This is a genomic window from Halobacteriovoraceae bacterium (assembly GCA_020635115.1).
Classification (GTDB): Bacteria; Bdellovibrionota; Bacteriovoracia; order Bacteriovoracales; family Bacteriovoracaceae; genus JACKAK01.
Genome location: JACKAK010000001.1, coordinates 403,701 through 461,371 on the forward strand (window position 1 = coordinate 403,701; position 57,671 = coordinate 461,371).

Here is a 57,671-nt window from a genome sequence, read left to right on the forward strand (position 1 = left end):
ATTCCAATGCGTCCAAGCGGTTTTAGAAATTGGTGATAAATTATTAGTGAAGGTGCTACTCCAAATGAGATTACATCAGAGATTGAATCAAATTCTTCTCCAAAGTGGGATTGAGTACCGGTAAGTCTAGCGATACGGCCGTCAACACTATCAAAAATACTACCAAGGATAAGTATGATTGATGCATAATAATACGAACCTTTAAGTCCCAAAAGAATGGACATAAACCCACAGGCCATATTTAGTGCTGTAAAAATATTAGGTAGGAAAAATACAAGTTTTGATTTTTTGGTTCTAGAATCTTGATCGGCCAATTCTTCCGATGGACTATTCATAATTATTCCTTATTCTAATGATCCTTTCCTATTGGCCAAAATGGTTTCAGTAGATTTAACCCACTCACCCTGTTGCACAATTATCTCATAATTCACAGGAATGTATATTAGGACAGATCCGCCCAATGGAAAAAAGCCTAAGTTTGCTTGTCGGTTTCCCCTATCTCCAGGCAATGACCAAACTTGCGCAGCTCCACCAAAAGGGCATTGGACAAATTGTAATGCAAAATACTCAGAAAATTTGTTTAAAAAACGAACATATTGCCCATTGGTACGATTATCTCCTTCTAAAGTTATTTTGAAAAATCCAGACCTAAAGACTTTTGTAGGAAATGGGGTGTCCCGCCTATCGAAAACCTCTGCACTCATGGGTAGATAGATGCCACTATTTTGCCCCCAATAATTAGCGATTCGAATGACTTGGTAAGAAACTTTATCATCCTCAATCCTGACATTTTTAGAAATTGATATTATTCGGCCATCTATAGGTGAATAGAAAAAATCTCTTTTGGAAATTAGCGGATCTGTATTGAGTTTTGTATTTTTTTTTCGAAATAAAAAAAGAAAAAGACAATAAAGAGAGAAAACAAATAGAAAGTGAAAGATTGTTAAAAAAAGAAGGCACAGCAAAAAAAGGGCAATAAATTTATAGTGGGTGGTTTTTTTTAAGTAAAACTGAAACATAAAAAGAAGATACCACGTGTTGGCCCTCAGTGAAATTATTATTTAATAGAAGGTTTAAATTCTTCTTCGATATCACGAAAATAATATGGTGATCTACGTAATTTTTGTATGAGAAGCATTTTAAAGAAGTTTTGCGAATTATTTTTGACTAATTCAAAAATACTAGAAGTACTTAAATTATCAAGATTATTGCAAGTAAAAATTTCTAAGTTTGACTTTTGGTACTGGACATAAAATTCTTGTAGATCAGAATGTGCAAAGATCTCTTTATGTTCTTTTCCATCGTTCCAAATGTAGGAAAAGTATTCTTTTTTAAAAGCATTCTCGATCCAGACATAAGAATTTTTTCCGCACAATCTAGGAACTTCAAAATGGTAAAATGAAAATACGTCGATGGACTCATTTTCTAATGTTTTAGCCAGTCCTTCTGAAACTCTCATTCCTGTATATGAACCAGGGCCTGAACAAGTAAACAATGCCTTTATCTCACTCATTTTACAGTTGTGATTTTTAAGAAGTTCGTAAGTTCGTTCATGGAGAGAGTCAGATGTTTTGCGATTTTGGGTTTCTAAGAAATCAATCCACTGAAGGTTTTCGGAAAGAAGTCCAAGTTTAAGTTCATTTGTTGTATCAATGTAAAGATAAATACTCATATCGTTTAAAAAAAGTTGTTGAAATCATTAAATAGTGCCACAAAAGTCAGAACGAGCAGTAAGGACAAACCAAATTGCTGGGCCATCATCATTTTTTTTCTTGATAGAGGTCCTTTATTGATAATTTCACATACAATAAACATTATATGCCCTCCATCCAAGACAGGGATTGGCAATAGGTTAATCATCCCGAGATGAACTGAAATCAATGCCATGATTTGAAAAAAATACGTCAAGCTTATGTGGAAATAATCTGAGGCAACTTTTCCAATGGCCACTGGCCCACCAACTGATTTAATTGACACTTTGCCAGTTACTAAGTTTTTAATCCCTGTAAAAATTTTGGTTGATGATTTCGTTGTTTCTAAAAAAGCACCAGTCAAAGAACCAAAAAAGCCTTTAGGAGGTGTTTTTATTCGATTAGGTTCAACAATTATAGCAGCACTACTAATTCCAAAAACTTTTACGTCTTTGTCCCCTCTTTTTTCAATTATTGGAGTAAGTTTAAAATTAATCATTTTTCCATTACGAATTACTTTTAAATCAACTGGGGAAGAGTCTAATTTTTGAACTCTTTCACTGAAAGATTCGAATCCATAAATTCTTTTTTCGTTGAGAGAGTAGATCAGGTCTCCTCCCTCGATACCGGCAGAGTAAGCAGGATATCCTTTTACAGATCGTTTGATGACGAGATCATTTGTAAAATATTTTTTATCTATAAGCTGTTGTCTTAAGTTTGTTGATTCAAATTCATCAATTTTATTATTGTTTTTATCAAATAATTGAACTTTATTAACATTCTTGAGTTGGGCGTAAAAGGAAATTAATTCAAAAGGAATTTCGTTTCCATTTACTTTTAAAGAATAACTCTCACCTTTTTCATTAAAGATAATAGGAGATATAAAAAAAGCAGGATATTTGGCGAATTCAAATAGAAAATCTTTGCTGCTCATGTTTACTGGAATTTTGATTTCTTCACCAAATCTAATGATCGTCATTGTTTGTATTATTTCTGTACCATCAACTGCAATATCAGTAGGGTAAATTAGCCCATGGCCATTGACCTTATTGATAACATCTCCGGACATAAAACCTTTTTCATATAGTAAAGAATTTTGCTCAATCACACCCAATCGAATTTCTGGAACTTCTTCTCCATTAAAGAGAAGTCCAAAGAAGAGAATATAGGCCAGAATGAAATTTGCAAGAGGTCCACCAAAAACAACCCAAAATCTTTCCCTTTTTGTTTTGTAGGTATAAGCATACTTTCTTTGATCTAATGGAATATTTTCCATTGTAAATGGATCATCTCCATACATTTTAACATATCCACCAAGAGGAATGGCAGAAAACGCGTATTGAGTTTCTGAACGTTTCCACTTAAAAATCTTTGGCCCAAATCCAATTGAGAACACCTCAACTCTAACTCCGAAAAGCCTCGCAAATATAAAATGTCCTAATTCATGAAAGAAGACTAATGGACATAAAAACATAATAAATATTGCGATTCTCTCAACATATACAGGCATCATTTCAATAGTCATGAATTATATCCTTTTCAATTAAGGTTTTACGGATAGTATAAAACCATATGTAAAAAGCGCAAAAAAGGGCGCTACAAACAGTAAACTGTCTATCCTATCATACACCCCACCATGCCCAGGAATCAAAGAAGAACTGTCTTTAATCGAAAACTGACGTTTTATTTTTGATTGGATAAGATCTCCAATTTGAGATAACAGCCCGAAAATACAGTATGTCACAAATAATTGAATATTTGATCTATTAAATGTTAAGAATGTGACAATAAAAGCAGTTAATCCAGATGTAAGCATTCCTCCAATCAGGCCTTCAATTGTCTTATTAGGACTAACTTCTGGCCAAAGTTTTTTATTTCCAAAGTTCTTACCAAAAAACCATGCCCCTGTGTCCATTCCAAAATTAATCATAAAAAGAATTAAAGTTAATTTTCTCCAAACATCAAAATGAAAAATAGTACTCAAAGCTATAAATGAGCTGCTTACGTAAATGCTTGGCGCAATTGGAAACTTTCTAACTAGATCTTCAATAAATGTCTTTTCAATATCTGAAGCAAAAAGATAGATAATAAGTAATAGATTTAAGAAAATTGCAAAATTTATAATATATTGTTTATAAATGTCTTCTGCACCAAAAAAATTAACATAAATAAAACTAACGATTAAAATTAATTGCCCAAAAAAATAACTTTTTGAGAACCTTTGCTTCGCTAAAAAATTCGTATAAAATTCATCGAGTGTAATCATTCCAATAGTTAAAATTAGTCCTAATGTCGCTCCTGATCCCAAGTAGATACAGACTCCTAGTATAGAAACTAACACTAGTGCTGAAATAATTCTAAGCTGAGTATTACTTTTCATTCTAAACTTTTGTTAATTCACTGAGGTCTGTTTTAGTTTTTTTTGCTAATTCTCTTGAAGACAAAAGACCATCGCAAGGCCCAATTGTCCCAAATCTGCGTTCCCTTTGCGAAACATATTGGATAATCTTTCTGAACTCATTTGCTCCGAAATCAGGCCATTGTGTTTCAGTGAAATAAAGTTCACTATAAGCAATTTGCCAAATCAAAAAGTTTGATACTCTTTGATCCCCACCGGTTCGGATGAGTAGATCTATTTCTTTAAGCTCAGGTTGATAAAGATATTTCTGAAGTTGATCTTCTGTAATCAGTTTGTTTGGGTTTTTAACTATAAAACTATTTATAGCATCAATAATTTCTTTTCTTCCACCATAATTAAAAGCAAAAGTCAGCTTCAGTCCGTTAAAGTCTCTTGTGGAATCTTCAAGATCTTTAATTAGCTTTTGGGTTTCAGATGGTAATCTTGAAATATCCCCCATCACTCTAAAACGAATCTGATTTGATAAAATTTTATTGCGTTCTTTATTCAGAAATTTTTTTAATAATTTAAAAAGCGTCGTCACTTCAAGATAGGGCCTGGACCAATTTTCAGTAGAAAATGCATAAAGAGTAAGTGAGTCTAATTTTAGATTGGAGGCCTCTTCAACTATTTCTGTGACAATTGCAGAACCTCTAACATGTCCCCAAACTCTTTCATGAGCACGTGACTGCGCCCATCTACCATTTCCATCCATTATGATAGCTACATGTTTAGGGACTGCAAAATAATTATTCTTATTATCCATTAAACTGTTAAAATCTCTTTTTCTTTAGCGTTAATAATTTCATCGACTTTTTTTATAAAATCATCTGTAATTTTTTGGATTTCTGTCTGTAATTTTTTTGACTCATCCTCTGACACTTCCTTGGCCTTTTCAGCTTTCTTCACTCTTTCATTTTCATCACGTCTTGAGTTTCGAATGGCAACTCTTGCATCCTCTCCAATTTTTTTGACATCCCTAACTTGTTCCTTACGTCTTTCTTCAGTAAGAGCAGGAAAGGGAATTCTAATTAGATTCCCATCATTAGATGGAGTGAGCCCAAGGTTAGCATTTATTATTGATCTCTCAATTTCAGGAATCATCGTTTTGTCAAAGGGTTGAATTTGAAGCAATCTGGCCTCAGGACTACTTACTTGCCCAACTTGGACTATTGGTGTTGCTGAACCATAGTAATCAACTTTTACACCATCAAGAACCGCCGCCGATGCTCGTCCAGTTCTAACCTTAGTCAATTGAAACTTTAAAGAATCAATCGATTTTCCCATGCTTTCATTTAAATCACTTTTAATTTTATCAAGCATTTTCACTTCCCTCTGAAATTAGTTTATTTGTAACTATTGTTCCGATTTTATCTCCAATGACTACTTTCTGCATATTCCCTTGTGCAAACATGTCAAAAACAATGATATCAATACCATTGTCCATACAAAGAGTTATGGCCGTAGAATCCATAACCTTTATCTCTTTGTTTAATACCTCAATGAACTTGAGTTGATCAAACTTTTTAGCATTTTGGTGAATCATTGGATCTCTATCATAAATTCCGTCAACTTTTGTTGCCTTCATTATTACATCTGCGTCAATTTCATTTGCTCTTAGTGCTGCAGCTGTGTCTGTTGTAAAATAAGGATTTCCAGTTCCTGCAGCAAATATAACAACCCTGCGTTTTTCCAAATGCCTTACTGCACGTCTTCTTATATAAGGCTCTGCAATTTCTTTCATTTCAATGGCCGTAAGGACTCTAGTATGTACATCGTACCTTTCCAACCCATCTTGCAAAGCAAGTGCATTAATTACAGTTGCCAGCATCCCCATATGATCAGAGGTTGTTCTATCCATGCCTTTTGTGGCCCCTGCAACCCCCCTATGGATATTTCCACCTCCAATAACAATAGCGATTTCAACGCCCATGTCATAAAGGGCCTTAATTTCTTTACATAGTTTTTCTAGAATTTCTTGTGAAATTCCAGATTTATCTGTTCCCGCCAAGGCCTCCCCTGACAATTTCAGTAAAACTCTCTTATATTTCATGACATCACCCTATTTTGAGGGTCGAAGATAAATCGCAAAATCGAGTATCCGCGACCATTTTTACTGCACAAAAAAAAGGGGCCGTACGGCCCCTTTAATTTAAGTTTTTCGATCTTATTGTTGAGCAGTCATTTTGGCAACTTCATCTGCCAAATTGTCCTCTTTCTTTTCAATTCCTTCACCAAGATTGTAGCGAACAAATCTTCTTACAGAAAGTTTCTCTCCAATTTTTAGAGTTGCTTCATTTATCAACTCTCCAACTGTCATTTCAGGATTTTTCACAAAATCTTGCTCCAGCAAGCAGACTTCTTTAGCAAGTTTAGAAAGTTTTCCCTCAACAATTTTCGGAATCATATTCTCAGGTTTTCCTTGCTCTTTCAATTGACCAGCATAGATCTCTGCTTCTTTCTTTTTAAAATTCTCGTCAATATCATCTGCATTGATAAACTTAGGATCTGATGCCGCGATATGCATTGCAATGTCTTTTGCTAAATTCTGGAATTCTTCATTCTTTCCAACAAAATCCGTTTCACAGTTTACTTCTACCATAACTCCGATTTTTCCACCGTGTATATATGAAGCAATTGTTCCTTCGGCCGCAATACGACTCTGTTTTTTTGCAACTGCCGCTAGACCTTTCTTTCTTAAATAGTCTATGGCCTTATCCATATCTCCACCATTTTCAGAGAGGGCCTTCTTGCAGTCCATCATCCCTGCACCAGTTTTTTCTCTTAATTCTTTTACAGCTCCAGCAGTAATTGTCATGATTTTGTCCTTAATTTGATGATTATTTAATATCCTAAAAATTACTCTTCAGTTGATTCTTCTTGTAAGTCGATATCATTTTCATATTTATTAATGATTTCACTTTCCAAAGCAGCATCTCTTTCAGCAAATTCTGCATTTGCATTTCCTCTTGAACCAGCTCCTTCATTCACAGAACTTGCAAAATATTCAGCAAAAAGAGTCACTGATTTAATTGCATCATCATTTCCTGGAACGACATAATCAATTCCTGTCGGATCACAGTTTGTATCTGTAACTGCAATAACCGGAATACCAAGAGTATTAGCTTCTTTAATAGCGATTCTTTCATTACTTGGATCTACAATAAAGATAGCTCCTGGAACTTTTCTCATATCCTTAATCCCACCAATGTTTCTCTCTAACTTTATAACTTCTTTATCTATTTTTGATCTTTCTTTCTTAGTGAGTAAACCAAAGTCTCCAGTTTCTTTCATTTTTTCAACTTTTCTAAGTTTATCAATCGAAAGTGCAATCGTTTTATAGTTTGTAAGCATACCACCAAGCCATCTGTGAGTTACATGAAATGCACCACATTTTTCAGCTGCTTCCCTAACAACACCTGACGCTTGTCTTTTTGTTCCTACGAAAAGAATTGGCTTTCCTTCAGAAGCTGTTTTTTTCATAAAGTTGAATGCTTTTTCAGCAAGTGGAATTGTTTTACCAAGATCAATGATATATATACCATTCCTCTCTCCATAGACATATTTCTTCATCTTAGGATTCCATTTTTGTGTTTGGTGACCAAAATGTGCACCGGCCTTTAGCAATTCTTTCAACTCTAACTTTGCCATCTTTTCTCCTATGGTTGGTTAATCTGATCACACTTGCGAGGCAGTCCTCGACCATCCAAAATAGTGTGATTGTTGGTTAATGTAGCCGTTTTAATAACACAGTGAAACACCTTCGACAAGTCTCATCACCTTTATATTGAGATGAAATATTAAAAATGCGCCCGGTGTTAGCACGTAAAAAGAATTTTATTTAAACAAGGGGTGGTCATTATAACTTGTATTATGCGTATATAAAATAGGATCACAGCCTCGTACCATCACAAAGGCCTCTCCAGTTCTAAAAGTTTGACCAATTCCACGGGAATCTGAATTGCTATTAAATTTTACGTCTTGATTTCCCTTAGTGACCTTGCAAGCTATATATTTGTAACCACAAGCAAGATATCCTTTCATTCCATCTACTCCATTTAGACCTTCACCTTGCTGTTGATAAATCATTTTAGGAATAAAACTTGAAAAAGAAGTACATCCTTCTTCTAAATCCGTTGGCCCATAGGCGCATGAAAGTTCTTGAGAAAAGTCTCCACGACTATTTTTGTTAATGTAAATAGTCATTTCTGTAGTTCCTTGTGATGTATTTACTCTCCAGCCCGCGCCATCAAAACCACCATTTGAACCTACACGAATAGTACCAAGTCTTCTTGACTTATTTATAGTTGGTGCATTCATCGGATGAGAAAAAGTCGTCGAAGGTGAATTTGTCCAAGGGTAGACCATCACATAGTCTTTAAAGCAAGACATAGGATCAGTTTTTAACAAACTTATCATTTGGTTTGTCGTTCCACCAGTTCCAGTTGCAATAGTAGAACCACCTTGGTTTTGTTGATTGTCAGGAATTTCAACATTAGCATCGAAACTTTGAAGAACTCCAGGATTGGAACTATTGCATCGATTATAGGCAAAAGTCCCACTCCATCTCGAAGCCATGACACTATTTTCACACTTAAGCAGTTGCATTTCAGCGACACAATTTGGACCTGTTGGAGTAGACCAACCTAATCTCATTTTATCATCAGCAGAGGTACAGGAACCTATCCCACCTGTTACAGAAGCTCCAAAAGCAGAAGATTTTATTTGAGACAATCCATCGACATCATCATTCAAACCTATATCATCAGCAGTCACAGTTCCTGTCTGTACTGCCAGTCCGCCTGAAGTATTAATATAGTTTGGATTCATAGTCACTTGAGTTTTCAATTCACATGTATTAGAGTTTGCATTGTATTCATATTCATCAACGCATTTAAATTCACATGATCGATTTGAGTTATATTCCTTATATTGCCAAGACATATTAGGAGAACTAACATTTAAATTATCAGCAGCATATACAATATAATTTGCAGGAGGAAGACCTGAACCTGAACAATAACCTGATACAACAATTTGATTGTCTTTTGTTTGAGAAGATGTAAGCCCTAATTGATCACTATTAAATTGATTAGATTTTCCTAAAGTTGTTAAACCTGCATAAGCTACAGTATTCTCAGAAAATCTTAAGTTCATCTCCGCTCTAAATTGTTCCTCTAAATATGTTTTTTGAGTGTATCCTTGTGCTAGAAGTTCAATATAAGTTTCTTTTTCACTCTGTACAAGGGGATATTCATCTACAACTCCCCTGAAATAATTTCTTAAATAAGAAGGTACTGATTGAGAGTCGTTTTTTCCATTTTGAGTAGGATCTGTTGCAAGTTGGTCTTCATTATTAAGATTTAAATCAAAATTTTGATTATCATCTTGATAACTATTTTCATTAAAATCGAGGGCCCCAAAATCATCGGAAACACCATCATTTCGATTTGAATTACTATCAGCTACAGTTAAATTTGATTTTCGAACACTTTTACTACCTTTCCCAGATGAGGGTATGCAAGAAGTTAAAGAAATAGACAAAACAAATGCAAAAATCTTTGCGTTTAGTTGCATATTCATAATCCCACCAATTTTAAGAGATAGAGGTTTTTGGTGAGTAAACGTGAAGACTGAGCAGACGTGTAAAAAAACCTTATACTAATCTTTCTTTATTGATGTTAGTCTAAGACAAAAAAAAATAAAAAAAAGCTAAAAAAAATGTGCTCCAATAAATCTAAAGGTCTACAAAACTCGAACATCTTTTCAAATAGTTAGAATCGCCAATAATCCTTGCTATTCAATTTGAGCAGGAAAAAAATGCTAAGCTATGAGAGTGATATTTTCTGTAGACTTATAAATATCTCGAATAATTTTATTGGCCTTAAGTTCTATATCGATCAAAAGGGATTCAATTGTTACTAATAAATCAAAACTTCTCATGTCAGTATTGATATTATAGATTCCTCCAATATTTGCCCATGCATGAAATCTTTCATCTTCCTTTTTAATTCTAATTTCAATTTTTTCATCCATAAATTGTGAGCGAAGAGAATGAAAAATCGAATCGACCAAATCTCTATACTCTGATTTTAATTGAAAATTTTCATATATTATTTTCATAAAGACCTCTATTTAGAATTTGGGATTTGAAAAATAAATGTCAATACCTATTAAAAATTAATCCTATCGTTGTAATGAATTTTCTGACATAATCCATTTATATAAATGCATATAAACTTAAATTTTTGATTCTATTGTCACAGAAATTATAGATACAAGTTTACTTCCACTCACTTATTGAAAAAATTGCATCTCTCTATCTAAATATTTAAAAATTTATTCCATAGGAGAGTGTAGAACATCTCTTGGTTTAGAGCCTTGGGCCGGTCCGACAACCCCTCTTTCCTCCATCAGTTCAATCAGATTTGCTGCCCTATTATAACCAACTTTTAATCTACGTTGTAGCATCGAAGCACTTGCTGAACGATGCTCGGTCACAATTTTCACAGCTTCAAAATATTTGTCATCATCCTCATTTTCATCATTTGTTGGTGTAATATGTGAACCGAAAGCATATGGGTCATTTTGTGTCTGCTCACCTTCATTTTCTAAAAAATCTAGAGCATTCTGGTTAAAAGTTGCAGTATTAACACAAATTTTATCCATAAGGGCCTCAATTTCATTTTCATCAACATAGCCAGAATGGACTCTTAAGTTTTCAACCCCATGTTTGTAAATCATATCCCCTTTTCCAAGTAGTCTTTCAGCACCCATTGCATTAAGTATTGTTCTTGAATCTACAGAAGTTGTTACCCTAAAGGATACTCTCGTTGGAAAATTTGATTTTATTAGACCAGTGATTACATCTACTGATGGCCTTTGAGTTGCTAGAACAAGATGAATTCCTGCTGCTCTGGCCTTAGCAGCTAATCGGCATATATTATTTTCAATTTCTTTTCCTGCCTTAGTTAAAATGAGATCAGCAAATTCATCAACGATTATTACGATGTAGGGAAGTTCATAACTTTCATCACTTTTTTCATCGTATAGGTGGTGAATACTTGATAATAATTCAGGTCCGGCCTGTTTTAATTTAGCATTAAAACCCTCAATATTTCTGACTCCAAATTCTTTGAGAATGCTATATCTTCTTTCCATCTCTTGAACTGCCCACATTAGAGAAAGAGAAGCATTCTTTGCATCTGTAATGACTGGCATACATAGATGAGGAAGTTTTGAATACAAGGCGAGTTCTAGTTGTTTTGGATCGATTAATATTAACTTCATTTTTTCTGGTGATTTCTTTACAAGTAAAGACACAAGCAGAGTGTTTACAAAAACTGACTTCCCTGCACCTGTCGCCCCCGCGACTAACATATGAGGCATACCTGCAAGATCAACTACAAATGGGCTTCCAAATGCGTCCTTCCCCATGGCCACAGGTAATCTATAATTACTGTTAATAAATTCATTCGCTCTAAGGATCTCATCTAAATAGATAATTTCTCTTGGGTTTCTTGGTACTTCTATTCCTACAGTTTGCTTTCCTTTTAAGGGGTAGATCATTCGAATAGGAGCACCAAATAATGCAAGTGAAAGATCCTCTTGTAATGAAGTCACTTTAGTTATTTTAACACCTACTCCAAGATCTAATTCAAATGTATCAACAACTGGCCCTTTAAGTATGTTGATAATTCTTCCGTCTATTTTAAACTCTTCAAGTTTATTTTCAATTCTTTCAATTATCTCTCCGAAATATTCATTCGAAGGTCGAGAACGTTTTTTCTGACTATGATCACTCGAGATACATTCTACAAGTTCATTAAAATTTAAATGCATTTGTTCTGGCGCTATATCTGTTTTTAAAAAATTTCGATCCATTCTGGTTGGTGAAATAATTTTTTCTTCCAAAATATCTTCTTTGACATTAATATCGTCTACTTCAGAAATATTTTCTTCATTCTGATCTCTTTCTTCGAGTGTATCTTCAAAGTTATCTTCATCAAAATTTTGAATTTGTTCCTTTGTATTCCTTTTTTTAAATAACCATTTCTCCTTGAATATTGCAAAAGCGTTTTGTGTTTTTTCTTTTGTCTTAAAAAAACTTGATTGAAATCTGTTGCTACTTAGAACAACTTTTGAAGTAGAATTAGTAATCTCTCTTTTTTTTCCTAAGGCAAGCAACTTATTATAAATGTATGTTATGTTATTAAAAAACTTTTGTCTAAAAGTTAAGACTATATATCCTATAGTTGATATTCCAAAAATTAACCACATTAATGGATTTGAAAAATAAATTGATATGAGCTGAAGAATTCCGGGCCCTAAAAATTCAGGTGCCATCAAATAGAAACTTGATAGAAATGAACACAACAAAATTATAATTCCAAAAACATCTAAGAATATATCTCTACGTGAAAAAATAAATGTATAGCTTAGTGAAAAAATAATAAAAGGAAAAAATATCCAAGGACCAGTATAATAACCTAGGATTGAAATAAGAGAAGACCCATAATAGCTAAGATAACTCAATGAATGACTTCGATAAGATATCGTTAAAAGATGATCTGGTAAAATCTCTCTATAGTAATACGCAAAAAAGCTAATTATGGTAACTACAAATAAGGCAAAAAGTTCTGTTTTTAGTATTTTATTCATCATACCACTATCTTAAATGCTTATCTTTATTGACACCAGACACCATTTTAAAAAGATATTCTTTGGAACCTTATGGCTCAAGTATTATTTACTAAAATTAAGATTTTTGTGAACCGATGCGTGTTAAAAGGCGATATTAAGGAGGAATTGTGCAATCAGAAATTTTAAAAGCTCAAAAACGCGATCATAAAAGTAAAGCTCCATTGAGTGAGATGAGAAAAAGTGGTTGGATACCAGGAACTGTTTATGGAAAAGATTTTAGTCCGGTTAATTTTAAAGTAAATTCGCAGAAACTTAGTAAATTTCTTGCTCATTCAGGTAAAGTATTTGAAATTGAGATTGAAGGGATTGGAAAGCATCTAGTTTCTTTGGAAGAAGTTCAAAAAAATCATTTACGTGATAAAATTATGCATATTTCTTTTCATAAAATTGAGGCCAAGCAAAAACTGGTGATTAAATTACCTGTCCAGCTTTCAGGCATCGCAAAGGGTACAAAAGAAGGTGGAATTGTTCATCAGGTTCTAAAAGAAGTCGAAGTAAAAGGGTTTCCAAAAGATTTTCCTGAATTTATTGATGTTGATGTAACAGAGCTTAGCTTGGATAATCATTTTAATTTAGCAGATATAAAACTTCCAAATAATCTTGAATGGGCACAAGATGAAAATGTAAACTTAGTATCGTGTCATAGACCTAAAGTCAAAGAAGAAGCTACAACTGAATCAGTAGCTGTTACTGCTCCAGTTGAAGAAATTGCAGCTTCTGAGTCATCTTCAGATGATAATCAGGCCGCATAGGTTTTACTATAGTTAGAGGGACTTCAGCGTCCTTCTAACTATTCAATATTATATCATCGATTTTTTTTGATTCTTCTATCTATTTTCAATATCTTACTTTTCTTGCCAATAAAGTAAGACACAAACACTCCTCTATCATCTGTTTAGCAAAATTCTAAGTCTATGAAATAAGGCCAAAAATAAAAAAGGGAAAAAAAAGCTAAATGCATTTTAGGAAGTGGATTAAAATCAGTTTATCAGATCAGGTTGCACTCCTAGTCTGGTTATGACCCATGTAAAAGCGAGAGCTTTTATCCACCCCTCAAAATCGCCGACCAGTTAGAGAAATCTACTGGTCGGCCTTTTTTATTTTAGAATATCTTTATGGGATTTTCGACAAATTGGTCTCATCGGTTTTGATTTTGGATAACCGATACGAAAAGACCATTGCAGTACTTGATTTTTTGGAATATCAGCATATTTGATAAATGAATTGATAACCTCTTTACTTTTTTTTATATTTTCTGCAGTCATTTCTTTTGGTGGAAAACGCTCAAGAGCAGATTTGGCGATGAGAGAAGCTGATGAAAGTGGCTGTGCGACCATCCCAATTTTTGTAAGTTCTAACCACATTCTATAACATTCTTTACCTGTTTGAATTTTTCCATAAATAGTTGGATCTTCATTTGTATAGAGCAGTATTGCTCCAGAATTCTTAATTATGTTTATCGTTCTTAGTTTAAACATAATATTCATACCTAATTTGTAAAAAAAAGAAAATATAATAGGATATTTCTTAAAAAATCTAAAACTAACTTTTTCTATAGGACTCATTCCCATAGAAACTGCGTCCATTCCATCATAATAACTTTCTGATTTAGATAAGCGCATCCATTTGAAAAGATCCATATAAACTTCAGGTGTCTGCCAAATATATTCTTCTGACTTTGCGATTAATTTGGAAAATTTAAAATCTGCTGGTATTATATGAAATCTTTCAAATTTCAAATTACCTCTATTAAAAATCTGTAAAAAATCTTTTTGATCAAGTTTTTTTTTGTAAACCCTTCGATCAGTTGTTCTAGATTGAATTTCTTGTAACAGTTCGATCGGAGTACGATCAGCTTTATAGAAAAAAAACTCTGCCCATAATTTATCAATATTGGGATTATTTAAACAATATTTCAGTTCAAAAGATATATTGAAATGAGAAGTGACAATATTTACAGTTTCTATAATACACCCTAATGAAATGAGTGAACCAGCTTGATCTTTGTTCAGTGTATGTTTAGATATTTTTGGATTATGATACACAAGCAAAGATTCACCTCTCCATTTATAGCTAAAAGGTTGACAATTATCACCAGTAGGTACACGGCATAAAGCTTTAATAATTTCATTTTTTACAGTTTGAGAAACAATTTTGTTTCTAACTAATTGAATATTGCCATCAATTTTTTCTTTTTCAAGCATAGTCGCTCCTTTTCTCTCTTGTCTGTATGTAGAGTAAATTTTGAAGCCTATATGACAAAAGTTTCTATTTTTTATAAAATAGATTCAAAACTAGAAACAAAAGGAATTTTTAGAAATGGAATTTAATAAGGACACTTATTTGGAAACTTTTGACTACCACATTTTAACTAGAAAAGTAATAAAAGCTCTTAGGAGTAAAATGTCACAAAAAGAAATTAACTTGTTAATGGGGCATAGTTTTAATCAAGTTGCAAAATGGGAGACTGGTGTAACTCATATAAAATGGGAAAATTTCACAGATATGTGTGTAGTTTTAGACATACCTATTATTGAGATATTTAAAAAATTTTTCAATTCATATAATAATTCCTTAGATTTAAAAAACTTCTATCATTCATTGAACATACAAAATAATTTACAAGGTTCAAGTGATAGCAGAACTAGAAAAATAATACATAAAATATTAAAAACACAAACTTCAGTTGATCTGGCCGATATTTTCTATCTTATCGACACACGGCCTTCAATGCTCATTGGATTTTTATCAAATTTTGTAGATTGTTCTCAAATAGATATCCTACAAGAAAAATACTTAACTTTTGTTCAAAGTTTGGATTTGATTGATACAAATCCATTAGTGATTTATATAAATGCAGCACTACAACTTGATCCATATCAAAGTCTGAAAGAACACGACGATGACTTACTTGCTCATTATGCATCATGTAGTATAAAAGAGGTGAAAAAGACATTAAATCAAATGTATAAATTAGATCTCATTTATTATAAGAATAAAAAATTTTATCCATGTTTATTTGATTTTAGTTTTCCTTTTCTTAGAGACCAGAGGCTTAGAAACTTTGCTAAATATACAATGCAACTTACAGCTGACAAATTTCCAACAGAGCATGAAAGCGTAGATTGGTCTAGTGCTGTAAATTATACTTTATCTTCAACTAGAGTATGCGCTATGTCCGTTGGGGCCTCTGAGGAAATTGGTAGACTAATTTCACAATTACATGATCAAATTAGAAAAGTAATTGAGAATGATAAAGGTAAAAAAGAAAATGTTCAAGTAGTGTTAACTCAACTTTATCCAGTAAACATTTACAAAAAATGAGAATTATTATCGCATGAATACACATATGTTATTTTGCATTTAAGAAGAAAATAACGTTGCGATTTATTTTCATTTGAGGATTTGATTTTACATATTGAGAAATTAGGAAAAATGCAAATACGAGAGCACTTAGAGAGGTAATGACATTTTTCAAGATTTTAGATTTTTCTAAGACACTTACTTTCAGTCGAAATATTGAAATAAGCTCAGAAAAGTAGACAAGCACGTAAATGGTGTATAAACAGGTTAAGACAATAGATAAATAAAAATAGCTTGTGTTCATTTCTATTTTATACAAAAAAAAGATGACTCCTATTAAAATTGAGTAAATCAAAGAAATTGCAATAGAAAAATCTAATATTCTATTTACTCTTACTTTTAATAATTTTAAGAGCTCTTCTATATTGCTCATAGTTTGAAATACTTAGATAGTTATTGTGTTTATAGATTTCAATTTAAACAATACTGTGGAAATAACATATATGGAAGAAATGAACAAAAAAAAAGACCACCCTAGAGGTGGTCTTTAATATAAAAAAAAGGTGCCTCTTGCTATTCTCACACCAAGTCTCCCTGGCACTACCTTCGCCGCTACAGTGCTTAACTTCCGAGTTCGGGATGAGATCGGGTGTTTCCACTGCGCTATCGAGACACCAAACTGAATTTCAATTTAGTGGAGAGGTCTTCTTTTTAACAAACGTTCTACTCAACCTCTGCTTACGTTCAAACAATCACAAAACAGAACCAGAAAATAAAACAAGAACCCGAATAAGTTTATATATCCATGCAAGATGTAAAAAAAGCAAAACGACAAATTAGTATCACTCAGCTCAATGCATTACTGCACTTACACATGTGACCTATCAAACTCGTAGTCTACAAGTTGTCTTAATAGAAGTCTTATCTTGGTATGGGCTTCCCACTTAGATGCTTTCAGCGGTTATCCCTTCCGAACTTAGCTACTCGGCAATGCAACTGGCGTCACAACCGATTCACCATAGGTTCGTCCATCCCGGTCCTCTCGTACTAAGGACAGATTACCTCAAACTTCTTACGCCCACGGAGGATAGAGACCGAACTGTCTCACGACGTTCTGAACCCAGCTCGCGTACCGCTTTAATTGACGAACAGTCAAACCCTTGGGACCTGCTCCAGCCCCAGGATGCGATGAGCCGACATCGAGGTGCCAAACCGCATCGTCGATGTGAACTCTTGGATGCGATCAGCCTGTTATCCCCGGAGTACCTTTTATCCGTTGAGCGATGGCCCTTCCACTCGGAACCACCGGATCACTAACGCCTGCTTTCGCACCTGCTCGGCTTGCTTGCCTTGCAGTCAAGCTCCCTTATGCGCTTACACTCTACGGCCGGTTTCAATTCGGCCTGAGGGAACCTTTGCGCGCCTCCGTTACTCTTTAGGAGGCGACCGCCCCAGTCAAACTGCCCACCAGACATTGTCCCCCGACCCGCTTAGGATCGTAGGTTAGGACTCCAAATAACGAAGGGTGGTATTTCAAGGATGCCTACCTGTACGCCAGAACGCACAGATCAACAGCTCCCACCTATCCTACGCATCGTTATTCGAAGGCCAATGCCAAGCTACAGTAAAGGTTCACGGGGTCTTTTCGTCCTTCCGCGGGTAGCGCGTATCTTCACGCGCACTCCAATTTCGCTGGGTCTCGAGTTGAGACAGTGGGGAAGTCGTTACGCCATTCGTGCAGGTCGGAACTTACCCGACTAGGAATTTCGCTACCTTAGGACCGTTATAGTTACGGCCGCCGTTTACTCGGGCTTCAATTCAGAGCTTCGGTTACCCTAACCCCTCCTTTTAACCTTCGAGCACCGGGCAGGCGTCAGTCCATATACTTCCACTTACGTGTTTGCATAGACCTATGTTTTTGATAAACAGTCGCTACCCCCTTTTCACTGCGGCCCCCGTTAGCTCCATCAGCAAGTGATGTCACCAGCAAGGGCGTGCCTTATTCCAAAGTTACGGCACAATTTTGCAGAGTTCCTTAACAAGAGTTTTCCCAAGCGCCTTAGAATTCTCATCTTATCTACCTGTGTCGGTTTACGGTACGGATTAATTATTATCTCCATGCGAAGCTTTTCTAGGAAGCAGAGGATCACAAAGTCCAGCTTACGCCTTCCCACTGGAGCCTCAGGGTTAACAAGGAAACGGATTTTCCTATCTCCTCCCCCTACACTCTTGGACAACCACGACCAAACGGGTTGATTTGCTACCTTTCTCCGTCACTCCATCATGTCAAGCGACAATAAATAAGTACAGGAATATTAACCTGTTATCCATCGATTACGCCTTTCGGCCTCACCTTAGGATCCGACTAACCCTGGGCGGAGTCACCTGGCCCAGGAACCCTTAGATTTTCGGCGAGGGTGATTCTCACACCCTTTATCGCTACTTATCTCAGCATCAGCTCTTGTGGTATCTCCAACACTCCTCACGGTATGCCTTCGTCGATAAACACAATGCTCTCCTACCACGTATTAATACGTCCAAAGTTTCGGTACGTCGCTTTAGCCCCGTTACATTTTCGGCGCAGAACCACTAGTCCAGTGAGCTATTACGCTTTCTTTAAAGGATGGCTGCTTCTAAGCCAACCTCCTGGATGTCAAAGTAGTTCCACAACCTTTCCCACTTAGCGACAATTTAGGGACCTTAACTGTTGGTCTGGGCTCTTTCCCTTTCCACTACGGACCTTAGCATCCGCAGTGTCACTGCCTGACTGTACTTAACGGTATTCTGAGTTTGATATGGTTTGGTAAGCTGGTGAGCCCCCTAGCCAATTCAGTGCTATACCCCCGTTAGTAATATCAGACGCTGCACCTAAATGCATTTCGGAGAGAACCAGCTATCACGGAATTTGATTGGCCTTTCACCCCTAACCACAAGTCATCCCAAGTATTTTCAACTACAACGAGTTCGGTCCTCCACGAGGTTTTACCCCCGCTTCAACCTGCTCATGGTTAGCTCATCCCGTTTCGGGTCTACAACATGCAACTAAACGCCCTATTCAGACTCGGTTTCCCTACGGCTACACCTGCAACGGCTTAACCTAGCTACACATCGTAACTCACTGAGTCATAATGCAAAAGGTACGTGGTCAAGCTTTACAATAGCTCTTCCACTGTTTGTAAGTATACGGTTTCAAGTTCTATTTCACTCCCCTTATCGGGGTTCTTTTCATCTTTCCCTCACGGTACTAGTTCACTATCGGTCAGTAAGTAGTATTTTGCCTTGGAAGGTGGTCCTCCCGGATTCAGACAGGGTTTCTCGTGTCCCGTCCTACTCAGGATACTCGCCAGTTCATATGAATTTCAGTTACGAGACTTTCACTCTCTTTGGTGTGACTTCCCAGACACTTCTCCTATTCACAATCCCATTATGCAAGTCCTACAACCCCGGTCAGCAAGCTGACTGGTTTGGGCACTTCCGCTTTCGCTCGCCGCTACTAGCGGAATCTCAATTGATTACTTTTCCTGTAGGTACTTAGATGTTTCAGTTCCCTACGTTCACTCTACATAGCTACTTGACTCACTATGCAGTACTTACTGTTTCCAGTAAACGGGTTACCCCATTCGGAAACCTCCGACTTAATGTGTGTTTGACCACTTGCCGAAGATATCGTCGTCATACAAACGTCCTTCATCGCCTCTTACTGCCAAGATATCCACCGTATACCCTTAGTAGCTTTAATTACTACACAGATATATAGATTTAAATCTAAAGAATTTAATTTACTTATTCGGGTTCTCGTCTACTTTCTGATCCTGTTATGTGATTGTTTAAGATCTTGTTCTAGGATTTCTCCTAAAAACAATATTAAAGATAAAGAAAGAAACCGACGTTATTGACCAGAATTGAGCTCAACTTCAACATTTAAATTCAACTTCAACTGATTTTGCTCTAACTCCATTAAAAGGAGGTGATCCAGCCGCAGGTTCCCCTACGGCTACCTTGTTACGACTTCACCCCAGTCATCGCTCCGACCGTAGGCGCTCCCCTCCAAAAGGTTAGGGCCACGACTTCAGGTAAGAACAACTCCCATGGTGTGACGGGCGGTGTGTACAAGGCCCGGGAACGTATTCACCGCGGCGTGCTGATCCGCGATTACTAGCGATTCCAACTTCATGGAGTCGAGTTGCAGACTCCAATCCGGACTGAGATTAACTTTTTGAGATTGGCTCCACCTCGCGGTTTGGCATCCCTTTGTATTAACCATTGTATTACGTGTGTAGCCCTAGGCATAAGGGCCATGAGGACTTGACGTCATCCCCACCTTCCTCCAGTTTGCACTGGCAGTCTCTTTAGAGTGCCCAACTAAATGCTGGCAACTAAAAATAGGGGTTGCGCTCGTTGCGAGACTTAACCCAACATCTCACGACACGAGCTGACGACAGCCATGCAGCGCCTGTCACTGAATTCCCCGAAGGGCACTCCCTCGTTTAAAAGGGATTCTCAGGATTTCAAGCCTAGGTAAGGTTCTGCGCGTTGCTTCGAATTAAACCACATAATCCACCGCTTGTGCGGGCCCCCGTCAATTCCTTTGAGTTTTAGTCTTGCGACCGTACTCCCCAGGCGGAGCACTTAATGCGTTAGCTTTGACACGGAGATGGTCAACATCCCCATATCTAGTGCTCATCGTTTACAGCGTGGACTACCAGGGTATCTAATCCTGTTTGCTCCCCACGCTTTCGCGCCTCAGCGTCAATACTCGTCCAGGAAGGCGCCTTCGCCTCTGGTGTTCCTTCGCATCTCTACGGATTTTACCCCTACATGCGAAATTCCCCTTCCCCCTCCGAGATTCTAGATTTACAGTTCCAGACGCAGTTTCGGGGTTGAGCCCCGAGATTTCACATCTGGCTTATAAATCCGCCTGCGCGCGCTTTACGCCCAATAAATCCGAACAACGCTTGCACCCTTCGTATTACCGCGGCTGCTGGCACGAAGTTAGCCGGTGCTTCCTTTACGTGTACCATCAAACAGAAGGCCTATTAGACCAACTGCCATTTTTCCACGTTGACAGAGCTTTACAATCCGAAAACCTTCCTCACTCACGCGGCGTTGCTGCGTCAGAGTTTCCTCCATTGCGCAATATTCCCCACTGCTGCCTCCCGTAGGAGTCTGGACCGTGTCTCAGTTCCAGTGTGACGGATCATTCTCTCAAATCCGCTAGACATCGTTGCCATGGTAGGCCATTACCCCACCATCAAGCTAATGTCCCGCAGGCCCATCATACAGTGAATGCCGAAGCATCCTATCATCAACTACTCTCAGATTTGTTGATCGTACGCGGTATTAGCCCAAATTTCTCTGGGTTATCCCCCTCTATATGGTAGGTCACCTACGTGTTACTCACCCGTGCGCCACTCTACTCACTCCGAAGAGCTTTCTCGTTCGACTTGCATGTGTTAGGCACGCCGCCAGCGTTCGTTCTGAGCCAGGATCAAACTCTCCAAGCTAAAAACATATTCTAAAATTTAATTAGGTAAATTTTTGACGGTCTAGATGTGTCCTGGTGGTTTCCAGGCGTCGGCATACTACTGTATCGCATTCACTTTAACATAAACAACTTTCACTCTAACAAGTAGTCATCTAGTTACGCCGATCTTTATTTAACGTCGGTTTCTTCTCATCTTTTTTGCCACAAGGGCAAATTTATTTATCATATTCGAATGTAAAAGAACTGCTCAAACGAATCCATAAGGATGAACTCATTTTGGTGGAGATGACAGGAGTCGAACCTGCGACCCCTTGCGTGCAAAGCAAGTGCTCTCCCAACTGAGCTACACCCCCAAGCAAGTTAAGTGCGTATCGTTTGAACGTGAGGTGAAATTTAATAGAACTGATTTTAACTGTCAACACTATTTTTTAAAAATATCATTTTTTTTTAAAAAAATTTTTTTGTAGTAATATATGTTTTGTTTAAAGTAGAATTTTGACGGAGTGCAAATGAAATATTTAATCCTTTTTTCAATCTTATTTTTCTATTCATGTTCTCGTGAAGAAAAGAGATCAGATCTCATAGATAAAGTTCAATTTGATGCCAAAGCATTAGAAATTGACAGTAATAATTTAAGTAAAGCAAAAGCTATTTTAAAAACAGTTCATGGTAATATTATTATCCAATTTTATCCTCGTTCGGCCCCAATAACTGTAACGAGAATTATCACTTTAATCAGAGATGGTTATTATAACGGTCTTACTTTTCATAGAGTTTTTAAAAACTTCATCGTTCAAACTGGCGATCCTACCGCTACAGGAAAAGGAGGAAGTGGACTCAAGCTAAAGGCCGAATTCAATAATATTCCACATATAGAAGGAACTGTTGCCATGGCCAGATTGCCTAGTGACGAAAATTCTGCAGATTCACAGTTTTATATCTCTTTAGCTACTTCTGAACACCTAGATCATAAATACACTGTTTTCGGACAAGTAACGAGTGGCATTGAGATTGTTAAAAAAATTCAGCAAGGAGATAAAATCATTTCTCTCACTCTTATTGAATAATTATCTGTTTTCACACGTGATATTTTCAGAAATTACATCTATTGCTCCAAATTGTTTTCGATATGCTCTGACTAATAGTTTTCCGTTGAAAGTTTTTGCATTTTTTTGAAAATTTTCTATCCGAAAATTTATATGTTCTAAATCTTTTCTTACTGAATATTGTGTAATATCTCCCAATAGATATAAACTACTTGCGCTTCCTGGCCGTAATTTTTTCAATTTTGTTATGAATTTAGAACCAGGACTTAGAACAAAAAAAGAGTTTTCTATATTACGTAAATTTTGAATTTCAAATACCCTATTAGAAATCGGTTTAAGTTCTATTTCCACGCTGTTATCAATATTATTGCAAAAATAAGTTTGAGAATTGGCCAATAAAGAATTTATGATCGAATAAAAGATAAATATGCCTTTCATAGCTTTCTCCAAAATAATTCAGAAATAAATTATCTCAAATTTTTTTGGCTTTTAGAAGTAATGTCAGAATTTGAAAGCAACAAATTCTAAGAGTGAGTTTTTTCGAAGATGTTTCTCTCTTTCTCAAAGAAAGAAACCTAGGTTAAGTTTTTATACAATTACAAATATTATATTTTCTATAGTGATGAGTTTAATTTAATTAGTTAAGGAGATTTTCTGTAAAGTCCCCATGAATGCTGATTAAATCATACTTTTTTTATAATTTGAGTTCACTAAAAGTGCTCCTAATCAAGAGAATTTTTCGCTCAGTAATTTTCGGTGTTACATTATTTGTCATAAGTGCTTCCGTAAAAAAACAGCTTTAGAAACCCATAAGCTCTTGTCTCTTACACCACAACACAGACAAATTATACTCGGTTCCTCCCAGATAAACCTCTAAAACCCGTATTCATTCTTCCATGCCTGACCAGTCTTCCCTCATTCCTAAAACTATTTAAATCTAATCACATAGTTTTCTTCGTACTTGAGCCGTTCATTACAACTTGAACGATTTCATTTCTTGTAAGTTTAAGACTGATACATCCTATGCTACTTCCCATTGGAATAATTTTTCAACTCTTTGGCAGTAAACTTCTAAACACATCTATCTTCACTCTTCAATTACGACAAATTGCCTAAGCAAGGAAGCTTTCTTTTTTCATATGCACTCCGTCTCTCCCTACTTTCTCATTTCTTAGATGAGTTTTTGACATACTCCCCATTGTGAAATCACGGGAATTCTTGGGATTCAAGTTACACGAACCTGATTGAACTCAAGAGATACCACGTCTAAACCCAAGGAAGATGCCCCCGTCTTTTAAACAGAGTTCATCTCTTGTTTTGGTATTTCCAAATTTTGAACAAAGCTTCGAACAAGGAAAAAATCAAACAATTTTATGAAAAGTTTATCTGTGTTCTGTCGATTAAAATTTCAAAATCTGAAAAAATATAGCAAAAGAATAGTCTGAAATTTTTCTTCCCCAAAGGTGTAACATGCCTTCGAGGCTTAGGTTTTGAAAAAAGATATGGGCGAAATTTTTTTACACAAGCTTTAGGGTCATTTGAAAATGAGCATCTCGTATTTTTGTTTGTTATTTTCAGGTATAAAATCTTCTTCAATCGCACAACTAATTGAATTGTACCAATCTCCAACTGAGTCTCTCAAAATTGTTATTGTTTTCCGTGTTCCAATAATTTTTCTAGAATTATTGTACCGATACCATGTATTTCCTATTTTAACTCGACAATTTCCTTCGTCTAGCTTCAATCCTGCCTGGTTTAAAGTAAATGACTTTTCTTTTCGAAAGGAGAATTTTTTTAAAGGCCAGACCTGGTATACTCATGTTTAAGGTCAGCGGATTTATGGCCAGTCATGGTAAATTTACAGTTACTTGCTTTATCTAAAGACTTACAAAAAGTTTCAGATTTTTTGAAGATAAAAAAATACGGTTTATCTTGAAATCGTTTCAAGCATTAATGCGATAGCATAAATGGCCGCAACACATGGAACGGCCGCTAAAAATGCCATATATTTTGTTTCTTCTTTAAGGTGCATATAAAAAAAAGCAACAAGAAAGGCCTTACTTATGGCCAGTAAAGTTAAAGATGATGCTCTGAAAATATAGGCAATAGGGAAATCAGGAATGAGAACTTCTATGACCGTCAGAACGGCCAGGGCCACAAAAATGATCATATATTCTTTTGTATGTTTTTTGTGTACGACCTCACCAGACATATCTCTCTCCCTTATATTTGTCTGTTAAAACTATTGTTTACCAATAATCCTACATCAAGCATGAGCTGATTTATACTATTTTTATCTAAAGAGTAAAGACCTCTTACTCTTCCTTTTTGATCTACCAAAACGAGCTTTTCACTATGAGCGATATCATACAATTGAAAATCATTTTTGCCCTTTGATTCTCCCAATACAACTTTAAACCCACCCTCAATTGTTTTTCGTAAAGTTTCTTCATTTCCCGTAAGAAATTTCCATACCCATGGGTTACTATTTAGTTTTCTAGAATGTTTAAAAAGCTTTTCAGGTGTATCCGTAAGGGGGTCTACTGTGAAAGATACAATTGCAGTGGATTGCCCTACACCTTTCAATCGTTTTTGAATTTTTTGCAATTCTTTCATGAGATGAGGACAAGTCGATGTGCAAGAAGTAAAAAAGAAATTTGCGATATAAACTTTGCCTAAAAGGTCTTTGCTTCCAAAAGGTTTGCCAAATTCATCACTTAGATTAAAATCCGTAACCCCGTAGTATACAGGCAATGGATCAGGAAGTTTTCTATTGATCGATTTGATTAAAGGGTAACCAAAAAAGAAAGTACAAATTAAAACCCAAAATGTTTTAGATACAACAACTTTTTCAAGTAAAGAATCATCTCTTAAATGTCCTTGTGTAATCTCTATGCTCATAAATTATTTTAAACTATCAATTAGTTTTTTTCTTTGTGGAGTATTTTTTATATCAATTAGAGATTTTACGTAATGTGCAACGGCCCATATGTCATCTGTAGAAAGAGTATCTATCCAAGCAGGCATAGATGTTCCACCAACACCAGAAGCAATTCTTACATATAGGTCTTCTACTGTTTTTGCTGACCTTACAAAATGCCAAGTAAAATCTACCGGAATGGCCTGGTAACCATGCTCAGAGTCTTGAAGTTTAATTTTGTAAAATTCTTTATCCATCTCAAAATTTGAACCATCGGTCTTCATGCTCCAAGTATCCATTTCTTGTTTTGTAGCATAGCCTCTATGACATGCCTGACATTGGGCCTGCATATGGTAGACAAATTTACCTCTTTCGATAGCACTTTTCTTATGGGCCATACCATATGGATCTTTGGTAACCTCTATTTCTTTGCCTAATTTTTTATCTTTTCCTTCCCAAGCTTTAGGAGCGAAAGTCTTAATATATTGAACAACTTGAAACAGTTGTTTTTCCTTAAGATCCCATGGCAACATTCCAGTTCCATTCAATCCATTTAATATAATATTTTTTAAATGCGAATCATGAGGAAGTTCACCTGAAGGGACTTTCCCAAATTTGAATAATCCGAGTGTAAAATTTCGAGGAGGAGGTACTAGTCCTTTAGAAGCAACACCTTGACCGTCACCTTTCACTCCATGACAGGCCATACAATATTCTTGATAAATTCTTCTCCCCTTATTTAAATCATCTGCAGAAGCGACAACTCCCCCTGCAAATATTTTGCTTTCATAAAACTGCGCTCTTTCATCTTGGCAAGAGACAAGAGAAAGCAATGTAGATAATAAAAGTAAAGTAGAGACAATTCCTTTCATAAAAATCCTTAAACTATATAACAAATATCAACGCATAAATTATTAACCAAACGACAGCGAGAAAATGCCAAAATTTTCCAATATTGATAACCAGCCCTTCTTGCTGTAAGAAGTTCACTTTGTTAACTCTAAAAACAAGACTGAGAAGTCCAATTAGACCTAGAAGTATGTGGGCCGCATGTGTCCAAGTATATCCATAAATAATGGATGCAAAGATTCCTGATCCGGCATATATACCATTGACTTTCAAAGTACTCCATAGTTGAAATTGTGAAAATACAAATAATAGACCCATCAGGAGAGCTGTATACAAGTAGGGTAATATCTTCTTTTCTTGAAATAAATAAAAGGAGATAGAGCTTATTAAAATTATTGATGTACTAATGTGTGCCTGAAAACTTGGAAGTTGATCCATTCCAAGTGGAGGCCATACGTTGGCCGTGAGACGGTAGACAGCATAACCCATAAATAGAGTTAAAAAGAGCATTGAAAATGAAATTAATAATACTGCCATTCCGATTGAAGAGGCCACTCTTTCAGAAGTTTGTACCTTTGTGATTAAAGTGTTTTGTGCAGTATTCATTCGTTACTCATTTTTACGCTTGAACAAGTTCTTCTGTTTGATATTGGAAATCCTTGTCTTTTACATTTGGATTTGAAAACTCATGAGGCCCGCATTTCACAACTGGAATTTTATCAAAATTGTAGTGAGGAGCAGGAGAAGGAATTGTCCATTCTAGCGTTCCTACATTCCAGGGATTCTGTTGAGCTTTTTCACCTTTTAAGAGAGTATGAATAAAATTCCAAACGAAAAATAATTGCGCAAGCCCCATTAAGATCGCACTTACAGAAATAAAAGTGTTAATAGGAATAAGCTTGTGTAAAAACTCATAAACAAATGGATTATAAATTCTTCTGTGCATTCCGGCGTATCCGACAATCATCATACCCATGAATACTCCATTTAAGCCAAGCATTGTTAACCAAAAATGTATTTTAGCAAGGGTTTCATTCAACATCTTTCCAAACATTTTTGGAAACCAGAAATAGACAGCAGCGAATCCACCCAAGAGAACAGATGCCGCCATTGTGTAGTGAAAGTGTCCAACAACGAAATAGGTGTCATGTAAATAAAGATCAGTTGTAACAGTGGCCAGATAAAGACCAGTTAATCCTCCTAGACCAAAAACAAAAACTACTCCAAGAGCAAAGAGCATTGGTGAATCAAAACGTATGGATCCCTTCCATAGAGTTCCAAGCCAGTTTGCAAAGAAAACTGCTGAAGGTATTGAAATTGTCATTGTTAGCATCATAAAAGTTTGAGTAAGGAGGGGACTCATCTGTGTTGTGTACATATGATGTCCATATACGATTGTTGATAAAATCGTAATAGTTGTCATCGATAATGCTGTTGCTTTCATCCCAAAAGCTGGTTTACGAGAGAAAAAAGAGAGTAAGTCTGAAACTATACCCCAGGCCGGTAAAATAAGAATATATACTTCTGGATGGCCAAAGATCCAAAAAACGTGTTGAAACAAAATTGGATCCCCCGTTCCTGATGTAGCTGCTGCACCGGCCAGGAAGAAGGTTGTGCCAAAAACTCTATCAAAGATGAGAAGTAATAATCCTGCTCCTAGGACTGGTAAAAATATTGCATTCAATACAGCTGTAAGCCCTAGGCCCCAAACTGTTAGAGGCATATCAAAATATCCCATACCTGGAGCTCTTAAGACAATTATAGTTGTTATGTAGTTAATCGCACCCATTGTAGAGCTAATTCCTAGCATAAAAAGTGATAAGCACCATAAGGTTTGACCTAGACCGGGCTGACCGATCATTGTTGAAAGAGTGGGGTAAGAAGTCCATCCCCCAGAAGCAGCTCCTAAGGGTAAACAAAGAGAAATAAGTAATACAATACCTGAGGCAAATGCAAGCCAAAAAGAAAGCATATTTAGAACGGGAAACGCCATATCTCTTGCACCTATTTGCAAAGGAATACAAAAATTTCCAAATGCTCCAATGAGAATTGGTGTAATGGCAAAGAAAATCATGATTGTACCATGTAAAGTGAAAAGCATAGCATAAGTATCAGGAGGAACAATTCCGTTTGAATCAGGAAACAAAAATGGCCCTAAGAGGGGAAAAGCTTGTCCGGGGAAGGCCAGAGTCCAACGTATAAGAAGGGCCATCATTCCACCGATCCCTAAAAAGAAAATTCCGTACCATAAAAATTGCTTACCAATTACTTTATGATCAAAGGAAAATATATATTTAGAAAGAAAAGTTGTTGGTTTTGCATGAATATGCTGTTCGTAAAATGCCATTTTTTCTTACTCCGAATATTTAAAAAAATCTTTAATTACTTAACCCACTTCCATCCCCAAAAAAATGCGAGATTTTTTGGATCATTCTCCATTGCAGCGACTTCTTGAGCTTGTTGATACCATTTTTCATAATCATCTTGTGAATAGACGGTCATTTTCGCCTGCATCTTATAATGGTTTGTTCCGCACATTTCGGCGCAAACAACTGGATATTCGCCTTCTAAAACTTCATCTTTTTTCAATTCAAACCACATTCTGGTAACTCTACCAGGAATAGCATCAACTTTTCTTCTTGTATTTGGTAGAGAGAAAGAATGAATGACATCTTTTGAAATAACCTGAACAACAACTTTCTTGCCTTGTGGAACTCTAAAATCATTTGTAAGAACGACGTCATCAGCGGTATTAAACACTTGATCTTTTCCAGGATATCTTACATTCCACATCCATTGTTGTCCCATTATCTGAATTCTTACAGCGTCATCTTCCTTGGGCCATTTTGTATAAATTCCTGTATAATCCTGATTAGATTCTTTAGTTATTCTCATATCAATAAACAAGAAAACTGAAAGTGCAATGGCCGCAACAAGAGCAATTTGTTTTTTACTATCTCCCTTGTTATAAGAAGCACTTTTGTTTCTCTTCTTAGCATAAAAAAAAGAAAAACCAAAAAGACCTAAACAAACGAGGGTGAAAAAAAAGAGATTTGCATAAGTTGTATATGCAAATAGTTCATCTATACGATGCCCATTGATAGATAAATCAATTGGAGGTTTCATTCTCTCCCAAAGCCCCATATCCAATGTACGTCCATCATTCGATCCAACAAACAAATTTAAAAGATCACTCGTAAATTCCATAAAATTCCTTCAAGTTAATGAAGCTGTTAATAACCAACGAACACAAAAACTGGATTTTGTTCAATGTTCGAACTCAACATTTTAAAAACAGATAGTAGGGCTTATACTATAAAAATGTTAATGCTTCTACTAGTCTTTTTAAATTGGGCAGAATTCACAGTAGAGTTTCAGAGTTCAATGAATTTTGCAACAAAGATATGAATTTTTTAAAATTATTTATTTTAGAAAAAGTAGCGCACCAAGTAACAGAGGGAGATAGAAAATTGATGCCCAAAAATATTTTTTCCCCCATTCTTTCAACTCTTCTTGTCCATTTCTATACTTGTAAAAACCTTGCAACGAGATGGCGAGCATGACGAGTCCAATTATTATTGCAAAAATCTCATAAGGCCTTCCGGCCCCTGCATACTTAGCAGGTAGTAAGCTAGCACCTATGAGTAAAATGGTATAGGTGAACACATTTTGAATTGTCTGGCGAATTCCTTTTACATTTGGATAGACTCGTATCCCAGCATTTGCATAGTCCTTTGAATAAATTACTGAGATGGCCATGAAATGTGGTATTTGCCATGCAAATAGAATGGCAAATAACGACCAGGCCATTGGGGCAAAGGTGCCCGTAACCGTCGTCCAGCCCATGAGAGGAGGAATGGCACCGGGGAGAGCTCCTGCGAATACAGCAAGATGAGATTTTCTTTTAAGAGGGGTGTAAACGAATAGGTAACTCAATGCGGCGATTAAACCCAAAATTGAAGTCAGGGGATTAACTACCGGCCATAGTAAGGGAATAGAAATTCCCAATAAGCTAGTTCCTAAGATCATCACAAACTTAGAAGAAACTCTGCCGGCCGGAAGAGGTCTATCGAGAGTTCTTTCCATTGTCTTATCAATATCTTTTTCGATGAGGCAGTTTAGAGAAGTTGCACCTGAGACTACCATTGCGATCAAAACTAATGAGGCCAATGCTCTAAAAAAATTAATGTGTTCAGGAACTAAAATCAAACCAACAAGGGCAGTAAGCATGACGAGTGAAGAGAGTTTTGGTTTGGTGAGATCTATTACATCTTCAAAAAAAGTATGAAGACCACGCGGATGGAGTTCTTCTTGTGCACTTCTATAAGTTAGAAAAATTTTCCATGCTACACCTAGAGAAAGGGCGGCTCCGGCAAGATGAGCAGTTGTAGGAAAAGGTAACATATTAAAGGCTATTGTTAGAATTCCTAATTTAATCTGAAGGAGAATAATGAGAATCAAACCAACAAGATATATTTTCTGTTTTTTCACAAAAGATTTAAATTCATTAGATAGAATATTCATGAGTTTAATATTTTTTATCACGAAATAAACAATTAGAAGAAAGACCAAAATAGCATAAACTCTGTGGAGCATGTGCAATTGTGCTTGAGCAGTGCTGGGCCATAAAGTTGTTTCCCACTTTAAAGTGTCAAGACACAATATTGAATTCTTGCTTCCAAGTCCACACGAAGCACCTGCGGCAGAGTGACGCATAAATGCCCCAAGTATCATTTGAGAATAAATGAGCATGCAAATAATGAATGCACTGTTTTTCAATTCTCCAGGCCATTGTGATGATATTTTTTCACTTTCACTATGAATGCTGTTTTCAAAAATTAATGAATCACCCAATTCATAAGTTTCTTTAACAATGCACTGATGGTTTATAAAAATTAAAGTGCAGAAAAAAATCATCGATAGCCCAAGATGACTCGTTGAAACGATGGTTGGTAGCTGATAGATAACAGTTATCCCTCCTAAAAGACCTTGGATTATTACGAAGAAAAGGGCCAAACAAGAATACTGAAAAATAATTCTATTATACTTATTCAATTTGTTTTTCTTATAATCTTTATTAGCAAAAAAAAGAAGAAGTAGGGTTAAAAAACCAACGAGTGAGGCCAGAAGTCTGTGACCGTGTTCTATGAAAATACCGCCTTCCATTTTCGGAAATAATTGTCCATAGCAAAGAGGCCAATCGGGACAGGCCAAAGAAGATTGAGTATTATGAACAAATCCTCCCCACAGAAGTAAAGAGAAAGTCACAAATATAGCAATGAGAGATAGTCTTTTAGTCATTATTTATTTAGTGCTTTTATAAAATAAAAGTCCTTATAAAATCTTGTGTTAATTTCGTAAAGCTTATTTAAGAAAAGATTTGTTTGATTTCATCCTCTAATAAAATTTCTTGTTCCATAAGTTTGCCTGACATCGCGAGTAATTTCAATTTATTGTCGTTAATTATTTTTGATACTTGCTCTTCTTTGGATTTCATCATGTTTTGAATTTCTTCATCTATTTTTGCAGCTGTAGATTCACTAAAATCTTTTGGTCTAGACATTTCACGTCCCAAAAAACTATGTTCTTCGCCTTGAGAGAAGGCTACATAACCCAATTTTTTACTCATTCCCCAATTTACTATCATTTTACGAATTAATTTTGTTGCTCTTTTGAGATCATCTTCCGCCCCTGTAGTGATTTCATTGAAAATGACTTCTTCAGCAATTCTACCTCCTAACAAAATTGCGATTTGATTTTCTAAATGAGTTTTTGAAAGATTTACTCTCTCTTCAATTTGAAATTGTTCAGTGAAGCCAAGTGCTCTTCCTCTTGGAATGATGGTAATTTTTCTTACAGGGTCTGCGCCTTTAAGACACATTGCAACTAAAGCATGCCCGGCCTCGTGAACAGCAATAATTTCTTTATCTTTTTCTGTTAGAAAATTTTCTCTTGGATTTCCCATTACGACCTTATCTCTGGCCTCGTCAAAAATATTCATTGTGGTTTGGGGGGCATTTTTTCTAGCAGTTAACAATGCTGCTTCGTTAACTAGGTTTTTAAGATCAGCACCTGAAAAACCTGGAGTAGCTTGTGCCAGTTTTTCTGAATCAATTCCTTTACCCAATTTTAATTTTTTAAGATGAACATTTAGAATTTCAATTCTCGCATTTTTGTGGGGGAGATCAAGCGTTACTTGTCTGTCAAATCTACCAGGTCTAACAAGAGCTGAGTCTAGAACATCAGGTCTATTTGTAGCTGCCATTACAACTACTTTTTCTCTTGACGAGAACCCATCCATTTCAGAAAGTATTTGATTAAGAGTCTGTTCTCTTTCATCATGTCCTCCACCTAGGCCTGTGCCTCTTGCTCTACCAACTGAGTCTATTTCATCTATAAAAATGATGGATGGGGCCTGTTTCTTGGCCTCAGAAAATAATTCTCTTACTCTTGATGCTCCCATACCTACATAGAGTTCAATAAATTCGGAACCACTTATGCTAAAAAAAGGAACATTCGCCTCTCCTGCAGATGCTCTGGCCAATAAAGTTTTTCCTGTACCAGGAGGGCCTTGTAGTAATACTCCTTTTGGTAACTCTGCTCCAACTTTCTCAAATTTTGAAGGATCTTTTAAGTAATCTATTATTTCTTGAAGGTCTTTTTTTGCATTTTCTACGCCGGCGACATCTGAAAAGTTCGTATCAGGTTTAGTTACCTGAAACTTCTTACCACTTTCTCCAAATGGATTTTTCGGGTTAAATTTCCCCATCATTCCATTCATTTTCCGGCCACTCCAAACTAGAAATCCTATAATGATAATGACTGGCAATAAATTTGATAAAATGAGAAGAATGCTTCCTGGTTCATCCTTTAAAGCATTGATTTCAACTTCATGTTTTTCCAGAAGTGGAATTAACTGTTGGTCTTCAATTGAAGGCATTATAGTAGAAAAAGATTTATATGACTTGTTGGCATTTTGAATTTCTTGCTTGAAAGAACCTTCTATTATTAGGCCTTTAAAAGTAAGAGAATTAATATTTCCGTTATTCGCCTCATGTTTAAATTGGCTATAAGGTATAGATTGTGACTGTGAATTTTTAATAAATTCAGACATATATATAAAAAAGATCATTAATAGGAAAAAAAAGAACATACCATTAGGTCTAGACTTATTTGGCAAATATTTTTTCATAATAAAATTCCTAAGATGCTTTATTTTTTTTAAAAAGTTGATTTACATCATGCTCTGTCACGCAATATATTGCTATTTGATGTTTATAGACTTTATTGGATGAATTAGTCAAAGGTAGGTAAGATATGAAATTTGTGATTAGTTTTAGACATATGGAGCATACTCCGGCACTTGATGAACTTATAAAATCAAAATCCCAAAAACTTGAAAAATTCATAAAAGATGAGAATGCTGAACTTCACTGGACATGTTGGGTGGAAAATAAAACTCAGATTGCAGAATTGACTTTAAGAAACCATAAGCAAGATTTTGCGGCCAAGGCCCAAACAGAAGATCTTTACAAATCTGTGGATGAAGTCATTAAGAAGATGGATAAACAATTATCGGGGCAACACGATAAATTTCAGCACTAGAATCATAGAGAGGTTAATGACCTCTCTATCTTCTTTATACAGAACAGTGTCAATGCTTTGAGTAAGCTTTTATTATGTAAGCTTTAAAAATTTTGGTAATTGATAAAGCATCAAGTATATTAAGATCCCTGTAAATGACACATAAATCCAAACAGGTAAAGTCAACCTGGCGATTTTCTTGTGTTTATCCCACTGACCTTTAAACGCGTGATAAAAAGTTTTTACTATCATTGGTACCATTGCTGTAGCTAGTATAGTATGTGTAAAGAGAATTACGAGATAGATCGTTTTTATTAGGCCTAGCTCTGGAAATCTCTTTGATCCGAAATTGTAATGATAAAAGAGATAAAAAACCAAAAAGCAGGCCGAAGTAATTAATGCCAAGACCATGCAATTTCTATGAAATATTTTTTTATCATTTTTTATCGAGATGTACCCGGCCATGAGTAATATAAATGAACATGTATTTAGCAACGCATTTATAAATGGAAAATTATTTAGTGCCATTAATCTTACGATTTTTAATTATTAATCTATATAATAAATAGAATGGAATATAGATTATTGCAATGAAGGCCATGAGAATATAGACGACATATTGGTCTTTTTCATTAGTCAAAGAGCCCGCGCAGTAAGGACATGAAAGCGCGAGCTCAGACAAAAACAAAAAAACAAAAGTAATGAGGGTTTTCATAGTCTACAGTAAATAAACAAAGGTGAATACAAGAATCCACACTAAGTCGACAAAGTGCCAAAAAAGTCCAGCGATTTCAAGTTGGTTATGATTTCCATGATCAAAGTCACCAGCAAGTGCTTTTTTCAGCATAAAACACAAGTACATAACACCTGTAAAAACATGTAGTCCATGAAATCCGGTAATTGAGTAAAAAGTTGCTCCAAATAGATGCTGTCCTCCAACAAAGTGATTAAAAGTTACACCACTGTGATGGAGGTGAATATATTCATAGGCCTGAATGGCCAGAAAAGAAGCTCCACCAGCGATAGTAGCAATAAGCCAAGTAATCATTCCCTTTTTATCTCGATGTTTGCATGCATCAATTGAAAGTACCATCGATACAGAAGAGCATATAAGCAAGAATGTCATAAAACCTGAAAGCCCAACTCCTCCTAGTGCTTCAATAGGATTGGGCCACGGTTTTGATATTCTTAGAACGGCGTAAGCGATTAACAATCCAGAGAACGACAGTCCATCTGTGCCAAGAAAAATCCACATCCCAATTTTTCCTGGGGACGCTTTTCCAAAAGTTTTATCTTCTGGATACTCTATTAATCCTCTATTTACTGCTCCGCCCATTTGTGCTCCTCGATTCTAAGTCGTCCAACAATTATTTAGTTGGATCATAAACTTTAAATGGTTCGTGATATTTATCGTACCCGAACTCTAAAATTAATTTCGTTAAGGCCTGAATCTGTTTTTTCATATCTCCACCAAGAATTTGTGGATCCATGGCCTCTCCTTCTTCCCAAAAGTTTGGCATCGTGGTCCCGGGCAAGATCGCTTGAGGATTTGATAACCATTTTGAAATCCAAGAAGGTCTTAGACGTTTTTTAGCATAATGTAAATCAGGTGCCAATTCTTCACCTCCGGCAACGAATCCACCTGCGTGACAGGAAGTACAATCATAAGATTTAAATAAGGCCTTCGCTGCTTCTTTTTCGCCTGGCTCCCAGATTACTTTTTCAGGAATCTCAATAAAAGTAGGACGTTTAGATTTATGTTGGAACATGGCCACAATTGCATTTCGTTCATCATCGGTCATATTGAAAGAAGGCATTCTAATATTTAGCCATGGTCTAATTACGTGAACATTATTCAAGAATTTAAAAAACCAGTCGGACTGAACCCTATGGCCTTCACCAACCAAGCGTGGTGGCCCGGCGTTAATATCTTCTTGTTCAAAAACAGGGAGTATGTCACCGAATCTTCCATCGACTTGGTGACAACCTACACAGTTGAATTTATGAAGAACTTTCATACCTTCAACAACTTTCTGTTCATCTGCATTATATAGTCTCATACCACTCAGTGGTATAGGATCACTTACTTGACCTAGCAGTGCGACTGTAATTGTTTTCGCCTCATTCTCGGTCATGTTGAAATTAGGCATTCTGAGAAGATCTTTAAATGGTTTATCAGTTCCACCATCCCATTGTCTTGGATTCAAGAGATGGTTATATATCCACGCATCTCTTTTATGATCGATTTTGACATGTCCAAAAGCAAATTGTTCAACTGGTTTTGAACCAACATTTGTTAATTCTGGCCCAATGGGTGCCCTATCATCAAAGCCTTTTAATGAGTGGCAAGAGTAGCAACCGTACTTGCCTACAGTTCTTTTCCCTAACTCAATTGTTTTGTCATAATCTGACATATTTGAAAGTTTTCCTTTGGCAACATCAATTGTGTCAAAGGCGGTAAGATATGTTGTTAGCATTTCATCTCTAAGGGATGGATCCAGTCCTTCAAATTTTAATCGTTCAAATTTCTCATTTTTTAGAGTCATCAAAAAGGCAGTAATATGATTGGCCTCTTCTTTAGAAAGTCTAAATGAAGGCATTATGGTGTCTTTTTGGTAGTGCGAGGGCTTTATGAGCCAAGAAATTAACCAATCTGCTGAAACTTTTGATCCAGTCCCAGTCAAGAAAGGACCTTTATATGCATTTACCTTGTTGTTGATATCGTCTAGGCCTTCAACTCCATGACAGGCTACACATCCGACTTTAGAAACAAGCTCTTTTCCTTTTTCAGCATTTCCACCTGTATATTTTTCAAATGGTTCATATTTTTCAGAGATAGAATATACAAATTCAGCAGCAGCATTGATTTCAGTAATATTTTTATTTCTAAATTCTGCCTGAGTATTATTTGATTGATTGAAAAACGAAGGCATTTTTGCATGTTTATTGAATGATTTAGGATCCCATACCCAGTTTTTGAAAAATTCTTTAGAAACTTTACCTGCAATTTTTTCTAAGCTAGGTCCTGGTTTTCTTTTATGTTCCCAGCCTTGAATTTTGTGGCATCCGTAGCATCCAAATTTATCAATATTTCTTCTTCCTTCGTTGAGGACTGTAGCTTCAGGAATATACTGAACATCTTTATGACATTTTATACAAGAGGCCTCAGATTGTGATTTTTTCAACATAGGTTTAGCTATTTTATGGGGAGCATGCCAATGATATTTCTGTTCCCATAATTTTTGCTGCTCAGGATTCTCTGGAGTATGTGCAACGGCCGAGAAATCTCTTAGTCTGTGCCCTTCTCCATCGTGACAACTTGTACAACCTGTTTTTTTCATTGGGTGCGGAGAATTAAGTCCAACCATAAGATCTAGTTTTGGGTGGGTTTTATGTGGGTTGTCTTCTTTTTCATACCCAGGTTTATCTATTTTAGTGTGGCATGTAGTGCAAAATTCCTTTTTGGGAACCTTTCTAAAATAAAGATCATCAACGTAATCATTTAAAACGAGATAGTTAACCTTAATGGTTGGATCCATATAATCTACAAAAGGAGAATTTCTAAGGACAAAAAGAGGATTGATTTCTGTCTTTTTCAAAGCAGAATTCAATAGATCTACTTTCATAGTCATTTTTTCGATTTCTTTTGAGATTGAAACTTGTGCAGTTCTAAGATCAGCTAGAACATTTTCAAGTCTTTTTCTTTCGAGATCGTATTCTTTAATTTTATTTTTAGATTCTGCAAAAAGTGTTTTGTATTTTCTAAGTTTTTCATAAAGCTTTGGAGCTTTATGGTCGTGGTGCGCGTGAGCCGTTTCATACTCAAATGTTAGAGCGGCAACTTCTGCGTTATATTCACCGTTTTGAATATTTTGTTTTTTGATATTTTTTATCAGAGTTTCATATTCTGATTCGTATTTTTCAATTTCTGCTTTTTTTGATGCGACAGTTTGCTTACCTTTTTCAAGATCCTTTTTTAGTTGATCAAGTTTAATTGGATCAATTTCTTTTTTTGCTAAATCAATATTTTCCTGAATTTTTTTACGCTCAATTTGCATTGCCTGTACTTGGACTGCTTTCCAAGGTCTGATAAAATCATCAAGGAAGACCCAAATGACAACCATAAAAAACGTGATAGATAAAACTGCAAAAAATTTATGCAGTTTTTTCATATCATAGGCCATACCTGGTTCATGTTTTTTATTCATTATATTACCCTTTCGTCGTATTTTTTTATAAGCTCAGCTCAAATTCTGGCATTGCAATGATATATTTTAATCCAATGATCCATCTTAAAAACATTTTTATAGGTAAACTCATCATAATCACTGCAAGATAAACAAAGATGTAGTATCTAATAATTCCTGTTTTATCGATCATAGAAAGACCCCATTTTGATTTTGATAGTAAGGCGGGGATACCAAAAAGATAGCCTAGAGTAAGAACGACTCCTAGAAATTCTCTCGCAAAAATATTTTTTGGCATAGAGGTATTTAAAATCTTTATCCATAGGATTTCTGAAAGATTGATATTATTACCGGCCACAACCTTATGGAAATCCCAAAATTCGAAAGGCCCATAAAATGTCCAATTAGGTCCTCTTAGGAATACACCAATTAAGATGAGATAAATCCAAAGGGCCAGCCAACCAAAAAGAAATGAAGTAATGGCCAATTTTCTATCTGCAAAACAAAAGTACCCATTCCCTTTTGGATTAGTATCAATATAAGGAATCGAGATAAGACCTACGATGATAATTCCAGGAAGAACAACCCCGGCCATCCAAGGATCAAAATAAACGAGCATTTCTTGAAGACCTAAAAAGTACCAAGGAGCTTTTGCTGGGTTAGGTGCCCAAGTTGGGTTTGCTGGTTCTTCAAGGGGGGCCTTAAAAACAATGGCCCACACAATAAGAAATATAGTTGTAGCAATGATGACAAAAAGTTCTGTGTAGACAAGGTTTGGCCATGCCCATACTTTTTCTCTATTTTCGGGAGTCCCTTCGATTGGTGGTAGTCCCTGTGCAATTCTCTTATCGTTTTCAGAGGCCTTATGAAGAGAAAGCCAAGTTGTGAAGAAAACAAAGAAAATTAAAATGATGATAGGAATATTATCAGGAGTAGTAATAATATTATAAAAGTTAGCATCAGATACAAACCAGTAAATGACTGGTAAAGATGCAATAGTTGTCCACATTGCAAATTTTTTAGATCCTACGACGTGGTAATATTTTATCATCATGAAAAATAGAACCATCACGGCCGGAAACGACCAGATCGGATCAGAAACAGTGTTTACAATTTCCTTAATAAGCATATAACTTCCTTCTAATTAAATAGAGCTCTTCATTACAATGGGGCAGAAATTCCGCCATCCTTTCTAACTCTCCAAAAATGTATTGCTATAAGTACACCTACAACCAGAGGTATAAAAATACAGTGAAGAATATAAAATCTTAGAAGTGCGGGTTCTCCAACAAATCTCCCGGCCAAAAGTTGGAAACGAACATCATTTTTATCAGAGACCATTACAAAATCTCCAATTTGAGCAAGACTGGCCCCTGGTCCACCATGTCCAAGAAATGGAGTAGCTTTGGCCATATTAGAACCAACAGTAATGGCCCAGATGGCAAGCTGGTCCCAGGGAAGAAGATATCCTGTAAAGGATAGTAACAGGGTTAGGACGAGTAGGATGACACCAATTCCCCAATTAAATTCTCTTGGTGGTTTATATGATCCTGTCATAAACACGCGAAACATGTGCAACCAAACAGTGATAACCATTGCGTGCGCACCCCATCTATGAATTTCTCTCATAATTCCTAAGGGCACATGTTCTTTTAGAGCGATAATATCGTGAAAAGCATATTCTGCAGTTGGTCTATAATAGAACATTAATAGAACACCAGTTACTGTTAGGGCCAAAAATATAAAGAAAGTTAACCCACCCATACACCAAGTGTAGCCAAGTTGAACTCCTGATTTTTTTAATTTTATAGGATGCAAATGAAGAAAGACATTGCCTGCAATTACAGCTGCTCTATTTCGAGCATTAGTTGGTGGCCCATGTCTAAATATAGATTTCCAAACTTGCGTCTCTCTCACTTTATCAGCAATACTTTTTCCTGCCATGACTAACTTTCCTTAAATTTGGTTAAAATTAAACTTCAATAAATGAACTTGGATTAGACCATTGTCCTTTTTCTTCTCGAAATATTTTGGTTTTATCAACAACAATTTTTCCTTCAGGATTTAAAGCAACTTTGTAGCGTTCTAGTGGACGAGGGGCAGGTCCTTCGAAGTTGACTCCGTTCATATAATATCCTGAACCGTGACAAGGACATTTAAATTTTAATTCAGCTGGAAGCCAATTTGGAATACAGCCAAGATGTGTACAAATATTAGAGAGTGCTACGAGTTTTCCTTCTTGTTTAACCATCCACACACCATATTTTTTCTTCCATCGTTCATCAACGCCATTGTCATAATCAATTGGTTGACCTGCAATAAATTCCATTTCTGGTTCAAAATTTACGTTTGGATATAAGAATCTAAATACTAAACTGAGAAGTCCTGCGGATGCGGCACCAAAGGCTATCCAACCCATAGTAAAATAGCTAAAGAATTCTCTTCGGTTTAATTGTCTTTTTTCGTCACTCATTGAATCGACCTTTTAGAAATAGTAATATTATCTAATCAAAAAAATGTGAAATCGGTATCTAAATTATGTAGGATAATTACCTAATTTTTCAACTCTTTTAGTACGTCTCTGGCCATAGAGACGACTTTCACATTTTTATCATCATTAGAAATTTTTTCTATAACGTCATTAATATCATTCCACCTGGCCTTTTTCAACGCAGATAAGACATTCATTTTTAACGCATAGACTTTCTCTTGATTAAATTCACTTTGCACCTGTGGCGCTGAGTCTAAAAGAAGGATTTCTTTAAGTACGGGGATTGCCTTTTGAAATTTATGTTCTATGAGTGAAGTTGCAGCAGAATACTTTAGAAAACGTTTTTTGCTTTCTAGAAAGGGAACTATTTTCGAGATTTGGTCACGATTTCCATGTCGACCAATGGCAAAGATGGCCAGTTGTTGAATACCTTGATCAGAATCTTCTAGGAGGTTATTCAATATAGTCCAATCAAACTGAGTGCCCTTTGGCATATTGCTAATAGCAACTAAAGAATGAAATTTTACATTCCCTTCTTTTTCATTAAGTCCATTTTTGAATATTTCCAAAGAAGTTGTTTGGGCCAAAGTTCCTAGAGTGACGATAAGAAATTCTTTTGTTCGGTGGTCGTTAGAGCTTCTGTAAATTTCTTCAAGTTTAAGGGCCAACCAAGGGCGTTCACTTTCGGGAATATTTTGGGAAGCAATTTGTTTAGACAATTCATAGGCAGCAATCCATCTATTTCCAAATGTTTTGGATTGTAAGTCGTACACTAGATCTTTGTATGTTTTTCCGGTTGAAAGCATCTGCGTCACACCAAAGATGATTAACGCTCCTACCAATACAATTGCTATTGGTACAACCAAACTTCCAACGAAAGAATTCTCGAGGATATTTTTTCCACTTTTTGTATTTGAAATACTGGCCATGCTAACCTCACTCTTCTACGCGTCGTAACTTCTTGACGGCCTATGTGCATTATGGCACTACACGCTAGTAAATTCGAAGTCTCTTCGATATCAAAATGCTTCAGTTATGACAATTGAATTGCGATTTTGCATAGAGTTTTCAAACGAACTCTATTTTAACAAGGTGTATAATATGGCCTATCTTTTAAGAGCACTCATTCTCATTATGTTATTTGGTATTTTTTTGACAATTGCTTTAGCACACAAATTTATAAATTTAGAACTTGGTCATATTCAAATAGCAATACCTACATTTTTATATACAATTTTTGCTCAGGCCTTTGTGATGTTTTATTTTATAGGAGTTGCTAGGCTTGTAAATAACATTGATCATTTGCTTAAGACAAAATCAAACCTGCATGAATTGTTTGAGGACGCCCCTGAAGATTTGACTCCATATATGAAAAAAGTAGATAAATATGTTTATGATTCGAATTTAGCGAAAAGGCAGACAATTCCATGGACGATGATGATGTTGATATTGGGTATGATTGCTTTTTTTCTTGGAGGAGCACACGATACAGGTCTTGTTCCTAAAACAATTCATTCTGGAGTTGTTTATGGTTTTAGTGCAGCTGTAATCATTGGATTTGTAAGACAGTGGTATTATCTTGGAAAAACTCATATCCTACTTAGAAGGATCAAGGGTCTATTTTCAATTCCAGATGGGCAGATGTAGTGACCAAAAATCTAATTTTTGATTTTGACGGTACAATATGTGACTCTTATGATGTTTTTAAGGAATCCTTCCTTGAAGTTTGCAAAAAGTATAAATTAAATGCGAGTGTGTTTGATTTGGAAAATGTACGTGAACTATCAAGTGAAGAAATTCTTAAAAAGCTAAATGTTTCGTGGTGGAAGCTCCCTTTTATTTTAAAAGATGGGCGTTCTGAAATGTTTAAAAGAAGAAGTGAATTAAGAATTTTTCCAGGAGTAGAAAAAATTCTTCCTCAGCTTGCAAAAGATTTTAATCTTTTTATCGTCACTTCAAATAGTCATCAAATAGTTACTGAAGTATTAAATGATCAAGCTAAATATTTTAAAGAAATACATGCTGGTCGTGGCCTAACTAATAAATCAAAGAGTATCAAAAAGATAAAAAAAAATTATCCTGCCCACGAAAATTATTATATTGGAGATGAAGTAAGAGACGTCAGATGTGCTCATCGTTCTAGTGTTATGGCGATTGCTGTGACATGGGGATATAATTCAATACATAGGTTACAAGCTTTAGAAAACGTTGCACTCATCAACAATCCGGCCGAACTTTGCACCAATTTTAAAAATATAAAAAAATCATAATTGATTATTTCTCTATTGTTAAAATATCAGAATTTGAAATAATTTCCCAATGCTCATTTTCGCAAGATTTGATGGTCTTGCATTCTGGGCCAGTAAATGTGGTAAGAAGTAAATTTATTTTTTCATTAATCTTGGGCATTTTTGTGATATTTTTTAATTTTATATTTTTAATACCTAAATCTACTTTGCAATATTTTGTATTAGAATTTATAATTTCTATAATTTTGACTTTTAAGTAAATCTTGTCTTTATCGAAACCTAAATTTCTAGCAGTATAAGAGCATTGATGAAATTCCATCGTTTCTGAAAAAAGCGAATACGAGAAAATAATAAACGTCAGTTTAATAACAGTAATTAAAATTCCTAAGTTCATATACTCTTTATCCAAATAAAGACTTTCGTCATCCCTGGAGGGTTTTGGCCCCTTGTTCTTGATTCATAAAGAATAGAATCTTCCACATCCATTGCTCTAGATAGAAACTCTTTAAGATTACTTCTTGGTACAAAAAGATTATAATATATGCCTCCGGGAACTTGCTTCCCTGGTTGCACCTTACCTACAGCTTCAGCATTATATTGTTTTAAAATTTTGTTTAGTGCAATTTTAGATTTATATGTATCAACAGATTTCATCATCACGCGATAAACTTTCTTATTTCCAAAACGAGTATCCCTATATCCGCCCTTTTGTTCTTCTTCAAAATCTGATTGTTCTAGATCAGCTGTTGCAAAATCTTTTGGTAGAGCGTCCCAAGAAGTCAAAACAACTTCAGATTCAACACCAACCCTTTCTTCTTCTTCGAATTCAAGTAGTTTTTCGTCTTCAGCAATCTCTTCTTCAATATCTTTGAATTCTACATCAGCAATATCCAAAGTACTGTCTGTTTCTTCTTTAAACTTAAGTGTTTTATCTAGCCATAAAAACTGTGGCTCATAGATACTAATTTTATCGGCCAAATATTTCTCATAGTAAATATTTAATTCTTTTACGCCCCATAACAAAAAAATTGCAATTATTGAAATTAAGATAAAATCATAGAGAACCTTAAACTGTTTAGATATATTTTTTCTAGATTCAACTCTCATTAAAGAAAACTTTTCATTGGAAAAATCTTTTCTCATTTGTTCAGAAAAACTGTCCCAAATTTCATAGAGTGTTATTTCCATAGAGAGCATTACATCATCTTCATTCGGCCCAAAAAAATAGTTTGGAAGATTTAGCTTATTGCTTAAAAGTTCGTAGTCAACTCCAAGATTTTTTGATGCCATATTTCCTATTTGAAATATGTTTGAAAAAAAATGTTCATACTGAGGAAATTTATCGATAAAAAAATCTCTGAGAATACTTGCAATCTGTGGTAATTCAATTTGAGTTGCTAGTCCTAATCCATAAACGGATATTTTTTCAGTGATAAATATATGGGCCAGAAACATCTCTCTAAGCCATCTAAACCATGAACTTAATGGCCCTATTTTAGCATATTCTTCTGCATAATTTAGTCGGTCAATCATCTCTTGAATTGTTAAACCTTCTTTGAAAAAAAAAGTCCAAAATGATTCAAATTCTTTTTCAAATCTCCCTTGCCAGGTAAGACCTTCAAGATTTAGATTCAGCCACTTTCGAAAATCTAAGTTTTTTTGTTCAGTAAGAATGATGTTTAAATTTTCTTTTTTAATGCTCATGTGACTTAATATTAGTACTTTATAAGTACTATGGATAGAATTTTCCTACTATCGGGCCTTGTTCCTAAAAATTATAATTTATCTTATATCGGCCAATTTTGGCCGTAAACCAATGTTCAAAGGTTCTTTCTCATGTCTGAGCTTAGTACAATTAAGGCCAATAGGGCCAAAGAACTTGAAACCAAACGTCATTATTTGGAAATAACTAAGCTACGTCAAGAAAATGCAAAGCAATATAATGAAACTGTAAAAGAAAATGAAAAGAGAATGGAAAAGTTGGAAAACGATTATGATCTCCAACTCGGTCAGATGGAAGTCGAATTAGAAAAAAAAATCGATGAGATGAGAGAGAAGCATCAAATAAGAATGACAACAGAACAAGAAAGATTAGACTCTGAACTTAATCAATTAAAATTGGCCCATCAAGACCGCGTTGCTGAATTAGAAGAAACTCAAGGCAATCAAATCGATGACCTTATAGAGAATCACAAAAATACATTAGAAAATGCAAAGCAAAAATTTGAGAAAGAAAAATCTAAATGGGATACTTAAGTATCTGCAAAGGAGATTAGATGTCTAATACCACTCCCCAAAACGGTGTTTTTATAAATGGTAAAGCTCAAGTTATTGAAATGCTCAAGTATATGGATGAAACTGAAAAATCAAGAATTTTACAACTTATAAGAATAAAGAACCCCACATTGGCCGAAGAATTATCGCAGGAAATCTTGACCTTTGAATCTTTAGATAAAATAGATATTCAATTATTAAGAAAAGTTTGCTCTAACATACGCCCTGAAATTCTTGGAATAGCACTAAATAGTATGAATCAAAATTTTCAACGTTCTATTCTTTCTAAAATTGATAGAAACTTTGCAGGGGAGGCCTTTAAGACAATGCAGGCCAATTTAAATTCTGAGCAAATTAGACGAGCACAGAGCAAAATCTTATCAATAATCTCTCAGGTTACTCTTAAACATAGAACCGGCATAAACTAAAACATCTAGACTCAGCTCTTGAATTAAGAGATAATTTCCCTATAAAAAATTTGGAGATAATATGCTTAATTTTAGTTACCCATTATCAGTCGTTCTTCTCGATGATGATCCGATGATACACGCTATCATGAAAAAATATCTAGAAGGTCTTGAGCAATATGAACTGACCTGTTTTACATCTCCTAAAGATGCATTGGATTTTATTAAATCTAAAGGTGCTGAAATTGCAGTAATTGATATCAATTTACCAGATATAAAAGGCCCAGAAGTATTGAGACAGATCAATGCTTTTGGACATGGAACAGAGTCTATTATCATAACGGCAAATGATGACATGTTGAATTTCACAACGTGCTACTCTCAAAAAGCTAATAGCTTTTTATTCAAACCACTTAAAAAAGAAAGTGTCCTCGAAGAAATTGAGAGATGTCGTGAGAACTTATTGAGATGGAATGGTGTTTTTATAGAAATGATGAAAAGAAAAAAAGAAAGAAAGAGTCTTTAACAATGCTAAAAATAGAATATCCCTTAAGTGTTATACTCATTGATGATGATAAAGATACACTCATATTATTAGAAAATTTTCTCAAAGGTGAAATTGATTATAAAATATTTAGCTTTACTTCACCTAAAAAAGCACTCGAACATATTGAACATCATGGTGCTCAAATTGCCATTGTTGATATCAACATGAGTGAAATGCCAGGGCAAGAGGTTTTGGAAAAAATTCACAAGATGGGACATGGAACGGAAGTTATCATTATTACAGCAGAAGACAATCTCATAAATTTCACGTCATGTTATCGAAAAAAAGCTTCTAGTTTTATTTTTAAACCGATCAAAAAAGAAATCTTTTTGAAAGAAATAAACTACTGTCATGATATTATAAAAAAATGGAATACAGTGTTTATGGATATGATAAAACGAAGGCATCAAATTAAATAAATATCAGACTTTTCCTAACAAACTACCGTGTCTTAGTCCTCTAGTACTTATTATGTATTTTTCAATATCCAACTTTTTAGCAATAGAATTTGCAATAAAAGAACCAGCAGCTATTGTAAGACTCCTTTTTCCTAAAAATGGATATTCCGCCAAAATCTTATCTGAATGAGAATACATTAATTTCTCAGTAAGTTTTTGGAGTGTTTGGGCAGTTAATAAAGAATTGTGAACTTTTATTTCATCATAATCTTCCAAGTTTTGAACAATTGTGGATAATGAGGTCATAGTCCCTGCAACAGCAATAATAGAATCGCTTTTATATGGGTTGAGATCATAAGAGCTTAAAATTTTTTCAACTTCAACTTCATGAATTCCTTCATCCATCCACTCCTTTACTTTTACTGCTCCAATTGGCATGGAAATAGAATGTTCAATCTTAAAGGGCCCAGTAGAACCCAAAATCAACTCAGTACTTGCTCCTCCAATATCCATGATGACAAAATCGTGAAGATGCCAATCAATACAAACCCCTATGGCCGTATAGATGGCCTCTTGCTCTCCTGATATAATCTGAATGTTTAAATCTAAATCCTTATGAATTTTTTCAAAAAACTCTTTTGCATTTTTGGCCAGCCTTGAGGCCTCTGTTGCTGTAACAGTAATATCCTTAGCATCTATGCCTCTTAACCTGCAAAGTTCACAATATTCTTGTAATGCCTTGTGAGTTAGGTCCATCGATTCTAGATGAAAAACTCCTGTTTTTTGTAAACTTCGACCTAGTTGAGTGACACGATGAAAATTTTCTTCAGAAATTATTGATCCATATTGAACTTCGGCAATTAAAAGTAATGTCGTATTTGAACCTATATCAATTGAAGCTTTTTTCATTAGAACAAACCTTTTAAAAGTTTCTTTGTATCAATTGATTTGAGCTTCTCTTTTAATTTATCTTTTATTTTATCTTTATTTTTATCAATTAACTTCTTCCCTTGAGTTTTGGCCGCACTTTTTGCTAACATTTCAAGTGTATAAGTATAATCGAGAGATAAACCAAAACCTTTTCCAACCAGTTTTACTGGTAATTTATTCGTTCCAATATCTTTTTTTAGAGAGTCTGCTATTTTTTTAATATTAATGATGAACTCGCCCTTTAGCTGTCCCTCTTTGTCTCCAAGGGGATAGACGTGTCCATCTCCCTTAAAAATTAAGTCATCATTTTTAGCATGAAAGTTCATACTTTTTATATGATAATCGTCGTGTTTAAAATTTCCCATGAGATTTAGCTTATCAAAATCTCCCTTCAAGTTTTCAATATCTTTCAATTTATCCTTAATGAATTTCACTTTTTGGAGTTTTTTTATGTATTCCCCAATATTCATACTTTTTAACTCACCATTGAGAACATCAACGTTCACATCTACATCATGTTTAAAAGAATCTGTAGATAATTCTACACTTCCATTGACATCTCCTGAAGCAACTCCTGTTACTTCATTAATCACAGAAGGTAAGAACGCTTTCAAAGAATCTAGATTTAAGTTTTTTAGATTTAGATTAAAATTATCTTTCAATTCATTATTTTGACCCAAGGTTGTAGTATTTTGGATAACCCCTTTCCCCTCAGAAAAAGAAAATTTCATTTTATCAGTTTTTACAATGTTTTTTTCAATCTCAATATTTCCTTGAAATTTAAAATCTTCATTTCCGATTTTAACTTTGTCAAATAGTATACTCACTTTAGCAGGAGGAAGAAATGGAACTGGAACTTTAGATTTTTTTATTTTTTTATCTTCTATGTTATTTTCATCACTAATTTGAGGATTATTATTTGTACTATCTTGTTTAGTTTCCTTATTTCCATTTTTTTTATAAAGAGTTTTTTGGATAAATTCTTGTCCAATATTTAAATTGGTTCCTGTAACGTTAACAGTTGTTAATGGTAGGTTTTGTGGATCTAATTTGGCAATGTCTATTTTATTTAATACATCTACATTTATCGCTCCATCGAAAACTTTTATTGTGTTATTAAGAGAAACGAGTTTGGGTTTAAGTGCAAAATTTGATGAAAATTTTGCATCGACTCCATTGGATGAGATCAAAAGTTCAGGGAAAATTTTCCCATTAATATTTGGGGTAATATTCTTTCCCTGTACCTTTAAATTACCATTAAGCGAAAGCTCAGATTTACCTAAGCTTATTTCTGAAATATTTAAACCAGTGTAACTCATAATCTCAGATAAATATAAGTTAACGATCAACTCTTTAATGTCTAAATTACCATCTTCAAATATAATTTTCTGTTTACTGCTATTTTTTTGTCCGATTGTTGTATCAATGTCGGCCGTTATTTTTTGAGTATTGAGATCCATCACAACACTGACTTGTGAAACTAAATTTGGAATATTAAATTCACTTGGCGTAAGTTTCGTATTATTTACCTTAATAACGACAGTACTTTTAAGTGGTTTTTTTTGGATCAATTCAGACGAATTGACTTCTCCGATGATCAGAAGATCAGTCGTTAATGTTTGACCATTAGTATTTAGGCTTACTAAACTTGAAATTTCAAAAGCAGCATTTGAAAATGCTCCTAAATTTCCAACAATAATTTTTGAAAGATTTACCTTTCCAGTTTGTCCGTCTTTAAGAAAATATTTAACTTCCATGTCTACTAATTTTAAATTTAGCTTTACCGCTGCTAAAAATGTTGGAATCTCTGGCCCCGAATTTTTCTTGCCCGGCCTTTGTTCTTTACTCTGTGTATTAACCGAGGGTTTTGAATCTTCTTTTTGAGATGTTTGAACACTTTTTTGACCACTTGAACTAGTTGCTAAAGTATAGGACCAATTATTTTCTTTTTTTGTTTCTTCGAAATTAATTTTTGGACTTTTAATAATTATTTCTGCAGTACCTCCTCCCATAAGAATTGACCAAAGGGGAATATATACTCTTACATCAGAAACATCAAAAAGATCTCTCTTAAAATTTTTCTTGGCCTTAAGTTTAAAAGAATTAACCTTGAATTCAATCGAAGTTCCAATGCCTAATTGAATCTCTCCTATTTCAACCTGTGAATTTGGAAATTTATTTTCAATTTCAGTCTTGGCAATTTGTCTTATTTCGTTTGTATCAATTTTACTAATAAAATAAAATACAGCTCCCACAAGTATGATGAAAATTGACGCAGCAACAACTAGCCCAATTTTTAACTTTGAACTTTTCATGTAATCTCCGAAGAATTATTCTGAACTATGCATTCAGATCGTTATAGATAGATTTTAATGAATGTAGCAACTTATAACAAGGTAAGAGGTGCGAATTTAACCATAAATTTCTTTTTGCTCCCATCTCTAAATTTTATTACAACTTTCTCATCTGGCCCTGGACTTGAGGACTCTAACACAATACCTTCCCCGTATAAAGAATGTCCTACTTTTGAGCCTTCAGGATAAGTAGATTTTAAAATCTTCTGTTTCTCATGAGTTGTTTGCCTGACAATGTAAGATTCTTCATTAAAGGAGCTTTCTTGTGAAAAATCATTCCAATCGTCATCATAAGAATTTTCGTCATTAAAATTGAATTGTGAACGTTTTTTTCCTTCAATTTTCCAATCATAATACTTGTTTGGAATTTCATTCAAAAAACGACTTGGGCCATTAAACTTAATTTGTCCAAAAAGCATTCGTCCTTGTGCAAAAGTAAGATAGAGTCTTTTCATGGCCCTTGTCATGGCCACGTAAAAAAGTCGTCTTTCTTCTTCTATCCCTATTTCGCCGTTATCCATACTTTGATAGGATGGAAAAACATTTTCTTCTAGTCCTGTTACAAAAACGTAGGGGAACTCAAGACCTTTAGCTCCGTGAATGGTCATCAATGCGATTTCCCCTTCATCCTTATTATCCCCTTCTCTTGATTGATCTAAAGTAATTGTTTCTAAAAAATTAACTAGCCTATTTGAAGAATTAATTTTTTCAAACTGTTTAATTGCATTTCCAAGTTCTTCTAAATTTTCTATTCTGGCCTGTGATTCGTAATCTTTTTTTTGAATCAGTGAATCGTAGTAGCCAGATTCATGCATAACTTTTTCAAAAATGATAATACATGATTCATTTTGTTCATTCATTGCACGACATTCATTAATCAAAGATGAAAAATTTGATAACGCAGACTTTACCTTTGCACTTAATCTAATATGTGAAAAATCTTGAGAATTCTCACATAGTGAACTAATGATTTCCCACAACGTTGAATTTGACTTAATTGCTTCTTCTTCAATTTTTCTTAGAGTCGTTGTTCCTATTCCTCTCGCAGGTACGTTTATAATTCTCGATAAGGCCAAAGAATCCTTCTCGTTAATTATTAGTCGCATATAGGCCAAAATATCTTTGACTTCTTTTCTTTCGTAAAATTTTATCCCCCCGACTATTCGATATGGAGTATTTGAATTTCGAAGAGCGTCTTCAATCAATCTAGATTGTGCATTGGCCCGGTAAAAAACGGCAATATCATTTAAAGGAACGCCAGAAGATATCAACTTATCGATTTCAGAAGCTACAAACTGAGATTCTTTTATATCATTTTCACATTCTCTAATTTGTATTGATTCACCATTTTCATTTTCAGTCCAAAGTTCTTTTCCTTTTCTTTGAGAGTTTCTTTGAATCACATGTGATGCCGCTTCAATAATATTTGCAGAAGAGCGGTAGTTCTGTTCTAGTTTCAATATTTTTGCTTCAGGGAAACTTTCCTCGAATTCTAAAATATTCCTAATATCTGCGCCTCTCCAAGAATAGATACTCTGGTCTTCATCTCCTACAACGCATATATTCCTATGGATGAGGGCCAGTTTTTCAACGAGCTCAAATTGTGCTCTATTTGTATCTTGATACTCATCTACTAGAATATATTTATATCGATTCTGATAACTTTCTAGAACATTTGGATAAGTTTCAAATAATTGAATTACAGCTGTGATAAGTCCACCAAAATCAATGGCATTTGCTTTATGAATCTCTGTTTCATATTCTTCGAAAAAAGTATAATAAGCATCATCTTTTTCTAATTCATAATCAATTTCTATTTTATTTTCCCGCCCCAAATAATGACCAAGATGTTTGAGTGAAGAGAAATAATTCATAATTTCAAATGGTGAAACTTGTTTAGTGTTTAGTCCATGTCTACCCATGATAGATTTAACAACTGATTTCGATTCAGAATCATCATATATTGTAAAACTTCGACTTAAACCAAGATAGTTTGCTTCATTTCTTAAAAGTCTTGCACAAAATGAATGAAATGTTGTTACTTGTAGTGCTCCGATATCAACTTGAATAGCAGAAGCAATCCTCTCTCTCATTTCTCCGGCCGCCTTATTTGAAAACGTAAGGGCCAGTACTTGATAGGGACTAATATTTTTTTCTTCTATCAGATAACCCATTCTTGATACTAGTGTTCTTGTTTTTCCTGAGCCAGCTCCGGCCAAGATCATTACAGGGCCTTCAGTTTCTTTTACTGCTAATTTTTGTTGCCTATTGAGCTTATTGATATCAAACAAAACTACTCCACAGTTACTGACTTGGCCAAATTTCTGGGTTTATCAATATCTGTTCCTTTATACTTGGCCAAATAATAAGAGAGTAATTGACCTACAACATTTGTATAAAGTGGCGCCAGATCACCTAGCCCTTCAAAATTTAATGGAATATAGTAATTACATGATTCACTTAATTTCTGATCATTTTTAGGGCCAATTCCAACGATTATTCCTTTTCTAGCTTTCACCTCTAATAAGTTTGAATATGTCTTATCATAAAGCTCAGGTCCAATAAAAGCGATATTCACCATTTCTTCATCAATGAGTGCAATTGGCCCGTGCTTCAACTCTCCTGCCGCATAACCTTCAGCATGGACATAGGCAATCTCTTTTAGTTTTAAGGCGCCTTCTAATGCCACTGGAAAATATATTCCTCGCCCCGTAAATATATAACCCTTATTATTTGATATCTCTTCAGCAATATTTTTAATTTTTTCTATATTATTTAGTAGTTCATCAATTCTATCAGCAAGAAGAGAATAATCCTTAAGTACTTTTTCCTTATTAATTTCTCCGGCCAAAGCTTGAGCATACAAACGTCCAGTCAGAACTTGTAGAGTAAACGCTTTTGTAGATGCGACTCCTATTTCAACTCCAGCATGAATGAGTAGATTGAAATCACAGTCTCTAAAAAGAGTGCTGCCATCGACATTCACAATAGAAATTGTTTTTAAATTATTTTTCTTACAAAGTTCCTGTGCAGCTAATGTGTCAGCAGTTTCCCCTGATTGTGATATAAACAGGCCTAATTCTCCATTATTAAGTAATGGATTGCGGTATCGAAATTCACTGGCCAAATCTATCACAGTTGGTACTTTTGAAACTGTTTCTAGATAGTTTTTTATAATTAGTCCTGCGTGCCAAGCTGTTCCACAAGCAGAAATATGAACAAGACTTGGTCTAAATTCACTGACGGACTTAAGGCCTTCTAGACCTTTGTCTGATAGATATTTCTGGGCCAAGCTACGAATTAACCCGGGTTGTTCATAAATTTCTTTTTGCATGTAATGATCAAAATGACCCTTGTCGGAAACTTCAAGATTTCCTTCTTCTATTTTGTGCAAAAATCTTCGAGATTCTCTTCCATCAAGTTCAAAGAATTTAAGAGTTGATTCACCATTAATTTTAAGTTCGCACAAAACTTCATCTTCTGGAAAATAAATATCTGAAACATGTCCAACCAAGGCATATGGATCCGAAGAAACCATTAAATTATTTGTTTTTGAATTTTTTCCACAGACAAGTGGGGCAGATTTTTTTATCGCAAAAAGTTCATTTGATTTATCATTGATAACAACTAAAGCAGAGTTTCCTTCTATTTTTTTAAATGCGCTTACAATAGCATCTTTCAAATTACTCCCACTTTTTAGCTCGAAGGCCAAAAGACCTAAGAAGGCCTCAGAATCGGTTTCTGTATGAAAGATAATTCCTTCACTTTCTAAGTCTTTTTTAATTTCATGAAAATTTTCTATAATTCCATTATGTACAATTGATACATGTGGAAATTCATCGAAAAAGTGTGGGTGAGCATTTTTATCATTTACGATTCCATGTGTGGCCCAACGAGTGTGTCCAATTGCAATATGTGAAGATGTTGTATGATTTTTTAATTCGCTAATCAGGTTTTCAAGTTTTCCTTCTTTTTTGACGACTTCAAGTTTTTGCCTTTCATTTTTGAAGCAAACTCCAGCGGAATCATAACCGCGATATTCCAAACGGGCCAAACCCTCAAGTACAATGTCCACAGCATTCTGAGGACCTAAATACCCAACTATTCCACACATAATGCACCCCTTCAAAAGTTGAGCTCAAATGTATCATACCAATTGCATTTATTAAACAAAGTTAACTGGCCTAGGCCCGCTATGACAACGTTTCATAAGTTTGTTTAATAAACTTAATTAGTGTAAGTTATTGGTATTGTTTGTCATTCAGGCCCTATAGGATTGATACTTAATCAAAAAACTCTAATCCTGTTTTTGATCTAATATATTTCAAAACTCCTTCTTTAGAGACCATCCATTTTCTTTTAGTTATGACTACACTCAACCACAAAGCCACTGATGGACCTTAATTTTTTTGAGTAGATATTTTTACCAAATTTAATATCTGTAAATACTAGAGGCCCAGGTAAAGCCCGAACCAAAAGCAGCTGAGGCCACAAGCATACCTGGTTTTAGAATACCTGCTTCAAGAGCGTCTCTCATCCCTAGAGGTATGGTTGCTGCAGTAGTATTTCCATATTTTTGAATTGTGTTGAAGACTTTAGTTTCATCGACTCCTAGCATTTCACCAACTTTTGAGTTGATTCTTAGGTTTGCCTGATGAAACAAAAAAAGATCAATGTCATCAACAGTATATCCTGAGGTTTCTAGGGTTGAAGAAAGACTCTCGGCCATGCGTTTGGTTGCATGAACAAAAACTGTTCTCCCATTCATGTAGGGATAGTGCAGTCCTTTTTCAATCATATCTGCATTGATGCGTTCTCCATCAGGAAAACCAGATCCTGGTGCCGGAATCCATAGTTCTTTTGCATATTGTCCTTCAGCGTGTAGCTGACAGTGAATAATATGTGAGTCTTGTTTTTCATCTTCAACCTCAGTGGGTTGAATGATGACGGCCCCTGCAGCATCGCCAAAGAGAACAGAAACGGCTCGACCTTCGGGTGTTTTATCAAGAGCTTTTGAGTGAACTTCTGATCCAACAAGTAAAATATTTTTATACTTTCCTGTTTGAATAAAAGAATCGGCCATAGACATACCGTATATGAAACCAGAACATTGTTGTCTAATATCAAATGCTGGAACTCCCGGGATGCCAAGTTTGGCCTGCAAAAAACATCCTGAACCAGGAAAATCGTGATCGGGACTTAGAGTAGCAAATATAATCAGGTCGATTTCTTCTTTTTGAATTTTTGCATCATTAATTGCAGCAATTGAGGCCTCACATGCGAGATCTGAAGTAGAGGTATTATTATCAACCCAATAGCGTTGTTCTATGCCTGTTCTTTGTTGAATCCACTCATCTGACGTATCCATCATTTTTTCTAAGTCTGAATTTTTAACAAGTTTTGGAGGGACATATGCACCAACGCCAGCGATTTTGCTTCTTACCATAATGAATTCCTTTTATCTTAACTACACAGTATAGGCCTCAGAGAATCTATGGAAAATATGCTTTGTGTTAATTGAATTTTAACTTTTTAAAAAGTTCAGGTAGAGTAAAGTATTACAAAAGGAAAAATTATGCCTTCTGCTCTTTTAACTTTCATAAAATTCTTGTCGAGGCCTCTTTTTGATATTGGTGGGAATTCAATATCAGTGATTACAATTTTTGTTGCAGTTTTATTATTCTGGTCAAGTACTTTTTTATCAAATCTGAGTGTGAAGTTGACCTATAGAATTCTTAACAAAGCAGACCTTGAAAGAGGTGTGAGAGAGTCATTTGCAAAAGTATCAAAATATCTCACTTTATTTTTAGGAATAATGATTTCACTAAGTGCCTTAGGTTTCAATCTCAATTCAATTGCTGCGATATCAGCTGTACTTGGTGTGGGGATTGGATTTGGACTGCAAAATATTACTCAAAATTTTATGTCAGGCTTGATTATTCTTTTTGAACGTCCAATTAAAGTTGGTGATTTAGTTGAAGTAAATGGTGTGTCAGGACGAGTTGTAGAGATCAATTTTAGATCGACCCTTATTCACACGAGAGATGATGTAGCAATAATAGTTCCAAATTCAAAATTTATTGCAGAGCAGGTAGTGAATGAAAGTTTTTCGGGAGAAAAAATTAGGCTACATTTGAGGGTGGGTGTTGCTTATGGAACAGATGTGCAAAAAGTTAAAGAAATTCTATTAAAAATTGCACAGGAAAATGAGGGAGTCCTTATGACTCCTCCACCTAGTGTAATATTTGAAGATTTTGCAGATTCGAGTTTAAATTTTAAATTAAGAGTTTGGGTGAAAGAGTTGTGGACAACTGAGGATATTTTGTCTGAATTAAGGTTTCAGGTGGATAAAGCTTTTAAAGAAAATAATATATCCATTCCCTTTCCACAAAGAGATGTGTGGATTAAAGAACAAAAAAATTAGGCCCAGACATGCTTGAACCTAATTATTATATGCTTGAATGTAGAGTTCCAGATGAAGTTGATGATATTGCTCGTCTTAAAGCAGTTTATATTAAAGATTTAGGTTCATGGCGTATTGGTAAATCATTTACAAAAGAGCTACCCAATCCTCTTCATATTTTCATCAAAGAAGGATATCCCGATACTCTTCTTGAAATGTACAGTAATGATGCTCTTATTATTACCAAAAGAATGTATAAGGTACTTTTAGAAAATGGCATTAATAATATGGATGCTTATCCATGTGTTATTTTGAATAAAGAAACTGGTTTTAAGAGTCTTGATTATATTGCCATTAATTTAATTGGACTAATCGAATCAGTTGATCTGGAAAAATCAAAAATATTGAATCAAAACTCTTCTCAAAAAATTGATTTGGATTTTGAAGGTGTAGTCATAGATGAACTCAAGGCCAAAAATCATCTTATGTTTAGACTTGCTGAAAATACAAGTGCAATTGTAGTACACAAGAGTATTAGAAACGCACTTCTTGAAGCTGGATTTATCATGTTAACTTTTGTTGACCCTGAAATTTGGATAGGTTGAACTTACTTCTTTTTCAAAAACTTTTTGGCCAAACCTTCTTTAGTAACTTGGCGCTCTCTTGCTATAGCAAACCCACCATCTGGGATATCTTTGTTTATCGTTGATCCGCTAGCTACATATGCCTCGTCTCCAATTTTGACTGGAGCAATCATTTGTGAATCTGAACCTATAAAACAGCCTTTACCAATTGTAGTTTTGTGTTTATTGGCACCATCGTAATTACACGTGATAAATCCGCACCCAATATTAGAATCCTCGCCAATTTCGGCGTCTCCAACATAACTTAAATGTGAAACTTTAACACCCTTATCCAGCCGAGTTTTCTTTATCTCAACAAAGTTACCAATTTTACATTCGTCTTTAACAATTGAATCAGGTCTTAAATGGGCAAATGGGCCTATGGTAACATTATCGCCTAGTCTTGAATCTTCCAAAATGCAGTATGGTTTAATGGTTGTTTGTTTTCCAATAATAGTATTTTTTATAACTGAACCAGGTAACAAGATACATTTTTCACCGATTTTTGTGCCTGATTGTATGAAATTATTTGGATAAACAGTTGTTCCTCTACCAATTTCAACATCGTAGTCTAAATACGTGTGCCGAGATTCTACAAAATAGACCCCATCATTTTGGAGCTGAGCTGCTCGCTCTTTTCTTAGAATTGTATTTACTTTATCCAGTTGGTCAGGATTATTTACGCCTAAAAAGGAACCATCGTCTTCAAATTCACAAGAAGTGACATTTCGACCTTGTTGAAAAAGATCAGTAAGATAGAGCTCTCCAGATTGATTATTAGTATTAAGAGAATCAAGATGATCTAATATGTAACTAGTTTTGAAAATAT

52 protein-coding genes, 1 tRNA gene and 3 rRNA genes (2 of these 56 cut by a window edge) are annotated in these 57,671 nt (G+C 35.1%); 12 read left to right on the plus strand and 44 right to left on the minus strand.

Features of this window, described 5'->3' with window-relative positions:
* The 13 genes from pssA to H6622_01995 form a co-directional block, all read right to left on the minus strand.
* On the minus strand, positions 1-335 hold the start of the coding sequence (gene pssA / locus H6622_01935) for a CDP-diacylglycerol--serine O-phosphatidyltransferase (GenBank protein MCB9060266.1). 433 nt of this gene lie to the left of the window's left edge; the window shows 335 of its 768 coding nt (coding positions 1-335); its start codon is at positions 333-335; its stop codon lies beyond the left edge, outside the window.
* Between the two features lie 9 nt (positions 336-344).
* Entirely contained in the window at positions 345-704 is a 360-nt protein-coding gene (locus tag H6622_01940; protein ID MCB9060267.1) for a hypothetical protein, read from the minus strand.
* 353 nt (positions 705-1,057) lie between these two features.
* Positions 1,058-1,672, minus strand: a complete 615-nt coding sequence (locus tag H6622_01945) for a hypothetical protein (GenBank protein ID MCB9060268.1) — start codon at positions 1,670-1,672, stop codon at positions 1,058-1,060.
* 5 nt (positions 1,673-1,677) lie between these two features.
* Complete coding sequence (gene rseP, locus H6622_01950) at positions 1,678-3,216, minus strand: RIP metalloprotease RseP (GenBank protein MCB9060269.1); 1,539 nt, start codon at positions 3,214-3,216, stop codon at positions 1,678-1,680.
* A gap of 18 nt (positions 3,217-3,234) precedes the next feature.
* Positions 3,235-4,071, minus strand: coding sequence for a phosphatidate cytidylyltransferase (locus H6622_01955; protein MCB9060270.1), 837 nt, complete (start codon positions 4,069-4,071; stop codon positions 3,235-3,237).
* Position 4,072: 1 nt separating this feature from the next.
* Positions 4,073-4,855, minus strand: coding sequence for a di-trans,poly-cis-decaprenylcistransferase (gene uppS / locus H6622_01960; GenBank protein MCB9060271.1), 783 nt, complete (start codon positions 4,853-4,855; stop codon positions 4,073-4,075).
* Positions 4,855-5,412, minus strand: coding sequence for a ribosome recycling factor (frr, locus tag H6622_01965; GenBank protein ID MCB9060272.1), 558 nt, complete (start codon positions 5,410-5,412; stop codon positions 4,855-4,857). The genes uppS and frr overlap by 1 nt, the downstream gene beginning before the upstream one ends.
* A complete protein-coding gene (locus H6622_01970; GenBank protein MCB9060273.1) occupies positions 5,405-6,142 on the minus strand; it encodes a UMP kinase in 738 nt (245 codons plus the stop codon). Before H6622_01970 ends, frr begins: the two co-directional genes overlap by 8 nt.
* Before the next feature lie 114 nt (positions 6,143-6,256).
* Entirely contained in the window at positions 6,257-6,907 is a 651-nt protein-coding gene (gene tsf / locus H6622_01975) for a translation elongation factor Ts (GenBank protein MCB9060274.1), read from the minus strand.
* A gap of 41 nt (positions 6,908-6,948) precedes the next feature.
* Positions 6,949-7,740, minus strand: a complete 792-nt coding sequence (gene rpsB / locus H6622_01980) for a 30S ribosomal protein S2 (GenBank protein MCB9060275.1) — start codon at positions 7,738-7,740, stop codon at positions 6,949-6,951.
* 186 nt (positions 7,741-7,926) lie between these two features.
* The gene (locus H6622_01985) at positions 7,927-9,672 is read right to left on the minus strand and encodes a hypothetical protein (protein ID MCB9060276.1); all 1,746 of its coding nucleotides are present in this window, start codon (positions 9,670-9,672) and stop codon (positions 7,927-7,929) included.
* 240 nt (positions 9,673-9,912) lie between these two features.
* Positions 9,913-10,212, minus strand: a complete 300-nt coding sequence (locus H6622_01990) for a hypothetical protein (GenBank protein MCB9060277.1) — start codon at positions 10,210-10,212, stop codon at positions 9,913-9,915.
* A 216-nt stretch (positions 10,213-10,428) separates the two neighbouring features.
* On the minus strand, positions 10,429-12,750 hold the full coding sequence (locus H6622_01995; protein ID MCB9060278.1) for a DUF87 domain-containing protein: 2,322 nt from the start codon (positions 12,748-12,750) through the stop codon (positions 10,429-10,431).
* A 149-nt stretch (positions 12,751-12,899) separates the two neighbouring features.
* Between H6622_01995 and H6622_02000 the strand changes: the two genes are divergently transcribed.
* Complete coding sequence (locus H6622_02000) at positions 12,900-13,544, plus strand: 50S ribosomal protein L25 (GenBank protein ID MCB9060279.1); 645 nt, start codon at positions 12,900-12,902, stop codon at positions 13,542-13,544.
* Positions 13,545-13,889: 345 nt separating this feature from the next.
* On the opposite strand, the gene H6622_02005 is transcribed toward H6622_02000, so the two are convergent.
* On the minus strand, positions 13,890-14,996 hold the full coding sequence (locus tag H6622_02005) for a hypothetical protein (GenBank protein ID MCB9060280.1): 1,107 nt from the start codon (positions 14,994-14,996) through the stop codon (positions 13,890-13,892).
* 199 nt (positions 14,997-15,195) lie between these two features.
* Between H6622_02005 and H6622_02010 the strand changes: the two genes are divergently transcribed.
* Positions 15,196-16,116, plus strand: coding sequence for a hypothetical protein (locus H6622_02010; GenBank protein MCB9060281.1), 921 nt, complete (start codon positions 15,196-15,198; stop codon positions 16,114-16,116).
* Positions 16,117-16,144: 28 nt separating this feature from the next.
* Here the strand turns inward: H6622_02010 and H6622_02015 are convergent, their stop codons facing one another.
* The 5 genes from H6622_02015 to H6622_02035 form a co-directional block, all read right to left on the minus strand.
* Positions 16,145-16,528 (minus strand): hypothetical protein, encoded by a 384-nt coding sequence (locus H6622_02015; protein MCB9060282.1) that lies wholly within the window; start codon positions 16,526-16,528, stop codon positions 16,145-16,147.
* 127 nt (positions 16,529-16,655) lie between these two features.
* Positions 16,656-16,772: ribosomal RNA gene (rrf, locus tag H6622_02020) — 5S ribosomal RNA — on the minus strand.
* Between the two features lie 139 nt (positions 16,773-16,911).
* Positions 16,912-19,834 (minus strand): 23S ribosomal RNA (locus H6622_02025).
* A gap of 221 nt (positions 19,835-20,055) precedes the next feature.
* Positions 20,056-21,595, minus strand: a 16S ribosomal RNA gene (locus H6622_02030).
* The 16S, 23S and 5S rRNA genes sit together here with 1 tRNA gene alongside, the layout of an rRNA operon.
* A 262-nt stretch (positions 21,596-21,857) precedes the next feature.
* A tRNA-Ala gene (locus H6622_02035) sits at positions 21,858-21,933 on the minus strand.
* A 156-nt stretch (positions 21,934-22,089) separates the two neighbouring features.
* Between H6622_02035 and H6622_02040 the strand changes: the two genes are divergently transcribed.
* The gene (locus H6622_02040; GenBank protein MCB9060283.1) at positions 22,090-22,647 is read left to right on the plus strand and encodes a peptidylprolyl isomerase; all 558 of its coding nucleotides are present in this window, start codon (positions 22,090-22,092) and stop codon (positions 22,645-22,647) included.
* On the opposite strand, the gene H6622_02045 is transcribed toward H6622_02040, so the two are convergent.
* The 10 genes from H6622_02045 to H6622_02090 all read right to left on the minus strand — a co-directional run bounded on the left by H6622_02045 (position 22,648) and on the right by H6622_02090 (position 33,587).
* Complete coding sequence (locus H6622_02045; protein MCB9060284.1) at positions 22,648-23,064, minus strand: hypothetical protein; 417 nt, start codon at positions 23,062-23,064, stop codon at positions 22,648-22,650.
* A 1,096-nt stretch (positions 23,065-24,160) separates the two neighbouring features.
* Positions 24,161-24,370 (minus strand): hypothetical protein, encoded by a 210-nt coding sequence (locus H6622_02050; GenBank protein MCB9060285.1) that lies wholly within the window; start codon positions 24,368-24,370, stop codon positions 24,161-24,163.
* 183 nt (positions 24,371-24,553) lie between these two features.
* A complete protein-coding gene (locus H6622_02055) occupies positions 24,554-24,838 on the minus strand; it encodes a cytochrome C oxidase subunit IV family protein (GenBank protein ID MCB9060286.1) in 285 nt (94 codons plus the stop codon).
* Between the two features lie 11 nt (positions 24,839-24,849).
* Positions 24,850-25,527: an SCO family protein gene (locus tag H6622_02060; GenBank protein MCB9060287.1), complete on the minus strand. Its 678-nt coding sequence runs from the start codon at positions 25,525-25,527 to the stop codon at positions 24,850-24,852.
* A gap of 3 nt (positions 25,528-25,530) precedes the next feature.
* Complete coding sequence (locus H6622_02065; GenBank protein MCB9060288.1) at positions 25,531-26,418, minus strand: c-type cytochrome; 888 nt, start codon at positions 26,416-26,418, stop codon at positions 25,531-25,533.
* 13 nt (positions 26,419-26,431) lie between these two features.
* A complete protein-coding gene (locus tag H6622_02070) occupies positions 26,432-27,001 on the minus strand; it encodes a cytochrome c oxidase subunit 3 (GenBank protein MCB9060289.1) in 570 nt (189 codons plus the stop codon).
* 13 nt (positions 27,002-27,014) lie between these two features.
* Positions 27,015-28,742 (minus strand): cbb3-type cytochrome c oxidase subunit I, encoded by a 1,728-nt coding sequence (locus H6622_02075; protein MCB9060290.1) that lies wholly within the window; start codon positions 28,740-28,742, stop codon positions 27,015-27,017.
* A 35-nt stretch (positions 28,743-28,777) separates the two neighbouring features.
* Positions 28,778-29,602, minus strand: a complete 825-nt coding sequence (locus tag H6622_02080) for a hypothetical protein (protein MCB9060291.1) — start codon at positions 29,600-29,602, stop codon at positions 28,778-28,780.
* 216 nt (positions 29,603-29,818) lie between these two features.
* On the minus strand, positions 29,819-31,696 hold the full coding sequence (gene cyoE, locus H6622_02085; GenBank protein ID MCB9060292.1) for a protoheme IX farnesyltransferase: 1,878 nt from the start codon (positions 31,694-31,696) through the stop codon (positions 29,819-29,821).
* A gap of 67 nt (positions 31,697-31,763) precedes the next feature.
* Positions 31,764-33,587: an ATP-dependent metallopeptidase FtsH/Yme1/Tma family protein gene (locus H6622_02090; GenBank protein MCB9060293.1), complete on the minus strand. Its 1,824-nt coding sequence runs from the start codon at positions 33,585-33,587 to the stop codon at positions 31,764-31,766.
* 125 nt (positions 33,588-33,712) lie between these two features.
* On the opposite strand from H6622_02090, the gene raiA reads away from it, so the two are divergent.
* Positions 33,713-34,000 (plus strand): ribosome-associated translation inhibitor RaiA, encoded by a 288-nt coding sequence (gene raiA / locus H6622_02095; GenBank protein MCB9060294.1) that lies wholly within the window; start codon positions 33,713-33,715, stop codon positions 33,998-34,000.
* 72 nt (positions 34,001-34,072) lie between these two features.
* Here raiA and H6622_02100 read toward each other — a convergent pair whose 3' ends face one another.
* The 7 genes from H6622_02100 to H6622_02130 form a co-directional block, all read right to left on the minus strand.
* Positions 34,073-34,507 (minus strand): DUF420 domain-containing protein, encoded by a 435-nt coding sequence (locus H6622_02100; protein ID MCB9060295.1) that lies wholly within the window; start codon positions 34,505-34,507, stop codon positions 34,073-34,075.
* Positions 34,508-34,697: 190 nt separating this feature from the next.
* On the minus strand, positions 34,698-35,315 hold the full coding sequence (locus H6622_02105) for a cytochrome c oxidase subunit 3 (protein ID MCB9060296.1): 618 nt from the start codon (positions 35,313-35,315) through the stop codon (positions 34,698-34,700).
* 31 nt (positions 35,316-35,346) lie between these two features.
* Positions 35,347-38,187, minus strand: coding sequence for a c-type cytochrome (locus tag H6622_02110; GenBank protein MCB9060297.1), 2,841 nt, complete (start codon positions 38,185-38,187; stop codon positions 35,347-35,349).
* Between the two features lie 25 nt (positions 38,188-38,212).
* A complete protein-coding gene (locus H6622_02115) occupies positions 38,213-39,295 on the minus strand; it encodes a hypothetical protein (protein MCB9060298.1) in 1,083 nt (360 codons plus the stop codon).
* Positions 39,296-39,327: 32 nt separating this feature from the next.
* Positions 39,328-40,110, minus strand: coding sequence for a cytochrome b N-terminal domain-containing protein (locus tag H6622_02120; GenBank protein MCB9060299.1), 783 nt, complete (start codon positions 40,108-40,110; stop codon positions 39,328-39,330).
* A 28-nt stretch (positions 40,111-40,138) separates the two neighbouring features.
* A complete protein-coding gene (locus H6622_02125) occupies positions 40,139-40,639 on the minus strand; it encodes a ubiquinol-cytochrome c reductase iron-sulfur subunit (GenBank protein MCB9060300.1) in 501 nt (166 codons plus the stop codon).
* Positions 40,640-40,719: 80 nt separating this feature from the next.
* Complete coding sequence (locus H6622_02130; protein MCB9060301.1) at positions 40,720-41,586, minus strand: HEAT repeat domain-containing protein; 867 nt, start codon at positions 41,584-41,586, stop codon at positions 40,720-40,722.
* 172 nt (positions 41,587-41,758) lie between these two features.
* Here H6622_02130 and H6622_02135 point away from each other — a divergent pair, with 172 nt between their 5' ends.
* Together H6622_02135 and H6622_02140 are read left to right on the plus strand one after the other, a co-directional pair.
* Entirely contained in the window at positions 41,759-42,304 is a 546-nt protein-coding gene (locus H6622_02135) for a hypothetical protein (GenBank protein ID MCB9060302.1), read from the plus strand.
* The gene (locus H6622_02140; GenBank protein MCB9060303.1) at positions 42,304-42,927 is read left to right on the plus strand and encodes an HAD-IA family hydrolase; all 624 of its coding nucleotides are present in this window, start codon (positions 42,304-42,306) and stop codon (positions 42,925-42,927) included. Before H6622_02135 ends, H6622_02140 begins: the two co-directional genes overlap by 1 nt.
* A 4-nt stretch (positions 42,928-42,931) precedes the next feature.
* Here H6622_02140 and H6622_02145 read toward each other — a convergent pair whose 3' ends face one another.
* Positions 42,932-43,300: a hypothetical protein gene (locus H6622_02145; GenBank protein MCB9060304.1), complete on the minus strand. Its 369-nt coding sequence runs from the start codon at positions 43,298-43,300 to the stop codon at positions 42,932-42,934.
* Positions 43,297-44,610, minus strand: coding sequence for a hypothetical protein (locus H6622_02150; protein MCB9060305.1), 1,314 nt, complete (start codon positions 44,608-44,610; stop codon positions 43,297-43,299). The genes H6622_02145 and H6622_02150 overlap by 4 nt, the downstream gene beginning before the upstream one ends.
* A gap of 132 nt (positions 44,611-44,742) precedes the next feature.
* Here H6622_02150 and H6622_02155 point away from each other — a divergent pair, with 132 nt between their 5' ends.
* The 4 genes from H6622_02155 (at position 44,743) to H6622_02170 (ending at position 46,553) form a co-directional block, all read left to right on the plus strand.
* Positions 44,743-45,162 (plus strand): hypothetical protein, encoded by a 420-nt coding sequence (locus H6622_02155; GenBank protein MCB9060306.1) that lies wholly within the window; start codon positions 44,743-44,745, stop codon positions 45,160-45,162.
* Between the two features lie 20 nt (positions 45,163-45,182).
* Positions 45,183-45,608 (plus strand): hypothetical protein, encoded by a 426-nt coding sequence (locus tag H6622_02160; protein ID MCB9060307.1) that lies wholly within the window; start codon positions 45,183-45,185, stop codon positions 45,606-45,608.
* A 61-nt stretch (positions 45,609-45,669) separates the two neighbouring features.
* Positions 45,670-46,113: a response regulator gene (locus H6622_02165; GenBank protein MCB9060308.1), complete on the plus strand. Its 444-nt coding sequence runs from the start codon at positions 45,670-45,672 to the stop codon at positions 46,111-46,113.
* 2 nt (positions 46,114-46,115) lie between these two features.
* On the plus strand, positions 46,116-46,553 hold the full coding sequence (locus tag H6622_02170) for a response regulator (protein ID MCB9060309.1): 438 nt from the start codon (positions 46,116-46,118) through the stop codon (positions 46,551-46,553).
* Positions 46,554-46,556: 3 nt separating this feature from the next.
* On the opposite strand, the gene H6622_02175 is transcribed toward H6622_02170, so the two are convergent.
* From H6622_02175 to H6622_02195, 5 genes are all read right to left on the minus strand, one after another.
* Complete coding sequence (locus H6622_02175) at positions 46,557-47,441, minus strand: hypothetical protein (GenBank protein MCB9060310.1); 885 nt, start codon at positions 47,439-47,441, stop codon at positions 46,557-46,559.
* Complete coding sequence (locus H6622_02180; protein MCB9060311.1) at positions 47,441-49,777, minus strand: hypothetical protein; 2,337 nt, start codon at positions 49,775-49,777, stop codon at positions 47,441-47,443. The genes H6622_02175 and H6622_02180 overlap by 1 nt, the downstream gene beginning before the upstream one ends.
* Positions 49,778-49,848: 71 nt before the next feature.
* A complete protein-coding gene (locus H6622_02185; GenBank protein MCB9060312.1) occupies positions 49,849-52,107 on the minus strand; it encodes a UvrD-helicase domain-containing protein in 2,259 nt (752 codons plus the stop codon).
* A gap of 2 nt (positions 52,108-52,109) precedes the next feature.
* Positions 52,110-53,930, minus strand: a complete 1,821-nt coding sequence (gene glmS / locus H6622_02190) for a glutamine--fructose-6-phosphate transaminase (isomerizing) (protein MCB9060313.1) — start codon at positions 53,928-53,930, stop codon at positions 52,110-52,112.
* Positions 53,931-54,248: 318 nt separating this feature from the next.
* Positions 54,249-55,262, minus strand: coding sequence for a ketoacyl-ACP synthase III (locus tag H6622_02195; GenBank protein ID MCB9060314.1), 1,014 nt, complete (start codon positions 55,260-55,262; stop codon positions 54,249-54,251).
* A 129-nt stretch (positions 55,263-55,391) separates the two neighbouring features.
* On the opposite strand from H6622_02195, the gene H6622_02200 reads away from it, so the two are divergent.
* Together H6622_02200 and H6622_02205 are read left to right on the plus strand one after the other, a co-directional pair.
* Positions 55,392-56,240 (plus strand): mechanosensitive ion channel, encoded by an 849-nt coding sequence (locus tag H6622_02200; protein MCB9060315.1) that lies wholly within the window; start codon positions 55,392-55,394, stop codon positions 56,238-56,240.
* Positions 56,241-56,248: 8 nt separating this feature from the next.
* The gene (locus H6622_02205) at positions 56,249-56,824 is read left to right on the plus strand and encodes a hypothetical protein (GenBank protein MCB9060316.1); all 576 of its coding nucleotides are present in this window, start codon (positions 56,249-56,251) and stop codon (positions 56,822-56,824) included.
* 2 nt (positions 56,825-56,826) lie between these two features.
* Here H6622_02205 and glmU read toward each other — a convergent pair whose 3' ends face one another.
* On the minus strand, positions 56,827-57,671 hold the 3' portion of the coding sequence (glmU, locus tag H6622_02210) for a bifunctional UDP-N-acetylglucosamine diphosphorylase/glucosamine-1-phosphate N-acetyltransferase GlmU (GenBank protein MCB9060317.1). The gene runs 544 nt beyond the window's last position; 845 of the gene's 1,389 nt are visible here — the last part of the coding sequence; the start codon falls outside the window, past its right edge; the stop codon is at positions 56,827-56,829.

Excerpts from the sequence above, each read along its gene's own strand:
- H6622_02065 (MCB9060288.1), bottom strand. The coding sequence starts at position 26,418 with ATGAAAGGAATTGTCTCTACTTTACTTTTATTATCTACATTGCTTTCT.
- rpsB (MCB9060275.1), bottom strand. The coding sequence starts at position 7,740 with ATGGCAAAGTTAGAGTTGAAAGAATTGCTAAAGGCCGGTGCACATTTT.
- H6622_01945 (MCB9060268.1), bottom strand. The coding sequence starts at position 1,672 with ATGAGTATTTATCTTTACATTGATACAACAAATGAACTTAAACTTGGA.
- H6622_02060 (MCB9060287.1), bottom strand. The coding sequence starts at position 25,527 with ATGAGCATAGAGATTACACAAGGACATTTAAGAGATGATTCTTTACTT.
- H6622_01970 (MCB9060273.1), bottom strand. The coding sequence starts at position 6,142 with ATGAAATATAAGAGAGTTTTACTGAAATTGTCAGGGGAGGCCTTGGCG.
- H6622_02100 (MCB9060295.1), bottom strand. The coding sequence starts at position 34,507 with ATGGCACTAAATAATTTTCCATTTATAAATGCGTTGCTAAATACATGT.
- H6622_02005 (MCB9060280.1), bottom strand. The coding sequence starts at position 14,996 with ATGCTTGAAAAAGAAAAAATTGATGGCAATATTCAATTAGTTAGAAAC.
- H6622_02180 (MCB9060311.1), bottom strand. The coding sequence starts at position 49,777 with ATGAAAAGTTCAAAGTTAAAAATTGGGCTAGTTGTTGCTGCGTCAATT.
- H6622_02195 (MCB9060314.1), bottom strand. The coding sequence starts at position 55,262 with ATGGTAAGAAGCAAAATCGCTGGCGTTGGTGCATATGTCCCTCCAAAA.
- H6622_02010 (MCB9060281.1), top strand. The coding sequence starts at position 15,196 with ATGTCACAAAAAGAAATTAACTTGTTAATGGGGCATAGTTTTAATCAA.
- H6622_02145 (MCB9060304.1), bottom strand. The coding sequence starts at position 43,300 with ATGAACTTAGGAATTTTAATTACTGTTATTAAACTGACGTTTATTATT.
- H6622_02135 (MCB9060302.1), top strand. The coding sequence starts at position 41,759 with ATGGCCTATCTTTTAAGAGCACTCATTCTCATTATGTTATTTGGTATT.
- H6622_02160 (MCB9060307.1), top strand. The coding sequence starts at position 45,183 with ATGTCTAATACCACTCCCCAAAACGGTGTTTTTATAAATGGTAAAGCT.
- H6622_02105 (MCB9060296.1), bottom strand. The coding sequence starts at position 35,315 with ATGGGCGGAGCAGTAAATAGAGGATTAATAGAGTATCCAGAAGATAAA.
- H6622_01985 (MCB9060276.1), bottom strand. The coding sequence starts at position 9,672 with ATGAATATGCAACTAAACGCAAAGATTTTTGCATTTGTTTTGTCTATT.
- tsf (MCB9060274.1), bottom strand. The coding sequence starts at position 6,907 with ATGACAATTACTGCTGGAGCTGTAAAAGAATTAAGAGAAAAAACTGGT.
- H6622_02155 (MCB9060306.1), top strand. The coding sequence starts at position 44,743 with ATGTCTGAGCTTAGTACAATTAAGGCCAATAGGGCCAAAGAACTTGAA.
- H6622_02015 (MCB9060282.1), bottom strand. The coding sequence starts at position 16,528 with ATGAGCAATATAGAAGAGCTCTTAAAATTATTAAAAGTAAGAGTAAAT.
- H6622_02055 (MCB9060286.1), bottom strand. The coding sequence starts at position 24,838 with ATGTCTGGTGAGGTCGTACACAAAAAACATACAAAAGAATATATGATC.
- H6622_02110 (MCB9060297.1), bottom strand. The coding sequence starts at position 38,187 with ATGAATAAAAAACATGAACCAGGTATGGCCTATGATATGAAAAAACTG.
- H6622_02090 (MCB9060293.1), bottom strand. The coding sequence starts at position 33,587 with ATGAAAAAATATTTGCCAAATAAGTCTAGACCTAATGGTATGTTCTTT.
- H6622_01940 (MCB9060267.1), bottom strand. The coding sequence starts at position 704 with ATGAGTGCAGAGGTTTTCGATAGGCGGGACACCCCATTTCCTACAAAA.
- H6622_02200 (MCB9060315.1), top strand. The coding sequence starts at position 55,392 with ATGCCTTCTGCTCTTTTAACTTTCATAAAATTCTTGTCGAGGCCTCTT.
- uppS (MCB9060271.1), bottom strand. The coding sequence starts at position 4,855 with ATGGATAATAAGAATAATTATTTTGCAGTCCCTAAACATGTAGCTATC.
- H6622_02150 (MCB9060305.1), bottom strand. The coding sequence starts at position 44,610 with ATGAGCATTAAAAAAGAAAATTTAAACATCATTCTTACTGAACAAAAA.
- H6622_02130 (MCB9060301.1), bottom strand. The coding sequence starts at position 41,586 with ATGGCCAGTATTTCAAATACAAAAAGTGGAAAAAATATCCTCGAGAAT.
- cyoE (MCB9060292.1), bottom strand. The coding sequence starts at position 31,696 with ATGACTAAAAGACTATCTCTCATTGCTATATTTGTGACTTTCTCTTTA.
- H6622_02070 (MCB9060289.1), bottom strand. The coding sequence starts at position 27,001 with ATGAATACTGCACAAAACACTTTAATCACAAAGGTACAAACTTCTGAA.
- H6622_02045 (MCB9060284.1), bottom strand. The coding sequence starts at position 23,064 with ATGAAAGGCATATTTATCTTTTATTCGATCATAAATTCTTTATTGGCC.
- H6622_02125 (MCB9060300.1), bottom strand. The coding sequence starts at position 40,639 with ATGAGTGACGAAAAAAGACAATTAAACCGAAGAGAATTCTTTAGCTAT.
- frr (MCB9060272.1), bottom strand. The coding sequence starts at position 5,412 with ATGCTTGATAAAATTAAAAGTGATTTAAATGAAAGCATGGGAAAATCG.
- H6622_01995 (MCB9060278.1), bottom strand. The coding sequence starts at position 12,750 with ATGAATAAAATACTAAAAACAGAACTTTTTGCCTTATTTGTAGTTACC.
- H6622_02170 (MCB9060309.1), top strand. The coding sequence starts at position 46,116 with ATGCTAAAAATAGAATATCCCTTAAGTGTTATACTCATTGATGATGAT.
- H6622_02115 (MCB9060298.1), bottom strand. The coding sequence starts at position 39,295 with ATGCTTATTAAGGAAATTGTAAACACTGTTTCTGATCCGATCTGGTCG.
- H6622_01990 (MCB9060277.1), bottom strand. The coding sequence starts at position 10,212 with ATGAAAATAATATATGAAAATTTTCAATTAAAATCAGAGTATAGAGAT.
- H6622_01955 (MCB9060270.1), bottom strand. The coding sequence starts at position 4,071 with ATGAAAAGTAATACTCAGCTTAGAATTATTTCAGCACTAGTGTTAGTT.
- rseP (MCB9060269.1), bottom strand. The coding sequence starts at position 3,216 with ATGACTATTGAAATGATGCCTGTATATGTTGAGAGAATCGCAATATTT.
- H6622_02080 (MCB9060291.1), bottom strand. The coding sequence starts at position 29,602 with ATGGAATTTACGAGTGATCTTTTAAATTTGTTTGTTGGATCGAATGAT.
- glmS (MCB9060313.1), bottom strand. The coding sequence starts at position 53,930 with ATGTGTGGAATAGTTGGGTATTTAGGTCCTCAGAATGCTGTGGACATT.
- H6622_02040 (MCB9060283.1), top strand. The coding sequence starts at position 22,090 with ATGAAATATTTAATCCTTTTTTCAATCTTATTTTTCTATTCATGTTCT.
- H6622_02075 (MCB9060290.1), bottom strand. The coding sequence starts at position 28,742 with ATGGCATTTTACGAACAGCATATTCATGCAAAACCAACAACTTTTCTT.
- H6622_02205 (MCB9060316.1), top strand. The coding sequence starts at position 56,249 with ATGCTTGAACCTAATTATTATATGCTTGAATGTAGAGTTCCAGATGAA.
- raiA (MCB9060294.1), top strand. The coding sequence starts at position 33,713 with ATGAAATTTGTGATTAGTTTTAGACATATGGAGCATACTCCGGCACTT.
- H6622_02165 (MCB9060308.1), top strand. The coding sequence starts at position 45,670 with ATGCTTAATTTTAGTTACCCATTATCAGTCGTTCTTCTCGATGATGAT.
- H6622_02175 (MCB9060310.1), bottom strand. The coding sequence starts at position 47,441 with ATGAAAAAAGCTTCAATTGATATAGGTTCAAATACGACATTACTTTTA.
- H6622_02120 (MCB9060299.1), bottom strand. The coding sequence starts at position 40,110 with ATGGCAGGAAAAAGTATTGCTGATAAAGTGAGAGAGACGCAAGTTTGG.